This window comes from Streptomyces cucumeris, from assembly GCF_024295805.1.
GTDB classification, from domain to species: domain Bacteria; phylum Actinomycetota; class Actinomycetes; order Streptomycetales; family Streptomycetaceae; genus Streptomyces; species Streptomyces cucumeris.
In genome coordinates this window covers 55,861-113,531 of the sequence record NZ_JANCLX010000005.1, presented here as the reverse complement: position 1 = coordinate 113,531, position 57,671 = coordinate 55,861, and the positions used below count along the sequence as shown (strand labels likewise).

Here is a 57,671-nt window from a genome sequence, read left to right as displayed (position 1 = left end):
CGTCCCCGCCTCCGAATACGGCACGGACCATCTGTGCGAGGGGTTCCAGCGGCTGATCGACGCCTGGATGCCGTTCCCGGCGCACATCATGGACCGCTACTGGAACGTGATCGCCTACAACGACGGCGCCTCGATGGTGCTGGGCTTCCGTCCGGACATGCCGCAGAACTGCCTGATCACCTTCTTCACCGACCCGGTCTACCGGGCCCGTGCCCAGAGCTGGGAGGAGAACGCGCCCTGGGTCGTCGCTCAGTTCCGTGCCTCCCTCTCCGACCACCCGGACGACGAGGGCTTCGGCGAGATTGTGCGCGAACTGGCGGAGCTGAGCGCGGAGTTCACCGAGCTGTGGGAGCGCCGGGACGTCCAGGCCGGCGGTCAGATGTACAAGGAGCTGCACCATCCGCTGGTGGGCGCGCTCCGTTTCGAGTCCACCCAGCTACGGGTCCCGGCCCGTCCCGACCTGACGATCGTGATGCACCATCCGATGCCGATCGAGGGCACCGGGGCGGGGGCGGGCGCGCAGACCGTCGAGGAGACCACGGCGAAGCTGGAGTGGCTGATCTCCCCGGAGGGGCGGCGCGGCGGGATGTACTCGGTCACGGGCTGACCCCGGACCGCCGCCCGGCCCGCCCGGACCGCCCGCATATGCTCATCCGCATGAGCGAAGCAGCGCAGCTGGACCCGGAAGACCGCAAGATCGTCACGCTGGCCCGCTCGGCGCGGGCCCGCAACGGGGTGGCCGAGGGCGCCGCCGTGCGCGACGAGACGGGCCGTACCTATGTCGCCGGTACCGTCGCCCTGGACTCCCTCCGGCTGAGCGCGCTGCGGACCGCTGTCGCGATGGCCGTCGCCAGCGGTGCGAAGTCCCTGGAGGCCGCGGCCGTGGTGACCGAGGCCGAAACCGCCTCCGACGAGGACCGCGCGGCCGTACGTGACCTGGGCGGAGCCGGTACGCCGGTTCTGCTGGCGGGCCCGGACGGCACCGTGCGCGGCACCTTCCCGGCCTGACGGCGGGGCCGCCGCCGTGGCTCCTCCGCGTTCGCCGGACCGGCCGGTCCGGCGGGCTGGTTCGAGCGGGCCGGGGCATCGGGGAGAATGGGCGCCATGAGTGTCCGTACCTCTCCGTCCCCGTCCGAGCCGGCGGAGACCCCGCACCGCTCGGGCTTCGCCTGTTTCGTCGGCCGTCCCAACGCCGGCAAGTCGACCCTCACCAACGCTCTGGTGGGGACGAAGGTCGCGATCACCTCCAACCGTCCGCAGACCACCCGGCACACCGTGCGCGGCATCGTGCACCGGCCCGACGCGCAGCTCGTGCTCGTCGACACCCCCGGTCTCCACAAGCCGCGCACCCTGCTCGGTGAGCGGCTCAACGACGTCGTGCGGACCACCTGGGCCGAGGTGGACGTGATCGGCTTCTGTCTGCCCGCCGACCAGAAGCTGGGCCCCGGCGACCGCTTCATCGCCACCGAGCTGGCCGGGATCAAGAAGACCCCCAAGGTCGCGATCGTCACCAAGACCGACCTGGTCGAGCCCGAGCAGCTCGCCCAGCAGCTCCTGGCCGTCGACCGGCTCGGCACCGAGCTGGGCATCGAATGGGCGGAGATCATCCCGGTCTCGGCGGTGGACGCGGAGAAGGGAGCGGACGCGCGCGGTGCCGGTCAGGTGGGCCTGCTGGCCGATCTGCTGGTGCCGCTGCTGCCCGAGGGCCCGGCGCTCTACCCCGAGGGCGATCTCACCGACGAGCCCGAGCAGATCATGGTGGCCGAGCTGATCCGCGAGGCGGCGCTGGAGGGCGTGCGGGACGAGCTGCCGCACTCCATCGCGGTGGTCGTGGAGGAGATGCTGCCGCGCGAGGGCCGTCCGGCGGACAAGCCCCTGCTCGACATCCACGCCAACCTCTTCATCGAGCGTCCCAGCCAGAAGGGGATCGTGATCGGCCCCAAGGGACGACGCCTGAAGGACGTCGGAACCAAGTCCCGCAAGCACATCGAGGCGCTGCTCGGTACGCCGGTCTTCCTCGATCTGCACGTCAAGGTCGCCAAGGACTGGCAGCGCGATCCGAAGCAGCTCCGCCGGCTGGGGTTCTGAGCCGGACCCTCCCCGCCGGCCGGACTACGCCCCCTCCTTGAGCACCGTGCGGACCAGCTCGCGCTGGGCGTCGCTCAGATGCGGGTCCGCGACATGGACGGTGCGGCCGTCGATGGTGATCTCGTAGTGGAAGCCGTCGGGGACGCCGCGGCCGGCGGCCGCGGCGCCCTTCTCGACGGCTTGGTGGGCCAGGGCGGCCAGATGCGTCGCGTCGGGCCGCTCTGAGGTGTCCAGCTCGGCCCGGCGCTCGATACCGGCGAACCCGCCGGTGCGGATGACGGAGATACGCATGGGTCCATCACTACCCGAGTGCGGGCCCTAGCGCTCGCCCCGCGCCCCCAGATCCGTGATGCCGACCCCGGCCCACGCCTCCAGCACCGCCGTGTGCTCCTCGCCCTCGCCGTAGCGGGACTGCGCGGCGGCCACCGTGAGCTGGGCGAAGTCGGTGAACTGGGCGTCGGAGGCGAGATCGCCGCCGGTGAGCACGTCGTACCAGATCTGTCCGGCACGCTCCCAGGCATTGCCGCCGAGGGCCGTGGCGGCGAGGTAGAAGGCGTGGTTGGGGATGCCGGAGTTGATGTGCACCCCGCCGTTGTCCCGTGAGGTGTGCACGAAGTCGTCCATCGTGCCGGGCTGCGGGTCCTTGCCGAGGACGTCGTCGTCGTACGCGGTGCCCGGGGCCTTCATCGAGCGCAGCGCCACCCCGGTGACCCGCTCCGCGAGCAGCCCCTTGCCGATCAGCCAGTCGGCCTCCCCGGCGGTCTGGCCGAGGACGTGCTGCTTGACCAGTGAGCCGAAGACATCGGACATGGACTCGTTGAGCGCGCCGGACTGGCCGAAGTACTCCAGGTTGGCGGTGTACTGGGTGACGCCGTGGGTGAGCTCGTGGGCCATCACGTCGACCGGGATGGTGAAGTCGAGGAAGACCTCGCCGTCCCCGTCGCCGAAGACCATCTGCTCGCCGTCCCAGAAGGCGTTGTTGTAGTCCTCGCTGTAGTGGACGCTGGCGTTCAGCGGGAGGCCGGAGTCATCGATGGAGCGCCTGCCGTACGCGTTGAGGAACAGCTCGAAGGTGGCGCCCAGGCCGTTGTACGCGCGGTTGACCGACTCGTCGCCGCTGGCCGTCCCGCCCTCCTCGCGCATCTTCTTCCCCGGCAGCCGCGTCTCGTGCTCCGCGTCGTAGATGGTGCGCCGCGGCTTGCTGGACGGGGCCCCCTCCAGGGTGGCGGTGACACCGCGGACGGTGGTGATCCGGCGCCGGGTGCGCTCCAGGGCGTCCCGTTCCAGGGTGCGCCGGGCGGGTCCGGCCACCAGCGGATCGTCGTGGTGGGAGAGCTTGTCGAGGACGTGCGGGGGCACGATCGTGCAGAAGACCCTGCGGGAGTTCGTGTAGGCGTCCATGCCTGGCAATGTGGCACTGCGCTGTGGGGTTGTCACTCCTTGCGGTCATGATTGATGAAATCGAGTGGTAGATCCGTAATTCCCGGCGGACCGCGGCGGTGGATGCCCCGTCCCGCATAGTGATACGGCTCCGCCCGTCCGCCGGGTCTCGGTTAGGCTGCTTCCCATCATGCGTTTCGGGCTGCTTCTTCTTAGCTGCCGCGGCGAGGGCCTGTAGTCGTAGGCCGACCCCCTCCCCGCGGAGTTCGGTGTTGCGGTGATTACGCCCCGTCGGCCGCCCAGTGGACCTTCGTCCAGCGGACTCACGAGGAGCCCTACGCGTCATGACTCACTCCGATACGCCCGGCCATTCCGTCGGTCGCCCCACGCCGATCACCGCCGCGACCGTCACCCAGCGCCCCTCCGGGATGCCGATCCACCGCTACGGCCGCTACGAGGCCGTGGACATCCCCGACCGCACCTGGCCGGACAACCGCATCACCGTCGCCCCGCGCTGGCTGTCCACCGATCTGCGGGACGGCAACCAGGCGCTGATCGACCCGATGTCCCCGGCCCGCAAGCGCGAGATGTTCGACCTGCTGGTACGCATGGGCTACAAGGAGATCGAGGTCGGCTTCCCCTCCTCCGGCCAGACCGATTTCGACTTCGTACGGTCGATCATCGAAGAGGACGCGATCCCCGAGGATGTGACGATCTCCGTCCTGACCCAGGCGCGCGAGGAGCTGATCGAGCGCACCGTGGAGTCGCTGCGCGGCGCCCACCGGGCCACCGTGCACCTGTACAACGCGACCGCCCCGGTCTTCCGCCGGGTGGTCTTCCGCGGCAGCCGTGACCAGGTCAAGCAGATCGCGGTGGACGGCACCCGGCTGGTGGTGGAGTACGCCGAGAAGATCCTGGACGACCGGACGGCCTTCGGCTACCAGTACAGCCCGGAGATCTTCACCGACACCGAGCTGGACTTCGCGCTGGAGGTCTGCGAGGGCGTGATGGACGTCTGGCAGCCCGAGGAGGGGCGCGAGATCATCCTGAATCTGCCCGCCACCGTCGAGCGCTCCACCCCCTCCACCCACGCCGACCGCTTCGAGTGGATGTCGCGCCACCTGTCGCGGCGCGAGCACATCTGTCTGTCGGTGCACCCGCACAACGACCGCGGTACCGCCGTCGCCGCCGCCGAGCTGGCGATCATGGCGGGCGCCGACCGGATCGAGGGCTGTCTGTTCGGGCAGGGCGAGCGCACCGGCAACGTCGACCTGGTGACGCTGGGCATGAACCTGTTCTCCCAGGGCGTCGACCCGCAGATCGACTTCTCGCAGATCGACGAGATCCGTCGTACCACCGAGTACTGCAACCAGATGGAGATCCACCCGCGCCACCCCTACGCGGGCGATCTGGTCTACACCGCCTTCTCCGGCTCCCACCAGGACGCCATCAAGAAGGGGTTCGAGGCGATGGAGACGCGCGCCGCCGAAGAGGGCAAGAGCGTCGACGACGTCGAGTGGGCGGTCCCGTACCTGCCCATCGACCCCAAGGACGTCGGGCGCTCCTACGAGGCCGTCATCCGGGTGAACTCCCAGTCCGGCAAGGGCGGCATCGCCTATGTCCTGAAGAACGACCACAACCTGGATCTGCCGCGGCGGATGCAGATCGAGTTCTCCAGGACGATTCAGGCCAAGACCGATGCCGAGGGCGGCGAGGTCACCCCGGCCCAGATCTGGTCGGTCTTCCAGGACGAGTACCTGCCCACGGACGACAACCAGTGGGGCCGGATCTCGCTGCGCTCGGCGCAGACCTCCACCACCACCGAGGGCACCGACGCACTGACCGTGGAGGCCGTCGTGGACGGCACCGAGGTGGTGCTGAACGGCTCCGGCAACGGTCCGCTGGCCGCTTTCTTCGAGGCCTTGGCCGCGATCGACGTGGACGTCAGGCTGCTGGACTACTCCGAGCACACCCTGAGCGAGGGCGCGACCGCACAGGCCGCCGCCTACATCGAATGCGCGATCGACGGAAAGGTGCTGTGGGGCGTGGGGATCGACGCCAACATCGTGCGCGCCTCCCTCAAGGCGGTCGTCTCGGCGGTCAACCGGGCGGGCCGCTGACCTCCTGTGGAGGATTCGCCGCCAGGGCCGACCGGCCCTTCGGCAAGGGCCGGTTGACCCGTCACCCACATGGGCCCCGTCCACCGCGTGAGGTGGGCGGGGCCCCGGGTTTGGCCTGTTGTCTCCGTTCGGGGTACTGACGTCACATCATTGATGTGGCTAGCATCACGTCAACGCGGCAGAGTGGCCGAAGCGTTATGGAGGTGTGACGTGGTGCACGCGCGTGCCCGACGAGACCGGGACCTGTGTGTGGTAGGCGTACGCACTCTGTGGCGGACCGTCGGCGACGGTGAGTTCTTCTGCCCCGACTGCGGAGGCGACCGCAACTACCGCCGCCGCACCGGCCGCCGCCGCATCGTGGTGCTCGGTATGCCGCTGCTGCCCCGCGGTCCGGTCGCCCCTGTCGTCGAGTGCGCCGCCTGTTGCGGACGGTTCGGCACCGAGACGCTGGACCACCCCACCACCACCCGCTTCTCCGCGATGCTGCGCGACGCCGTGCACACGGTGGCGCTCGCGGTGCTCGCCGCGGGCGGCACCGACGCGGCCGCGGTCCGCCAGGTCGCGGTCGGCGCGGTCCGCGCGGCCGGGTTCGCCGACTGCAGCGAGGAGCAGCTCCTCGCGCTGATCGAGGCCCTCGCCGCCGACACCGGCCGTCTCCCCGGCGCCTGTGGCACCGGGGAGCGCGACGGTCTGGACCCGTGCGGCACCGCGCTGGCCATCGAGCTCCACGAGGCCCTAGAGCCCCTGGCGCCCCATCTGGCACCCACCGGCCGCGAGGCCATCCTGCTCCAGGGCGCCCGGATCGCCGTCGCCGACGGGCCCTACCGGCCGGCCGAGCGCGCCGTCCTGGAGACCGTGGGACGTGCGCTGATGATCGGCCCCGAGGACACCGCCCGGCTGCTGGCCGCCACCCGCGCGCCCTTCTGACCCCGGACCTGACCCCCGCCGGGCCCCGGGCGCGTACTCCCGGGGGAGTAATCACGGTCCCTCCGCCACCCCCGCAGTAGCCGGGATCTCCCTCGTGCGCGCGAGGATCCGGGCCCGTCCCCGCGGAAGTCTGGGGGCATGGAGACCACATCGCCGCGGATACCGGCCGCGCCGGACGAACCACCCGCACCCGCCTCCGGCAGACGCCGGGCCCTTCCCTGGGCCGTGATCGGCGCCTGGGTGCTGCTGCTCCTCGTCGCCGTGCCGTTCGCCGGGAAGCTGGAGGACGCCAAACGCGACACCGCCGTCGACTACCTCCCGGCCGGGGCCGACTCCACCCAGGTGGCCCGGCTCCAGGAGGAACTGCCCGGCGGGGACACCACCGACCTCGTCCTCGTCTACCGGCGCGACGGCGGGCTGACCCGCGCCGACCGCGCGGCGGCGGGCGCACAGGTGGCCGCGGTGGCGCGCGGCCACGAACTGGTCGGGCAGCGGACCCCGCGCGGGATCCCGTCCGAGGACGGCACCACCGTGATGTACCCGATGGCGCTCACCGGGCTCGCGGACGAGAAGGTCCGGGCGGAGGCCGTCCAGGAGATCCGCGACGGACTCCGGGACCACCCCGGGGGGCTGAGCGTGCGGGTCGGCGGCCCCGGGGCGCTGGCGGCCGACTCCCAGGAGGTGTTCGCCTCCACCGACGGCACCCTGATGATCGCCACCGCCGCCGTGGTGGCGGTGCTGCTGATCCTCACCTACCGCAGCCCGTTCCTGTGGCTGATCCCGCTGGTGGTGGTCGGGTTCGCCGCGGTGGCCGCGATGGGCGTCGTCTACGGGCTCGTCGAGGGCTTCGACCTCGTCGTCACCAGTATGAGTTCCTCGGTGATGACCGTCCTGGTCTTCGGCGCGGGCACCGACTACGCACTGCTGATCGTGTCCCGCTACCGCGAGGAGCTGCGCCGCCACCGGGCCCCCTACGACGCGATGCGCGAGGCGCTGCGCGGCTGCGGCCCGGCGGTGCTCGCCTCCAGCGGGACGGTCGCCGCCGGACTGCTGTGTCTGCTCGCCGCCGACCTCAACAGCAGCAGCGGCCTCGGACCGGTCGGTGCGGTCGGTGTGGTGTGCGCGCTGGCCGCGATGATGACCCTGCTGCCCGCGGTGCTGGTGCTGCTGGGCCGCCGGGTGTTCTGGCCGCTGATCCCTGCGCACGGCAGCGAGCCGCGCACCGGGCGCGGGCTGTTCGGGGCGATGGGCGAATCGGCGCGGCGCAGGCCCGTGGTGGTGCTGCTCGGCGGCGCCGCGCTGCTGGGCGCGCTCGCCCTCGGTGTGTTCAACCTGCCCGGCAACCTCAAGCAGAACGACACCTTCACCGACAAGCCCGAGTCCGTGGTCGCGACCGAGACACTCGCCCGCGCCTATCCCGACGCCAGCAGCCAGCCCATCAGCGTGCTGGCGCGCACCGCCCGGGCGGACGAGGCGATGGCGCGGGCCCGCGGCACCGAGGGCGTCGCGGATGTCACCCGGGGCCGCAGTGGCGGCGGCTGGACCGAGATCGACGTCTTCGCCGAGGGCGCCCCGCAGTCCGCGCGTGAGACGGTCACGCTCCATGCGCTGCGCTCCGGGCTGGACCGCGTGGACGGCGCCGACGCGCTCGTCGGCGGGCCCAGCGCGCAGCAGCTCGACCTCGACGACACCAACGCCCATGACCGGATGCTGGTCATCCCGCTGGTGCTGATCGCGGTCCTGCTGATCCTGGCGGCCCTGCTGCGCAGCCTGATCGCGCCACTGGTGCTGGTGGTGGCCGTGGTGGCGGTGTGGGCCGCGGCCATGGGGCTCGGCGGACTGGTCTTCGAGCCGGTCTTCGGCTTCCCCGGGGTCGATCCGGGCCTGGCGCTGCTGTCGTTCGTCTTCCTGGTCGCCCTCGGCGTCGACTACGGCATCTTCCTGATGCACCGGATGCGGGAGGAGGCGCTGCGCGGGGCCGGGGTCGCCGAGGCCGCCGTCACCGCGCTGCGGACCACCGGCGGGGTGATCGCCTCGGCGGGGCTGGTGCTGGCCGCGACCTTCGCGGTGCTGGCCACGCTGCCGCTGGTGATGCTGGTCGAGATGGGCTTCATCGTCGCGGTCGGCGTCCTGCTGGACACCTTCCTCGTCCGGACCTATCTGGTGACCTCGGCGAGTCTGCTGCTGAAGCGGTGGGTGTGGTGGCCGGGGGCGCTCTTCCGCCGCACACCGGCCAGCACCGGACTTGCCGCCCCCGCCGTCCGCTCCACGGCGGCCGGAGCACCGGCCGAACCGGCGGAACCGGCGGAACCGGCCGAACCGGCGGAACCGGCCGAACCGGCCGTACGGGGCTGACGGAAGCCACCGGGGCCCGGACCGGCCGTGCAGGGGACGGCCGGTCCGGGACCCGGGTCCGTATGTGACCTGCAGCGTGAACGCGGGCCGGACCGCCCCTGGTCCGGCCCGCGGCCGATCCCCGAGGATGGAGCCGTGTCCCCACACCCCGCGCCCCCGCCCCGGCCTCCCCGGCGGCCGGGGCGTCATCTGCCCGGCCCGCCCACGCTGTGGGCGGTGCTGCACGCCCTCCACAACGGCAGACGGCCGACCGAGTCCCGCGCCGAGGCCCGATCGCGGCGGCGTACCGATGCAGCGATCGCCGGTGCCGTACTCCTCCTCCAGTGCGCCCTGGCCCTGTTGGACCCCGGCGACAACGGCCACCGTCCGGACGCGATCGGCTGGCTGCTGCTCACCGGCAGCGCCGCGGTGCTCGTCGGACGGCGGCACAGCCCCATGCTGGTGACGGCGGCCGTGGTGTTCATGGTCGGCCCGTACCACGCGCTGGACAATGTGCACCTCGCCGTCGTCCCGGCCGGACTGCTCGCCGTCTACACCCTCGCCGTGATCGGCCCGCCGCTGCGCTCCTTCCTGACCGTCTCCCTGGTCATCGCGCTCATGGTGACGGTCATGGCCGTGGGCTCCGAACCGCACGCCGGGTTCGACATGCTGCGCAGCTCCGGCTGGGTGCTGTCGATCGTGGTGATCGGCGAGGCGGTCCGGATCCACCGCAAGTACATCGCGGCCATCCTGGAACGGGCCGAACGCGCCGAGCGCACCCGCGAGGAGGAGGCCGCCCGCCGGGTCGCCGAGGAGCGGCTGCGGATCGCCCGGGACCTGCACGACCTGCTCGCGCACAGCATCACCGTCATCGGCGTCCAGACCTCGGTCGCCGCACATGTCCTGATCGCCGATCCGGACCGGCTGGACCGCGAGGCGCTGTCCACGGCGCTCGACGGGATCTCCGACACCTGCCGGGACGCCCGCGCCGAACTGCGCGCCACGCTCCAGGTGTTGCGCGGGGGCGAGGGTGAGGGCAGCGGCGGCGGGGGTGGCGAGGACCCCGACGCCGTCGCGCCGCCTCCGGGTCTCACCGGACTGGCCGACCTGGCCGCGGCGGCCGAGGCGGCGGGCGTCCGCGTCGAACTCACCGTCGGCGTGGCCGCGTCGGAGCTGTCGCCCGCGGTGGGCGCCGCCGCGTACCGGATCGTGCAGGAGGCGCTGACCAACGCGGTGCGCCACGCGCCCGGCACCCGGGTGCGGATCACCCTCGTCCGGGACGGGACGGCGCTCGCCGTCACCGCCGTGGACGACGGCCCGGCCGGCGGGGGGACACCGCCCGACGGGGCGGAACCGGGCCATGGCATCGTCGGGATGCGCGAACGCGCCCGCAGCGTGGCCGGAACCCTGACCGCCGGACCGCGCGGGGACGCCCCCGGGTTCGCCGTCCGCGCGGCGCTGCCCTGGGGCAGGGCCGGTTCCGTCCCTGTGAGCCCCCTGGAGGCCATCCCGTGAACCCGAGCGAGACCGCGGACCCGCCGATCAGGGTGCTGCTCGCCGACGACCAGACGCTTGTGCGCTCCGCCTTCGCCATGCTCGTGGACTCCGCGCGGGACATGGAGGTGGTCGGTCAGGCGGGCACCGGCCGCCAGGCCGTCGAACTTGCCCGTGACGCCCGCGCCGACCTCGTGGTGATGGACATCCGGATGCCCGATCTCGACGGGATCGAGGCCACCCGGCGCATCGCCGCCGACGAGGATCTGGCCGGGGTCAGGATCCTGGTGCTGACCACCTACGACACCGATGACCACATCGTGGAGGCACTGCGCGCGGGCGCCTCCGGCTTCCTGGTCAAGGACACTCGCCCCGCCGAACTCCTCGACGCCATAAGGACGGTGGCGGCGGGGGAGTCCCTGCTGTCGCCCGGCCCGACCTCCCGGCTGATCGCGCGGGTGCTGCGCGCCCCGTCCGTCCCGGTGCCCGGTGTCCCGGCGGGCGCGCTGGCGGCGCTGTCGGAGCGGGAGCGCCAGGTGCTCGTCCTGGTCGCGCGCGGGCTGAACAACGCCGAGGCGGCGGCGACGCTCGGCCTCTCCCCGCTCACCACCAAGACGCATGTCAGCCGGATCATGGGCAAGCTGGGTGCCCGGGACCGCGCCCAACTGGTCATCGCCGCCTATGAGTCCGGTCTGGTCGCCCCCTCCGGCGCCGGGGGTCAGCCCGCCTCCGGACCCTCCTGAGCCGGGTCCGCCGCGGGCTCGCGCAGCGGCGCCCCGGTCATCCGGTTGGCGAACGTCGACAGGGTGTACGCGCCGATGCCGAGCACCACCTCCAGCGCGTTGCGCCGGGTGTACCCGTGGGCCAGGAAGGCGTCCAGGGCGCCGGGGCTCAGCGCGCCGGCGGTGGCGAGCGCGTCCAGGGCGAAGACCCGTACCGCGTCCAGCCGTGCGTCCGCCGGCGGCCGGGCCCCGCGCAGATCCTCGATGAGTGCGGTGTCCGCGCCCAGCGCCCGGATGGTGGCGGTGTGCATCTCGACGCAGAGGTGGCAGGCGTTGCGGACCGCGACCGTGAGGATGAGTACCTCGCGGGCGAGCGGATCGAGGGTGGTCCTCTCGAACGCCCCGCTGAGCGTGAGGAACCCCTCCAGCAGCTCCGGCGATTCGGCCATGCGCGCCACGGCGGGGGAGAGATGGCCGAGGTGCTTGACGGTGGCCTCCATGGCCCGCCGGGCGCCGGGCGGCGCGGAGTCCAGGGTGTGCACGGGGAAGGCGTGGTCGACGGTGGTGGTGGCGGACGCGGACATGGGAAACCCCCGGAGTAAAATGGTCAACGTGGTTGTCGAAAAGGTAAACCAGGTTGTCGATCGGTGCAAGGGCGGTAAGAGGAGTGCGCATGGCTGAGGACGCTCCGGGATTCGAGCTGCCGTTGCTGCTCTTCGCCGGGTTCCGGTCGATCGCCGACCAGTTGCACGCCGAACTGGCCCGCCAGGGCCATCCCGACATCCGTCCCGCCCATGGCTTCGCGATGCAGGCCATCGGACGGGACGGCACCACCGCCAGCGAACTGGGCCGACGGCTCGGGGTCTCCAAACAGGCCGCGGGCAAGACCGCCGACCGGCTGGCGGCGCTGGGCTACGCGGCCCGGGTGGACGACCCGGCCGACGCCCGCCGCAAGCTCATCCGGCTCACCCCGCGCGGCTACGACGTACTGGCCCGGTCGGCCGCCGTCTTCGATGAACTGCGCGCGGCGTGGGCCGAACGGCTGGGCGAGGACCGGCTGCGCCAACTGGAGGCGGACCTCAAGACGATGGCGCCGCCCAGCGGCTTCCGGCTGGACGTGGCGGGCTGGTTCGGCGCCTGACCGGACCCGGCCTGTGCCCCAGGCGCGGGCCCGCGGTGCGCCGTGACCCGCTCACCCCGTGCCCGGCGCTCCCCAGCCCTTCCGGTAGGCCCGCCAGTCCTCCTCCGTGGCGGCGAAGTCCACGTACAGCGCCACCCCGAACCGCTTGCGGTGGCGGTCCTGGCGGCCGAGGCCGAGCCGGGTGCCGCGTACCGCCGCCGTGACCGTCTCGGCCCAGGCGTGACGGCCGAGGTTGTCGGTGTGGTAGCCGGGCAGGCCCATCAGCAGATCCGTGGTGGGCGGGGTGATCTCGAGGGCGAGCTCGGTCTGCTGGGCCACATAGCCGCCGTACAGGCTCTCCAGCGGCATCGCGGTGTCGTACGACATCACCGCGATCTGGTCGACCCGCCGTGCCACCTGGCCGAAGTACTTCTGGGACCACCACTTGGGGTGGCCGGTGAAGAAGTCCGCCGCCGTGTGCAGCCCCGGCAGTGGGTCGATGTGATGGGCCGCCACCGACAACGGGGCGCGGCGGGCGCGGGTGAGGGTGTGCAGGGTGTCGAGGAGCGTGAGGTAGGCGCGGTCACCGGAGTGCAGCGGCTCCAGGTCGAAGTGCACCCCGTCGAAGCCCGCGTCCAGCACCTGCCGCGCGGACCGCACCACACGGGCGCGGTTGTCCCGGTCCTCCAGCCGGAGCCCGGTCGGGCCCTCGGTGGCCAGTACATCGCCCAGCCACGCCTGCACCCGGACCCCGGGCAGTTCGCGGTGGACGGCCTTCAGCAGCCAGGCGGCCCTGGGGTAACGGGCCGCGGGCAGCGAGCCGTTGTGATTCAGGGGGCCCGCGTGGACGTACAGATCGCGGATGCCGCTCCCGCGTACCCGCCGGGCCAGCGCGGCCAGTTCCCGTTCGCCGTTGCGGCCGTCCACCCAGGCGTGGCCGAGCCAGACCGCGTCCCGGCCCCGGGTCTGGGTGCCGGGCTTGACGTCCCCCGCGTACAGCAGCCGCAGGGAGACCCCGGCGGCGAGAACGGCGAGGGCCAGAGCGCCCGCCAGAGTCGCCATGACGCGCTTGGGCCACTTCAGCCGTGGATGTCTCCAGACGCGTCGCACGCCGCGCAGCGCCCGTCGGAACCGGTCGGCCGCGGCCTGGAGTATGTGATGCACGAAGGGGAGGCTAGCGAGCGGTATGCGAGGAGTCGCATCCGGTTGTGTGCGCGGTGGTGTGCCGCATCGTGGCTACGCCTGCCCCTTCCGCGCCGATGTCACATCTTGTCGCGCGGGATTTCCTTGATCTCGGCCGTGGGCGCGTTCTTCTTGACCGATTCCACGCCTTTCTCGGCGGCGCCCTTGGATTCGTACGCCTCGCCCACCGCGATGATCTCGCCATTGCCCGCCTTCAGGCGGAAACGGTGCTTACCGGCCTTGTCCTCGTAGATCTCGAACTTGCCCGCCATGGGATCTCCACCTCCAATGTGTCCCGGCCCCCTCGAACCACCGTAGAGCGGGCGGGTGGGCCTCGCATTCCGGTGGCAGGGGGCTGGTCACGGGGCCCCGAACAGTGCGCGGCACGGCTCGAGTCCGGTGATCTCCACCGGGGTGGCGGTGCGGTGTTCCGCCCAGACGGCGCGCTCCAGCCGCAGCCGCTGGAGGGTCCGGGCCGTGCCCCGCACCGCGACGGTCTCCGTTCCGTCGGGGCGGTAGCCGAGCCGTCGCGACACCCCGAGCGAGCGCCCGTTCTCCACCATCGCGCCCGAGGTCAGCGAGCGCGCCCCCAGACCCTCGAAGGCCAGATGCGCCACCGCGGCCCGCATCTCCGTGCCGAGGCCCCGGCCCTGGTGGACCCGGCCCAGCCAGGAGCCGGTCTGTGCCTCGGCGGTCACCGCGAAGTCGCGTGCCGTCAGGTCCTGCCGCCCGATCACCGCCCCCTCGTGCAGTACCGCCAGGCTCAGCGTCCAGTCCTCCGGGCGCCACTCCGCGACGGTCCGCAGCACGTGCTGGAAGGTGGCGCGCCCGCGCTCCTCCGGGGTGGTGTCGGTCCACGGCACGCTGAACGGCATCTCGGCCGGGTCGTGCACCCCCTCCGCCGCGACCGCGGCCAGCTCATCGAGCCGGGGGAGGTCGGGGAGGCGCAGTTCGAGGCGCGGGGTGCGGACGCGGAGCCCGTACAGGGGCCAGAAACGAGGGTCCATGACGGGAGGTTGCCCGACCCCGGCGACCGCGTCGAACCCATTACGCCCCGGGCGCTGCGACAGCCCCCGCCTCTGTCAATCAGGGTTGACGCGAGAGATGCGTCAACCTACATTGACATCATGACCGAAGCAACGGATCTCGCCGAGCGGGCGGGCGACCGGGACCCGCGGATCGGGCTGCGTGCCGTCGCCGCGCTGCGGCGGCTGCTGGAGCAGCTCGAGGCCGTCCAGGTCCGCAGCGCCCGCGCCAAGGGCTGGTCGTGGCAGGAGATCGCCGCAGAACTGGGCGTCAGCAGGCAGGCGGTCCACAAGAAGCACGGGAGGCGTTGATGTTCGAGCGATTCACCGGCAGTGCCCGTGAGGTCGTCCACGGGGCCGTACAGCACGCACAGCGGGCGGGCAGCCCCACGGTCGGCGAACCGGAGCTGCTGCTCGCGCTCCTGGACCGCACCGGGAGCCCCGCCGCCACCGTGCTGGCCGGCCTCGGCGCGCACCGGCGGCGGGCGTCCATCGAGCGTTCGCTGGCCGAGGTGCGCCGCCGCGGCGGCCTCTCGGACGCGGATACCGAGGCCCTGGCCGGACTCGGTATCGATGTCGGGGAGATCGTCGCCCGGGTGGAGGAGGCGCACGGCGTGGGCGCCCTCGCCGCCACCGGCCCCGGCGCCCGGTTTGGCCTCCGGCGGAGCGGACGCGGCGGCCGGCGCCCCTTCGCACCGGAGGCCAAGTCGGTGCTGGAGCGGTCGCTGCGGATCGCCGTCGGCCGCGGCGACCGCTCCATCGGCGACGAACACCTGCTGCTGGCGCTCCTCGCCCGGCCCGGCGTCGCCGCCCACGTCCTCGCCGACCACGAGGTGACCTACGTCCGGGCCGAACGCGCCCTGGACGTACGGCCGGAGGCGAGCTGAGCCCGCCTCCGGCCGTACGGTCTCCGCCGGTGCCGATCGCCGTGCCCGGCGGCGCCCGTACTCCGCAGCGCACAAATCGGTTGCCCGTCCCCGGTTCCGGCGCCCACACTGTGCCGGTGCTGATCCGACGAGAAACCCCGGCAGACATCGCCGCCGTGGCCGACGTCACCGCGGCGGCCTTCGCGGGCAGGTCCGAGACCCCGGTCCCCATCGAGGTCACCCTCCTGGGGGAACTCCGCACCTCCGACGCCTGGTTGCCCGCGCTCTCCGTCGTCGCCGTCGGTGACGCGGGTGAGGTCATCGGTCATGTGGTGTGCACCCGCGCCCATATCGGACCCGACCAGTCCCTCGCGCTCGGCCTCGGTCCGCTCAGTGTGCTCCCCGCCCACCAGCGGCGCGGGGTGGGCAAGGCGCTGGTGCACGCCGTGCTCGGTGCGGCCGACGCGTTCGGCGAACCGCTGGTGGCCCTGCTCGGCAGCCCCGACTACTACGGCCGCTTCGGCTTCCGCCCCTCCACCGAGGTCGGTGTCACCGCGCCCGACCCGGCCTGGGGCGCGTACTTCCAGGTCCGCACCCTGACCACGTATCAGCCCACCCTCAAGGGCGCGTTCAGCTACGCCGAACCGTTCTCCCGCGTCTGAGGCCCGCGCGCCGGTCCGGGCCGATCGCATCCCCAACTCCGGGTGTGTGCGCTATAACGGAACGTCACGGGCCTCTCGGGGGGAGAACGGTGGCGGGTGGCAAGGGTGCTGAATTCCTGACGCGCGGTGCGCTGGCGACGGCGAGCCTGGTGCCGCCCGCGGTGCTGGGGGCCCGGTTCTGGTCCTCCGTGCACCGCCATCCGGTCGTCTCGCTGCTGCTGTTCCTGGTCTACGCGGCCCTGCTGGCGGGCGTTGCCTTCCTGGCCAAGGTGTACGGGAAGGTGGCCGACCGATGGGTGGAGCGGGCCGCCGACGCGGTCGACCGACGGCTCCAGTGGCGCGTCTCCCGCTTCGAACGCGACTACCGCGCCTATGTGCTGAGCCACCACCGGTTCATCGACCTCAAGGGGCTGGCGACGCGCGGTGACTACACCCCGGGGCTCGAGGAGGTGTTCGTCGACGTCAGCCTGATGCCGCGCTCCGCGCACCAGGTGGCGCGCGAGTCCCTGGCGGGCGCCGACGGCGGGGCCTTCCCCGCGCGGCGGTCGGTGCGGGACTTCCTCGGCGGGCCGGAGGGCACCGCCCTCGCCGTCATCGGCTTCCCCGGCACCGGCAAGACCACCATGCTCAAACACCTGGCCCTCGGTCTGGCCCGGGAGTCCGGCCGGCGGGGCCGCCGTGACCTGCCGGTGCTGCTGTTCCTCCGGGACCACGCCGAGGCGATCACCGCGAACCCCGCGATCACCCTTCCGCAGATCATCGGCGCCTCGCTGGGACGGCTGACCGGTGACCAGCCGCCCGGCTGGTTCAGTGGTCAGCTCCAGCAGGGGCGCTGCACGGTGCTGCTGGACGGGCTGGACGAGGTGGCCCGTGAGGAGCACCGCCGTGAGGTCTCCCGCTGGGTGGAGCGGCAGATCGAGGGCTATGAGACCAATGACTTCGTCCTCACCTCCCGGCCGCAGGGCTACCAGGGCGCCCCGGTCAACCGCGCCCGGGTGCTCCAGATCCGCCGTTTCACCGGTGAGCAGATCGGCCGCTTCGTGCACGGCTGGTACCGCGCCATCGAGCGGCTGAGCACCGGAGCGGACGACGCGGCGGTCGCCGACCGCGCCCACGAGGGCGCCGAGGACCTGCTGAACCGGCTGCGCGCCCGGACCGTCCTGTACGACCTGGCCGCCAACCCGCTGCTGCTGACGATGATCGCCAACGTCCACCGCTACCGGGGCGCCCTGCCGGGCAGCCGCGCCGAACTGTACGGCGAGATCTGCGAGGTGCTGCTGTGGCGGCGGCAGGAGGCCAAGGGCGGGACGGCCGCGGCGGCCGATGAACTCGGCGGCGCGAAGAAGGAGGTCGTCCTGCGCGAACTGGCCTTCGTGATGATGGCCGACCGGATGCGGGACATCCGGGGCGAGTACGCCTCCGACGTCCTGCGGCCGCTGCTGTTCCGGGTCTCCTCGGCCATGTCCTCCCAGGAGTTCCTGGACACGATCGTGATCAGCGGACTGCTGGTCGAGCGGGAACGCGGACTGTACGCCTTCGCCCACCTCACCCTCCAGGAACACCTGGCCGCCCTCCACATCCAGCACCGCCGCCTCGTCGACCACCTGGTGGCCCAGGTGGACGACGACTGGTGGCGGGAGACGACCCTGCTCTACGCGGCCCGGGAGGACCCGGCCCCGGTGGTCGAGGCGTGTCTGGCGTCCGGCACCGTCCGGGCCCTCGCGCTGGCCTACGACTGCGCGGCCGAGGCGACCGAATTCGCCCCCGAGGTGGCCCGGCGGCTGGAGGCGCTGCGCGAGGAGTCGCTCGGCGGGCCGGTCGGCTCCGCCCGGCGGCGGCTGATGACCGCGATCACCGTGATGCGTGAACTGCGCCAGACCGTACGCCTGGGCGAGACCACCCTGGTCTGCGCACGCCCGGTGACACGGGAGATCTACCGGCTGTTCACGGAGGAACGCGACCGGCCCGGCGCGCCCGGTCTCACGGACGGCGGGGCGGACGACATCGCGGTGGGGGCGACCCAGACGGAGGCGGGGGAGTTCGTGGACTGGGTCAACTCCCTGGCCCCGGACGGGGACGCGTACCGCCTGCCGCTGGACGAGGAAGCGGCGGACGGGGCATTCGATCTGGTGGCCGGGGTGGCGCGGCACACGGTGTGGTGCGCGGACACCTCGAACGGTTCGCTGTCGTTATGGGTGCCGGAGGGGACCCACCACCCCTGGGTGGTTCCGGCGCGGGAGACGACCGGACCGTGGCTCGGCCACGGCCCCGGGGACGAGGAGGTGCTGACCCGCGGGAACGCCGCGCTGGCCGCCGTGCTGGGCGTGCCCTCCGGCACGGTCCGGGGCTCCGACCTCAGCAGCCCCGATGTCCGCGCCCGCCTCCAGGCCGCTGATCTGGCCCAGGCCGGATTCCCCGAACGGGCCGACACCGCCGCCCGGATCGCGGCGCTGCTGCACCTGATGGCCGAACCCGGGGGCGGGTCCCTGCTCACCCTGCGGGCCCCCACCTTCGCGGAGCGGGTGGCGCCGTTGCTGGACCACTCCCTCGACACCGGGTATCCGGGGGACGTGACGGACCTCGCCACCCTGGCCACCCTCTACGCCGACAAGGTGGGTGTCCTGCCCCCGTCCGCCCCGGAGTGGGCCGCACCGGCCCTGGACACCCTGCTGGAACGCATCACCGACTGGTCCCGGGCGCTGACGGACCGGCCGCGTTCGCTGGACCCCGCGGACGGTCCGTACGCCCGGCTGGCCGCCCTCACCGTGGCGGCCGTCGCCGAGCGGCTGCTGGACGACTGGCGGGTGGCCTTCGGCTACCGCGGTATCGCCGCCCGCTTCCTGCTGCTGCAGCGCCGTGCCGAGGGCCGCACCACCCCCTGCGAGACGATCGTGCTGGTCCGCGCCTGATCCCCGGCGAACCGGCCGGGGGCGGTTCGATCAGGTGTGCCGCTGAGGGAGAATGAGCGCCATGAGTCTGTTCCGCGACGACGGCATCGTGCTGCGCACCCAGAAGCTGGGTGAGGCGGACCGGATCATCACCCTGCTCACCCGCCACCACGGCCGGGTGCGCGCGGTGGCGCGCGGGGTGCGCCGGACGAAGTCGAAGTTCGGGGCGCGGCTGGAGCCGTTCTCCCACGTCGACGTGCAGTTCTTCGCCCGCGGCGGGGAGCTGATCGGACGCGGGCTGCCGCTGTGCACCCAGAGTGAGAGCATCGCTCCGTACGGTGGCACGATCGTCACCGACTACGCCCGCTACACCGCCGGTACCGCGATGCTGGAGACCGCCGAGCGGTTCACCGACCACGAGGGCGAGCCCGCCGTCCAGCAGTACCTGCTGCTCGTCGGCGCCCTGCGCACCCTCGCCTCCGGGGAGCACGCAGCGCATCTCGTCCTCGACGCCTTCCTGCTGCGCTCGCTCGCCGTCAACGGCTACGCGCCCAGTTTCGACAACTGCGCGCGGTGCGGGATGCCCGGTCCCAACCGGTTCTTCTCGGTCGGGGCGGGCGGAGTGATATGCGGGGAGTGCCGGGTGCCGGGAAGCGTCGTACCCTCGGCGGAGTCGCTGACGCTGCTGGGCGCCCTGCTGACGGGGGACTGGGAGACCGCGGACGCGTGCGAGCTGCGGCACGCCCGGGAGGGCAGCGGGCTGGTGGCGGCGTATCTGCACTGGCACCTGGAGCGCGGGCTCCGGTCGATGCGGTACGTGGAGAAGTAGGGAAGCGGCCGCCGGTCCGGCACCGGCGGCGGGGACGACAGACAGAAGCACGCCAACACCGGGACCGACCGGGACGACGGACGAGGAGACGTGGCAGGCATGGCACGACGCGGGATTCTGGGGCGACAGCGACGCGAGTACCGGGCGCCCGACCCCCACCCCTCCGGCGCCCGGCCGCCCAAGCTCCCCGGTGAGCTGGTGCCCGGCCACGTCGCCGTCGTCATGGACGGGAACGGCCGCTGGGCCAAGGAGCGCGGTCTGCCCCGCACCGAGGGCCACAAGGTCGGCGAGGCCGTGGTGCTCGATGTGCTCAAGGGCTGTCTGGAGATGGGGATCAAGAACCTCTCCCTCTACGCCTTCTCCACCGAGAACTGGAAGCGCTCACCCGACGAGGTCCGCTTCCTGATGAACTTCAACCGTGACGTCATCCGCCGCCGCCGTGACGAGATGGACGAGATGGGCATCCGCATCCGCTGGGCGGGCCGGATGCCGAAGCTGTGGAAGTCCGTTGCCCAGGAGCTCCAGGTCGCCCAGGAGCAGACCAAGGACAACGACGCCATGACGATGTACTTCTGCATGAACTACGGCGGCCGCGCCGAGATCGCGGACGCCGCGAAGGCCGTGGCGGAGGACATCCGGGCCGGTCGGCTCGACCCCTCGAAGGTGAACGAGAAGACCTTCGCCAAGTACCTCTACTACCCGGACATGCCGGATGTGGACCTCTTCCTGCGCCCCTCCGGCGAACAGCGCACCTCCAACTACCTGATCTGGCAGAGCGCCTACGCCGAGATGGTCTACCAGGACGTGCTCTGGCCCGACTTCGACCGCCGCGACCTGTGGCGCGCCTGTGTCGAGTACGCCTCCCGCGACCGCCGCTTCGGCGGCGCGATCCCGAACGAGGACAAGGCGGGGCAGGACGGCACCCAGCCCGCCTGAGCGCCGTCCGCCCGCCGCCGGTCAGGGCCCGGTCAGGGCCCGGCCATGGCCAGGAACTCCGCGAGGTGGACCGCCCGGACCGGGGACCGGTGGCGGCGCAGGTTCTGCTGGAGCTGGCGCTGGCAGCCGGGGTTGACCGTGACCACGAAGTCGACGTCCAGCCGCGCCAGCGCCTCCAGCTTCGGGTCCAGGACGGCGCGGCTGTCGGCCGGGCGGAGCATCGCGTAGGTCCCGGCGGCTCCGCAGCATTCGCCCGCGCCCGGGAGTTCGACGTAGTCGGCGACGGCGGCGATCAGGTCGCGGGGCTGACGGGTGACGCCCAGGCCGTTGCGCAGATGGCAGGAGTCCTGGAGGGCCGCCCGCGCCCGGCGGCCGTCCACGGTGACCTGGCCGGTGGGGCGGTGGCCGGTCTCCTCCAGGTACTGGCTCAGCTCCCGCACCCGGTCCCGGCCCAGGTGGTGGGCGAGATGGGCGGCGCAGCCGCCCGCGGTGGTGACGATGGTGCCGGGCAGCCGTTCCCCGAGGGCATGGGCCATCTCGCCGCCGGTGGTGGAGTCGCCGTTGTGGGCATGCAGGGCGCCGCAGCAGCCCTGGCGGGCGGGGACGCCGAGCTCGGGGCGCAGCGCGGCGGCGGCGCGGGAGACCTTCGGGTACAGACCCCGTTCCACACAGCCCAGCATCAGGGAGGCGGTGTCCGGGTCCGCACCGGATCCGCCGGACCCGCCGGATCCGCCGCCCCGGGCGTGGCGGCGGACCAGGCCCTGGAGCCACAGCAGCGCGGGGCGGGAGACCAGCGCCATCAGGATCCGGGCGATCCACGGCCGGTCGCGGCCCTGCCACTGGTGGTCGCGCCACTGCTCCAGCAGTGAGCCGTACTCCACCCCCGCCGGGCACACCGTCTCGCAGGCCCGGCAGCCCAGGCAGTACGAGGACTCCTCGGCCAGCGTCGGGTCGTCCTCGGGGAGTTCACCGGTCTCCAGCGCGCGCATCAGGGTGATCCGGCCGCGCGGGGAGGAGGTCTCCTCGCCGGTGAGGGCGTAGGTCGGGCAGGCGGGCAGACAGAAGCCGCAGGAGATACAGCGGTCGAGCTGCCGCTTGTCGAAGATGCCCAGGCCGCGGCCGGGTTCGGGGGCGGGACGGGGGCTGTCGTCCGTGGGTCCGGTCATGATCCGAGCTTTCCGGGGTTGAGGATTCCGGCCGGGTCGAAGGCCAGCTTGAGCCGGCGGGCCAGGGCGATCTGGTCGGCGCCGATCCGGTCGGCGAGATACGGCAGCTTGGCCGCGCCCACACCGTGTTCACCGGTGATGGTGCCGTCCAGGGCGATGGCCGCGGCGAAGATCTCGCCGAAGGCGCGGTGCGCGCGGTCCACGGCCGCGCCGTCGTCGGGGTCCAGCACACAGGTGGGGTGGAGGTTGCCGTCACCGGCGTGGCCGAAGGTGGCGATCCGCAGGTCGTAGCGGGCGGCGATGGCGTCGATACGGTCCACCATCTCGGCGAGCCGGTGCCGGGGCACGGTGGCGTCCTCCAGGATGGTCAGCGAACCGAGCCGGGAGAGCGCGGGCAGGGCGCAGCGGCGGGCGGCGAGCAGCGCCTCGGCGCGGGTCACGTCCTCGGCGAGCGTGACCTCCAGCGCCCCGGCTCCGGTGCACACCTCCGCGATCCGGGCCAGGGTGCCCGCCACCGTCCGCGGGGCGCCGTCGTCGCCGAACATCAGCAGCGCGCCCGCGTCCGTCCGCAGGCCGAGCCCGGCGAACTCCTCGACCGCGGCGATGCACTTGTGGTCCAGGAACTCCAGCGTGGCCGGGACGATCCCGGCGGCGATGACGGCCGCCACCGCCCGGGAGGCGTCCGCGAGCGAGTCGAAGTAGGCCACGCCGGTGCCGCTGTCCTCGGGCGCGGGCAGCAGCGCCACCGTGGCCTCGGTGATCACCGCGAGGGTGCCCTCGGACCCGGTCAGCAGCCGGGTCAGGTCATAGCCCGCCACGTCCTTCCAGAGCCTGCCGCCGGTGCGGATGATCTCGCCGGTGGGCAGCACCGCCTCGAGGCCGAGGACGTAGTTGCGGGTGACGCCGTACTTGAGGCCGCGCAGTCCGCCCGCGCAGGTCGCCACGTTGCCGCCGATGGTGGAGACGGTGCGGCTGCCGGGGTCGGGCGCGTAGAGCAGCCCCTCGCGGGCGGCGGCGTCGGCGAGCTTCTGGGTGGTCACCCCGGTCTGCACCCGTGCGAGCAGTTCCCCGGCGCTCACCTCCAGGACGCGGTCCAGCCGGGTGAGCACCAGCACGATGCCCCCGTGGAGCGGGACGGTCCCGGCGCACAGGTTCGATCCCGCGCCCCGGGGGACGACCGGTACGCCCCGGTCGGTGGCGTACCGGAGGACGGCGGCCACCTCCTCGGTGCTGCCGGGGAGCACCACCGCCTGCGGGCGGGCGTGGAAGAGCGGGGTGGCGTCGCGGGCGTAGGCGGTCAACGCGCCCTCGTCCACCCGCACATGGGCGTCGCCGACGAGGGCCGCCAGGTCGCGGGCCAGCTCCGTGGCGGCGGCCATCAGCGCACCACCATCCAGCCGAGCACCGGGGTGGACTGGAGGTACACCAGCAGACAGACCGCGACCAGCAGGCCGAGTCCCCAGCCCACCACCTTGCGGAACAGTTCGCCCTCGCGGCCCTCCAGACCCACCACGGCGGCGGCGATCGCCAGGTTCTGCGGGGAGATCATCTTGCCCAGGACACCGCCGGTGGTGTTCGCGGCGCCGAGCAGATAGGGCGAGATGCCCGTCTTCTCGGCCGCGGTGACCTGGAGCAGTCCGAACAGGGAGTTGGAGGAGGTGTCGGAGCCGGTGACGGCCACGCCCAGCCAGCCGACGACGGGAGAGAGCAGGGCGAAGGCGCCGCCGGTCTCGGCCAGCAGCAGTCCGAGGGTGACGGTCTGGCCGGACAGGTTCATCACATAGGCCAGCGCGAGCACCGCGGTGACGGTGACGATGGTCCAGCGGAACTGCCGGACGGTGTCGCCGTACGCCCGCGCCGTACGTCCGGCCCGGATCCGGTAGAGGACCGCGGTGAGCAGTCCGGCGAGCAGCAGGACCGTGCCCGCGGCGTTGAACACGTTGAGGTTGAAGGTCATGGTGGACAGCGGGGTGCCGTCCGGGGTCGTCACCTCCAGACCGGGCCAGCGGTACGTCCACCCCGAGTGCGCCTCCAGCCAGGTCTTCACCGGCCCGGACGTGGCCACCGCGAAGAGCACCACCACGATCAGATAGGGCGCGAACGCCATCAGCGCGGAGCCCTCGCCGGTCTGCTTGCGGCGCTGTACGGCGTCGAACCGCTCGTCCTCGGCGGCGCCCCCGGCGATCACCGGGGTGCCGGTCCGCGCGGCCATCACCTCACGGGGCTGCCAGACGCGGAGCAGACCGATGACGGCCAGGGCGCCCGCGAAGGCCGCCACGATGTCGGCGATCTCGTAGCTGAGGTAGTTGGCGCTCACGAACTGGGCCGCGGAGAAGGCGAATCCACCGGCCAGCGCCACCGGCCAGACCTGCCGGACACCGCGCCGTCCGTCCACCATGAACACCAGCAGCAGCGGGACGAACAGGGCCAGCAGCGGGGTCTGCCGCCCGACCATGGCGCCCAGGTCCGCGGCGTCCATCCCGGTGATCTTGCCCAGCGTGGTGATGGGGACGGCGATCGCGCCGAACGCCACGGGCGCGGTGTTGGCCACCAGGGACACCGCCGCCGCCTTCATCGGCCGCAGTCCGACGGCCATCAGCATCACCGAGGAGACCGCCACCGGGGTGCCGAACCCGGCCAGCGCCTCCAGCAGCGCGCCGAAGCAGAAGGCGATGATCACCGCTTGGACGCGCTGATCGTCGGAGAGCGAGCCGAACGCCCGGCGCAGTGCCGCGTCCCAGCCGGTGATCTCCGTCAGCTTGTAGATCCACAGGGCGTTCAGCACGATCCAGATGATCGGGAAGAGACCGAACGCCGCCCCCTCGCTCGCGGCGAGCGCCGCCTGTCCCGCCGGCATCCCGTAGCCGAACACCGCCACGCCGAGCGCCATCGCGAGCGCCACCAGCGACGCCTTCCATGCCTTCCATCGCGCCCCGCCCAGCAGGACGAACAGCGTCACCAGCGGAAGCGCCGCGAGCAGGGCGCTGTATCCGAGGGAGTCGCCGACGGGGTCGAATACCTGTTCATAGGCGGCCATGATCGTTCTCGCCTCTCCTCGCCTCGTCCGGGCTGCCCCGGGGTAGGGCCGTGTGACCCCCGCCACGTTCGTGATGAAGGTTCCGGCGATTGTCAGACAATGACTCATGGCAGTCAATGGGTCCGACATGACACATGCGAGAATGGCGATGTCCCCGCGTGGAGGTGTTCATGGCTCAGGACGCCGCGTTCCGGCTGTCCACCGTCTCGGTCGTCGAGGCGCTCGCGGCATCCCTGCGCGACCGGGTGCTGGACGGACAGCTTCCGCCCGGCACGGCACTCGCCGAGACCGAGATAGCCACCGAGTACGGCGTGTCGCGTCCCACCGCGCGCAGCGCCGTGACCGCCCTGGTCCACGAGGGGCTGCTGCACCGCGACGCCAACAAGCCCGCCTATGTGCCGCGGCTGACCCGCGCCGACGTGGAGGACCTCTTCCTGGTCCGCACCCCCCTGGAGGCGGATGTCGTCCGCGTCCTGGTGCGGCGCGGCACGGTCCCGGTGAGCGCCGCCGCCCGCGCCATCGGCGACCTCGGCCTGTTGGAGCCCGACGCCCCGCACAGTGCGTTCGCCGAGGCGGATCTCCGTTTCCACCAGTCGCTGGTGGAAGCGGTCGGCAGCCCGCGGCTGAACCGGCTGTACCGCGGTATCCAGGGCGAGGTCCACCTGTGCATGGTGCAGACCCGGCGGACCCTCGGCCGTGAGCGCATCATCGCCGAACACACCGCCGTTCTCGACGCGTTGAAGGCGGGGGACGAGGAGGGTGCGGCGCGGTGCATGCGGGCGCACCTGGACGGCGCGTGCCGGTCGCTGCGGGAGATGTCCGGGGAGCCCGCGCACTGACGGGGTCGTTCGGGAGTCACCGCTGTCACAGCGGGTGCTGAAGGTCCGTCAATTTCCCAATGCAACGACTCGACGAAGTCTTTACCCGCCATAGGGCCCTCATTGAGCAGGTCATGATCATCCAAATCTAATCTGGAGGCTTTGCAGCAAAAAGCGCAAGGGGGGCGTCGGGGTGAGCGGCGGGCACGCCAAGGGCAAGGTCCTGGACATCAAGGTGGCGGACATCAAGGCGGTCGCACCGACCTTCCAACACCAGGCGATCAAGTTGAGTGAGGCGCTGACCACGCTGATCACCGCGCTGGACGGTTACGGGAAGCCGTGGGGGGACGACAAGCCGGGCAAGGACTTCGGGAAGAAGTACACGCCGAACCAGAAGCACATCGAGCGAGCAACCGGAATCCTGGTCCTGGGACTGACCAGCATCCACGAGGCCATGGATGACATGGCGGACGGTCATGTCGACAACGACGAGCTCATCAAGGGCATGTTCACCAAGGTCAAGCGGCACGGCTCCGGCCACGGCGGCGACCATGCCGGTGACCACGGCAAGGACGGCCACCGGTGAGCTTCGGAAGTGAGCTCGAGGAGAAGGCCAAGGCCCTCCTCATCAAGCTCGGTATGTGGTGGCCGGACGCCGATTCCGACACCCTGCGCAACGCCGCCGATGCCTGGCGGACGTTCGCCGGCACCGTGGACGATGTGCGGGTCGCGACCAACAAGGCGGCCACGACGCTCATCCACCACAACGAGGGTGAGGCGATCGATGCCTTCGAGATCTTCTGGGGGCGTTACGCCAAGGGCAAGGACGAGGGCTGGCTGACCAATCTCGCCAAGTCCGCCCGGAGTATGGCGAAGGCGCTGGACAAGTTCGCCGACGCGGTGGACGACGCGATCGAGAAGCTGTGGATCCAGATCGGCATCGATGCCGTCGCGCTCGTGGGTGGCGGGCTGCTGACCGTCTTCACCGGGGGCGGCTCCGACGCGGTGGCGGCGGAGATCATTGCCATGGCTGCCGGCCTGGGCATCGCGGTGGAGGAAGTGGTCGCCGTCATCGCCGCGGAGATGCTGGCGGGCGCGGTCTTCACCAGTGTGGTGTCGGTGACCATCGACGCGGCGGTGGCCCAGCCGCTGAAGATCGCCCTCGGACAGCAGAAGGGCTTCAGCCTGGAGGAGGTCAGCGAGGCCGCCAAGCAGGGCATGATCGACGGAGGCGTTTTCGGCGCCGGGTTCGGCGTGCTCAAACCCGGGGTGATGCCCAAGAGCAGCCGGGTGCCGCTCATGCTGCGGCCCCCGAAGGTCCCCTCGATCCGCCCCAATCTGATCGAAGAGGGCGCCGCCTGCCGTGGCTCCAAGGCGTGTCCGCGGGTGGGCGAGCCGATCGACGTCGCGACCGGCGCGATGCTGATGGAGCAGACCGATCTGACGCTTCCCGGTTCGCTGCCGCTGGTCTTCGAACGCACCCATGTCTCCTCGTACCGGGGCGGGGTGTGCTTCGGCCCGACCTGGGTGAGCCTGCTGGACGAGCGGGTGCAGCTCGACGCGGAGGGCGTGGTCTTCGCCGCGGCGGACGGTATGCGGCTGGTGTACCCGGTGCCCGGCGCCGGGGTGCCGGTGCTGCCGAAGAAGGGCGCCCGCTGGCCGCTGGAGTGGGACGGCGAGGCCGACGGGGTCATGACCGTCACCGATCCGGAATCCGGTGTGGTGCGCACCTTCAGCCGGGCGGCCGCCACCGAGGAGCCGGGGGCGGTGTACCTGCCGCTGGAGAGCGTGGCGGACCGCAACGGCGCCCGGATCGACATCGAACGGCTCGCGAACGGGGTGCCCTCGGCGGTCCGGCACTCCGGCGGCTACTACGTGGCCGTGGACACCGAGGGCGAACGGGTCACCGCGCTGCGGCTGCTGGACCACGCGCCCTCGGTCTACGAGGCGAGCGGCGGCGCGTCCGAGGCCGGTACGGTCGTGATGCGTTATGGCTACGACGACGCGGGCCACCTCGCCGAGGTCATCAACTCCAGCGGTGAGCCGCTGCGCTTCACCAACGACGCCGAGGGCCGGGTCACCTCCTGGACCGACCGCAACGGCACCTCGTTCGCCTATGTCTACGACCCGGCAGGGCGCGTGGTGCGTACCGAGGGCAGCGACGGTGTCTTCAACGGCTCTCTCGCGTACGACGACGCGTCACGCACCACGGTCTACACCGACTCCCTCGGCCACCGCACCACCTTCCGGTGCGACGACGGCGGCCAGGTGATCGAGGAGACGGATCCGCTGGGTCACACCACCCGGACGGAATGGGACGCCCGCGGCCACCGCAGGCTCGCGGTCACCGATCCGCTGGGCCGGGCCACCCGCTACGCGTATGACGAGGACGGCAACCTCACCACCGTCACCCTTCCCGACGGCGCCGAGGCCCGCGCCATGTACAACGAGCTGTGCCTGCCGGTGGAGGTCACCGAGCCGGGCGGCGGCACCTGGCACCACACCTATGACACCGCCGGGAACGTCACCGCCACGACCGACCCGGCGGGGGCGACGACCCGCTATGCGTACGACGACATCGGCCACCTCACGGCGGTGACCGACGCGCTGGGTCACACCCGCCGCGTCGCCTGTGACCCGGCGGGACTGCCGGTGGAGGTCACCGACCCCCTGGGCCACACCACGACGGTCCGCCGGGACACCTTCGGCCGGGTGGCCGAGGTCACCGACCCGCTGGGCCACACCGCGCGGATGGGCTGGACCACCGAGGGCAAACCGGCCTGGCGGGAGGAGCCGGACGGCGGGCGGGAGAGCTGGACCTGGGACGGCGAGGGCAACCTCCTCACGCATACGGACGCGGCCGGCAACACCACCCGTCAGACCTCCACCCACTTCGACGTCCCCGCCACCCGCACCGAAGCGGACGGCGCGGAGTACGCCTTCGCGTACGACACCGAGCTGCGGCTGACCCAGGTCACCAACCCCCAGGGCCTGACCTGGAGCTACACCTATGACCCGGCGGGCCGTCCGACCGCCGAGACCGACTTCAACGGCCGCACCCTCACCTACACCCACGATGCGGCCGGCGGCCTGCGGACCCGCACCAACGGCGCGGGCGAAACCCTCCATTTCACCCGGGACGCGCTGGGCCGCGCGACCGAACAGCGGGACGACGCGGGTGGGACCACGACCTTCGCCTATGACGTACGGGGCGACCTGGTCGGGGCGGTCAACCCGGACGCGGAGCTGACCATCGAACGAGACCCGCTGGGCCGGGTCCTCGCCGAAACGGTCAACGGCCGTACGACGCGGTACGCGTACGACGCGGCAGGCCACCGCGTCCGGCGCACGACCCCCTCCGGTCTGACCTCCACCTGGTCCTACGACCCGGTCGGCCGCCCGACGGATCTGAGCGGGGACGCCGGTTCGCTGTCCTTCGTGTACGACGCGGCGGGCCGCGAGGTGGAACGCCTCCTGGGCGAGGGCATGACCCTGGCCCAGACCTGGGACAAGGCGGACCGCCTCACCACCCAGACACTGACCGGCGGTGCCGACGCCGCCGACCGTCTCCTCCAGCACCGCTCCTACGCCTACCGCGCGGACGGCTATCTGACGGAGATCCGCGAACTCACCTCCGGCACCCGCCGGTTCGACCTCGACCCGGTCGGCCGGGTCACGGCGGTGCACGCCCACGGCTGGACCGAGACCTACGCCTACGACACCCTCGGCAACCTCACCCACGCCACCGCCCCCGCCCATGAGTCACCCGGCGACCGGGAGTTCACCGGTACGGTCATCCACCGCGCGGGCCGTACGACGTACGAACACGACGCCCAGGGCCGTCTGACCCGCCGCACCCGAAAACTGCTGAACGGCCAGACCCGCACCTGGACCTACACCTGGAACGCCGAAGACCGCCTGACGGACGCGACCACCCCGGACGGCGACCACTGGACCTACGCCTACGACCCCCTCGGCCGCCGGATATCCAAACAACGCCTGGCCGAGGACGGCACGGCGGCGGAGGCGGTGACCTTCACCTGGGACGACACCCGGCTGGCCGAGCAGACGACGAGCACCGACCAGATCACCACCTGGGACTACGCCCCGGGCACCCACCGCCCCCTGACCCAGACCGACCACACGGCCCTGTCCCGCGAACCCGGCGCGTCGCTGGTCGAGAAGTTCACGGGCGTGGACGACGTCGACCTCCACACCCGCTTCCACGCCATCATCACCGACCTCGTCGGCACCCCGACCGAACTGGTCACCCTCGACGGCACCCTGGCCTGGCAACACCGCACCACCCTCTGGGGCACGGATTTCCCCTCCCCACTCGCCCCGGAATCCGTCGACTGCCCCCTCCGCTTCCCAGGCCAGTACGCAGACCCGGAAACGGGCCTGCACTACAACTACTTCCGCCACTACGACCCCGAAACCGCCCGCTACGTCAGCCCCGACCCCCTTGGCCTCGACCCCGCCCCCAATCATCATGGATATGTCACCAGCCCGCTCGGCTGGACTGATCCGCTCGGCCTTCAGCGTTGTCCACAGGAGGCTCTGGACAAGGCTTACGAACTGGATAACACTCCGCGCAAGCTGGAGCATGTAGTCGACCCTCCGAAGCACGGGTTCGAGGATATCGTGAAGAATTCGGGAGGTAGGGAACAGGCATTTAGGCGCATCGTCAATAGCTTGGGTGAGAAAGAAGACTTGCCGGATGCTGGCGGGTTTGTGGTCAAGCGTACGATCGACGGTGAGGTCGTGACGATTCGCGGAGCCATGGTGAAGGGTGTGCCGCGAGTGGGTACGGCATTCATCGAAGATAAGTTCCCCGGAGGGAAATGATGGCGGCAGTAGAGCACCCGTCCAGGAATCTTCACGTGGCGGAAAGTGATGTGCTGAATAAGCTTCTTTCGGCGCAATTCCCCGGCGTCGATCAGCTGAGGCAGCAGGTCCATCAAACGCGTGTCGTCGGTCGATGGGGAAGCGATTCCCCGAGCGTGGAACTCAAGGTAGTCGAGCCTTTTCCGCGAGCGGAGGTCCCCAACGGGGTGCTCCCTGCTACTGGCGCAGTGAAGGACTCGTCTGGAGAGTTGGTCGGCGAACTGCTGCTGTGGGTAAGCGATGGGAGCCTGTCGGCTTTGGAGTACTCCTGGTATACGGACGAAGCGCCAGTGAAACTGCCTGACCCACACGACGTGACCGTTGCGGTGGAGCAGTAATTGGCGGCCACCTTCTGGTGTTTGGACCCCGCCGGTGCTGGTTGGACCGCTCCGTGATCAGTGACCTGTACGACCGGGGCGTCCGTGCCGGAGACCTCACCTCGTCGGATGCGCATCCCTTCACGCCCTGGGACGCCACCAAGGGCGAAACCCTCGACAGGATCCGGTCGGAGATGGCGAAGCTCCCGGGGCTCCCGGACTCCGGGGACATCTGCTGGTTCACGGTGCCGTGAACGGCGTGGAGTTCATGGCCGGTGTCGTGGCCACCGGGCGTATCCATGGTCTGGGGATCGGGGCGAGCCTCGATGATGCCGATCGGGCGTTGAGCGTGGACTGCATCGATGTGATCGATGAGGAGTGCGGAACGCTCCGACGGGACTACGGCTTCGTGGAGCTGTACTTCTCCGGGGCACCGGGGGAGTGGGCCATGACCGGCGGGGCGGTGGCACTGCATCGGCTGATGGGGGATGCCCACGGCATGGCGGAGGAATGGGCGCGGTGCACCGGGGTGGTCTTCTCTGGCTCCTGTACCTGGGAGGCGCTGCGGGAAGAGCTCGGATCCCTTCCGGAGCCGCCCGGGCTCGAACTCCTCCGCCAGGGCGGCCACCTGGAATACCGGGCCGCTGGGACCAAGGTCTCAGTCCTGGTCGTCGATGATCAGGAGGAGGGCGGCGCGTGCTGTCCTCGATACGGGGACGTGTGGAGTGTGAGCCTCGGATGATCCGCGCGAGCTTCTCCGTACGGCCGGCCAGGGCGAGCCGAGCGGGTTCGATCTCGGGGACATGGAGTGGGCCGGTGACTTCGGGTGGATCAGTTCCCAGGGGCATGTCCCCGACCAGGGGATGATGATCTACCTCTCGGTGTCACTGCTCCTGGACCAGTTGCGCGGCTTCCTCGACGGCTCCACGAAGGTGCTGTCGTACCACGGCATCGACACGTCCTTCGGCCTCGTCTTCCGGCGAGGGAAGCAGGGCATCTCCGTTGGCCCGCGGACCGGGCGCGGAGTGATCGCCCGTGTCGGGCGGGACGCGCTCGGGGAGGCCGTGCTGTGCGCCGCCGACGAGCTGGCGGAGTCGCGGCTGGGCGGGGTCGACGAGGGGGACGCGGGGCGGGCGGATTACCTCGCCTCGCTGAGGGAGTTGCGGGCGGCCGTGGGGTGAGGACGGACGGCCGCCCGGGGGTCAGGCGTCGGACGAGGCCGCCGCGCAGTCCCCGCAGGTGCCGAAGATCTCGATCGTGTGGGCGACGTCCACGAAGCCGTGCTCGGCGGCGATCGCGTCGGCCCATTTCTCCACGGCCGGGCCCTCCACCTCGACCGCCTTGCCGCAGGAGCGGCAGACCAGGTGGTGGTGGTGCTCATCGCTGTTGCACCGGCGGTAGACCGCCTCGCCCTCCGTCGTGCGCAGCACGTCGACCTCGCCGGCGTCGGCGAGGGACTGGAGGGTGCGGTAGACCGTGGTCAGGCCGACCGAGTCGCCGCGGTGCTTCAGCATGTCGTGGAGTTCCTGCGCACTGCGGAACTCGTCCACCTCGTCCAGCGCCGCCGCCACCGCGGCGCGCTGCCTGGTGGACCGGCCGCGTACTGGGGGACCCGCGGTCGCCACAGCTGCCTCCTCAACCTCGCACGCTCCGTCGCCTTTGCCCGGCCATTGTGCCAGCTAACGGAGCGGGCACGGACTAGACGAGTACATCGTCCCTCAGGGTGCACCTCTCCTCGGCCGCCGCGGCCCTCCGGGCGCGGGATTTCGCCAAGGGCGCGGCCAGGGCCGTGATCACGGCGAAAACGCCGATGGCGAGGACGACGATGCTCGCGCCCGGGGGGACGTTCTCGTAGAACGAGAACACCGTGCCGGACAGAGTGACCACCACTCCGATCGAGACCGCGAGGGCCAGTGTCATCGCGAATCCGCGGGTGGCCTGCTGGGCGGCGGCGACCGGGACCACCATCAGGGCGCTGACCAGCAGCAGGCCCACGACGCGCATGGCGACGGTGACGGTGACGGCCGCGGTGACGGCCAGCAGCAGATTGAGGGTGCGCACCGGCAGCCCGGTGACCCGGGCGAACTCCTCGTCCTGGCAGACGGCGAAGAGCTGGCGGCGCAGCCCCAGGGTGATCAGCATGACGAACCCGGCCAGCAGGCTGATCACCACCACGTCCTGCTGCGAGACCGTGGTGATCGAACCGAAGAGGTACGTGGTGAGGTTGGCGTTGGAGCCGTTCGGCGAGAGGTTGATCAGCAGCACACCGCCCGCCATCCCGCCGTAGAAGAGCATCGCGAGCGCGAGATCGCCGCGGGTCTTGCCGTACCAGCGGATCAGTTCCATGAGGACGGCGCCGAGGGCGGAGACCGCGATGGCGGTCCAGACCGGATTGGTGCCGGTCAGGAAGCCGAGGGCGACACCGGTGAGCGCGACATGGCCGATACCGTCGCCCATGATGGCCTGGCGGCGCTGGACGAGGTAGATGCCGACGGCGGGCGCGGTGATGCCGACGAGGACGGCGGCGAGCAGCGCCCGCTGCATGAAGGGGTAGGTCAGGAGCTCGAGCATGTCAGGTCAGCAACCCTGTCCGGATCGGTTCGGCGTCGGGCGCCGCATGGGGGTGGACGTGGTCATGGCCGGGCAGCGCGTGCTGGCCGACGGCCTTGGGCGGCGGGCCGTCGTGGACCACACAGCCGTCGCGGAGCACCACCGCGCGGTCGATCAGCGGCTCCAGCGGGCCGAGCTCATGCAGGACCAGCAGCACCGTGGCGCCGCCGGCCACCTGCTCGCGCAGGGTCCCGGCCAGGACCTCCTGGCTGGCGAGGTCGACCCCGGCCATCGGCTCGTCCATGATCAGCAGTTCGGGTTCACCGGCCAGCGCTCGGGCGATCAGCACCCGCTGGTGCTGGCCGCCGGAGAGGGCGCCCACCGGGTCCTTGGCGCGGTCGGCCATGCCCACCAGCTCCAGTGCCCGCTGGACGGCCGCGCGGTCGGCCTTGCGCGGCGGGGCGAGCCTGCGGCGGGCCAGCCGCCCCGCGGAGACGACCTCGCGGACGGTCGCGGGGACACCGCTGGCGGCGGTGGTGCGCTGCGGTACGTAGCCGATCCGGGCCCAGTCGCGGAAGCGGCGGCCGGGGGTGCCGAAGAGGGCCAGCTCTCCGCCGCTGAGCGGCACCTGTCCGACGACGGAGCGGACCGCGGTGGACTTGCCCGAGCCGTTGGCGCCGAGCAGCGCCACGACCTCGCCGCGGTGCACGGACAGATCGACACCGCGCAGCACCGGGCGCCCACCGAGGGAGGCGGTGGCTCCGCGCAGGGATATGACCGGATCCGGATGCGACGCCGGACGCGGAGCCGCGGCGGGCGCCGGGACCGGGGTGCGGGGTTCCTCGGGCATGGATTCCTCCGTCACATGGCTCATACGGCGCCCAGGGCCTTCCGCAGGGACGCGAGATTGGCTCGCATGACCTGCAGGTAGTCATCGCCCCTGGACTTCGTGCCGATGCCCTCGAGGGGATCGAGCACATCGGTTTTCAGGTGGAGATCGTCCGCGAGGGTCCTGGCCGTCCGGTCGCTGACGAGGGCCTCGAAGAAGACCGTGCGGACCTTGTCCTTCTTGACGATCGAGTGCAGTTCGCGCATCCGGGCCGGGCTGGGCTCGGACTCGGGGTCGAGGCCGGCGATGGACTCCTGGTGCAGTCCGTAGCGTTCGGAGAGGTAGCCGAAGGCGGAGTGGGTGGTGACGAAGGTGTCCGTGGTGCGGCCCTTCAGGCCGGTGCGGAAGTCCTTGTCGAGGGTGTTCAGCTCCTTGACCAGGGCCGTGGTGTTCTTCTTGTAGAAGGCGGCGTGGTCGGGGTCGGCCTTCTCCAGGGCCTTGCCGACACCTTCGGCGACCTCGGCGTAGCGCACCGGGTCCAGCCAGACATGGGGGTCGGCCCCGGCGTCACCGGCGTGCGCCTCGTGGCCTTCGTCACCCCCGTGCTCCTCGTGGCCCGCCTCTTCCTCGTGGCCCTCGCCGCCGTGGTCCTCGCCCCCGTGGTCGTGGCCGTCCACCTCCGTGCCGTGGTTCTCCAGCGTGGTGTACGACGCGGCGTCGGCCACCTGACGGGGCTCGGCCTGGCCGATGGCCCGGTCCACGGCGGGCTGGAGCCCCTTGAGGTAGACCACGAGACCGGCCTTGCTGAGTGTCGCCGTCTGCTGCGGACTGATGTCGAGGTCGTGCGGTTCCACGCCCGGTTTGGTCAGCGTGGACACATTGATCTTGTTTCCGCCGATCCGCTCGGCCAGGAACTGCAGAGGGTAGAACGACGCCACCACATCCAGCTTGCCGTCCGTCCTTCCGTCTCCGGGACTGAAGGAGCAGGCTGTGAGCGTGGTCAGACCCAGTGCCATGGCCCCGACCAGGGCTGTAGCAGGGCTCGAGCGGCGTATGTTCATGACTCCCATTTTCAACAAAGTTGGAAATGATTGTCAACAAAGCGGTTCCTGTCGATCACTTCGCCAACCGATTTGATCCCAGGGGTGCCGCCGCCGGTAACCTGAAGCATTCGCTTCGTCGTCCTCAATGTCGTCACAATGAAGAGAGCACCGTGGCCGCCGACAAGATCGACACCATCGTCAGCCTGAGCAAGCGCCGTGGCTTCGTCTACCCGTGCAGCGAGATCTACGGCGGCCAGCGCGCCGCCTGGGACTACGGACCGCTCGGCGTGGAGCTCAAGGAGAACATCAAGCGCCAGTGGTGGCGCTCCATGGTCACCTCGCGCGACGACGTCGTCGGACTCGACTCGTCCGTGATCCTGGCCCGTGAGGTCTGGGAGGCGTCCGGCCACGTCGCCACCTTCACGGACCCGCTCACCGAGTGCACCTCCTGCCACAAGCGGTTCCGCGCGGACCACCTGGAGGAGGCGTACGAGGCCAAGCACGGCAAGCTCCCCGAGAACGGCCTCGCGGACGTGAACTGCCCGCACTGCGGCAACAAGGGCAGCTTCACCGAGCCCAAGCAGTTCTCCGGGCTGCTCTCCACCCACCTCGGTCCGACCCAGGACTCCGGTTCGGTGGCCTATCTGCGCCCCGAGACCGCGCAGGGCATCTTCACCAACTTCCTCGCGGTGCAGCAGACCTCGCGCCGTAAGCCGCCGTTCGGTATCGCGCAGGTCGGCAAGTCCTTCCGGAACGAGATCACCCCGGGCAACTTCATCTTCCGGACCCGCGAGTTCGAGCAGATGGAGATGGAGTTCTTCGTCAAGCCGGGCGAGGACGAGACCTGGCACGAGTACTGGATGGAGCAGCGCTGGAACTGGTACCGGGACCTCGGCATCCAGGAAGCGAACATCCGCTGGTTCGAGCACCCGAAGGAGAAGCTCTCCCACTACTCCAAGCGCACCGCCGACATCGAGTACCGCTTCAGCTTCGGCGGCTCGGAGTGGGGTGAGCTGGAGGGCGTGGCCAACCGCACCGACTACGACCTCAAGTCGCACTCCAAGGCGTCCGGCCAGGACCTGTCGTACTTCGACCAGGAGGCCGGCGAGCGCTGGACCCCGTACGTCATCGAGCCCGCGGCGGGCGTGGGCCGCGCGATGCTGGCCTTCATGCTCGACGCCTACGTCGAGGACGAGGCGCCCAACGCCAAGGGCAAGATGGAGAAGCGCACCGTGATGCGGCTCGACCCGCGGCTGGCGCCGGTCAAGGTCGCGGTGCTGCCGCTGTCCCGCAACCCGCAGCTCTCCCCGAAGGCCAAGGGGCTCGCCACGGACCTGCGCAAGCACTGGAACATCGAGTTCGACGACGCGGGCGCCATCGGCCGCCGCTACCGCCGTCAGGACGAGATCGGCACGCCCTTCTGCGTCACCGTCGACTTCGACACCCTCGACGACAACGCGGTCACCGTGCGCGAGCGCGACACCATGAAGCAGGAGCGGGTCTCGCTCGACCAGATCCAGTCCTACCTGGGCGGCCGTCTCATCGGCTGCTGACCGGCGCTTTTCGGCGGCGGACACCGAAACGGCACGACGGGCTCCGGCACCGCGGACGAACTCCCGCGGCGCCGGAGCCCGTCGGCTCGGCAGGAACGGTCAGGAACGGGGGGTCCACACATCGTGCGAGGCGTGACGCACCGCATCACCGCCGCCCGCGAGGACGGCACCGACTTCGAGGTGGCCTACGGCTACGGCCGGGGCCGCAGACGCCTGCTCGGCTGCCGCCACTGCGACTGGCGGGAGCGCACCACCCAGGGCGAGGCGCGGCACCAGGGCCTGGACCACCTCGCCCAGGCCCACGGTGCCCTGGGCTCCCCCCGGATGACCGCCGACCCGCCCGCGCGCCGTCAGACCGTGCTGATCATGCTGGCATGTGTCGCGGTGGCGGCGGTCGTGGTGTGGTGGGCGGCGTCCCAGGGGTGACGGCCGTCCCGGACCGCCCCTACGGCACGGCCTGGGCGCGCAGACCGTTCAGCAGCAGGTCGCAGACGGCCCCGAAGGCCGTCTCCACCTGGGGATCGGACCACTCCGCCGCGTAGACCGGGTCGTGGAAGCGGCCGGTGGCGTCCCACAGGGCGCGGGCCGTGCGGTGCGCGTCCCGGGGGGCGAACTCACCACGGGCGACACCGCTTTCGACGATCGTGGCGAGCTGGCCGGTCATCGTCTCGATATGGCGCGCGACGGTGGCGCTGTTCTCGGCGGCCAGGGCCAGATAGGTGGCGAACAGCTCCGGATCGTCGCCCGCCTTGCGGCGCTTGGCGGCGAACAGGGCACTCAGCCAGTCGCGGAGCCGCTCGGCCGCCGGGGCCCCGGCGCGGCTGATGGCGGAGAGCTGGTCGTGCGCCTGGTCCAGCCAGCGCTCGGTGACCGCCTCGCGCAGCGCCGCCTTGGTGCGGAAGTGGCGGTAGACGCTGCCGTGGCTGACCCCCAGGGCGCGGGCCACGTCCACCACGGTGGCCTTGGCCGGGCCGTAGCGTCGCAGCACCTCCTCGGTGGCTTCGAGGATGCGGTCGGGGGTCAGGGGCGTCTCGGGCGGCATCGGGTCCCTTACTTCTTCTCGCTGTCGAGGTGGCCCATCTGGCTCTCCGGGTAGCGGGCCCCGGCGGCGGCCCCGGCCGGGACGGCCTCCTCGATGGCGTCCAGATCGTCGGCGTCGAGCGTAACGTCAAGCGCTCCCAGCGCCTCCGCCAGCCGGTCGCGGCGGCGGGCGCCGACCAGCGGTACGACGGCCGCGGCATGGCGCGGTCCCTGGGCGAGCACCCAGGCGATGGCGGTCTGGGCGACACTGACGCCCTTGCCCTCGGCGACCTTGCGGAGCGCCTCGACGAGGGCGAGGTTGCGCTCCAGGTTCTCCCCGCTGAAGCGCGGGCTCATCCCGCGGAAGTCGCCCGCGGCCAGGGTGCGGTCGGCGCTCCAGTGACCGCTGATCAGCCCGCGGGAGAGCACCCCGTAGGCGGTGATGCCGATGCCCAGCTCACGGCAGACGGGCAGGATCTCCTCCTCGATACCGCGGGAGATCAGGGAGTACTCGATCTGGAGGTCGGCGATCGGGGCCACGGCCGCGGCCCGGCGGATGGTCTCCGGGCCCGCCTCGGAGAGTCCGATGTACCGGACGTGACCGGCCTGGACCAGCTCCGCGATGGCGCCGACGGTCTCCTCGATGGGCACGTCCGGGTCGACCCGGGCGATCCGGTAGATGTCGATGTGGTCGGTGCCCAGCCGCTGGAGCGAGTAGGCGGCGAAGTTCCGGACGGCGGCGGGACGGCCGTCGTAACCGGACCAGCCGCCGTCCGGGTCGCGCAGGGCGCCGAACTTCAGGCTGGTCCGGGCGCGTTCGCGCTGCGCGGCGGGGGCGGTGCGCAGGGCCTCGTTGATGAGCAGCTCGTTGTGGCCCATGCCGTAGAAGTCGCCGGTGTCGAGCAGGGTGATCCCGGCGTCGAGCGCGGCGTGGACGGTGGCGATGGATTCGGCGCGGTCGACATCGCCGTAGAGGGCGGACATGCCCATGCAGCCGAGGCCGAGGGCGGAGACCTGGGGACCGGCGGTGCCGAGGGTGCGGATCTGCACGGTGGTGCTCCTTGGGGACGGAGGATTCGGGACGGGGGGGCGATTTCCGGGTACCCGGAGGCCGGGCACCCGGGAAGAGTGACATATGCACTGACAGATTTCAATATCTGTCAGTGCATGGCGGTCACCGATGACCGTCACCCGTCGCGATCGCACCCGCCCGTGTCAGACCACCGCCCTCGGCAGCCGCAGGCTCAGCAGCGCGGTCACCGCGACCGTCGCGAGCTGGGCCGTGAGCGTGATCACCAGCGCGTCCCCCATGCCCGGCGACGACGCCAGGGAGAGGAAGAGCGTGCCCAGCGTCGCCACACCCAGGGCCAGCGCCGACTGCTGGGTGGTGACCATCACGCCACCGCCCACCCCGGCCCGTTCGGTCGGTACGTCGGCCAGCACGATCCGGAACAGCAGCGGCAGTTGGAGCCCCTGTCCGAAGCCCGCGAGGGCGACACCCGGCAGCAGCTCCAGGAGCGAGACGTCCGGCCAGTCGCGCCCGACGGCCAGCATCAGCAGTGCGATCCCCACCGCCTGCACCCCGCCGCCGGCGGTGACCACGCGGCTGCCGTACCGGCTCACCAGCCGCGGCCCCATCAGGGAGGCCACGAAGAACGCGGTGGCCATCGGCGCCAGCGCCATGCCCGCCGCCACCGGCCCGTAGTGCAGCCCCTGTTGCAGTGCCACCGCGATGACGAACATGAAGCCGCCGAAACCGATCGAGAACGACAGCACCATCGGCAGTCCGCGGCGCAGCCCGCGCAGCGCGAACAGGCTCGGCGGCAGCAGCGGCGTCCGGCCGGCCCGGTCGGCCCGCCGCTCCACCACGTAGAACGCGGCCGCGGCGAACGGGAAGACGCCGAGCAGCAGCCAGGTCCACAGCGGCCAGCCCGCCGCCCGTCCCTCGGTGAGCGGCACCATCAGCGTGATCAGGCTGACGGCCAGCAGGACGGTGCCGGGGACGTCCACCGGCGCGGGCCGCTCCGAGCGGGTCTCCGGCACGAAGCGCACGGCGAGCGCCAGGCCGAGCAGCGCGACCGGCACGTTCACCAGGAAGACCGCGCGCCAGCCGGTGCCCGCGATGTCCGCGGCCACCAGCACCCCGCCCAGGATCTGTCCCGCGACCATCGACAGGCCCGCCGTGGCGCCGTACATGGACAGCGCGCGGGCGCGGCGGGTGCCGGTGGTGGAGGAGTGGATCGTGGCGAGCACCTGCGGGAGCATCAGCGCGGACGCGGCGCCCTGTGCCACCCGCGCGGCCACCAGGCTCCAGGCGTCCGGCGCCAGACCGCAGGCCAGCGAGGTCAGTCCGAAGGCCGCCATCCCGGCCAGGAAGAGCCTGCGCCGTCCGAAGGTGTCGCCCAGCCGCCCGCCGAGGACCAGCAGGACGGCGTAGGCGACGCCGTATCCGGCGACGACGAGCTCCAGTACGGCCGGACCCGCGTGCAGATCGCGGTCCATGGTGGGCAGCGCGACGTTGACGATAAAGAAGTCGATCAGTGGGAGCGCCGCCCCCAGCAGTACGGTGAACAGCCCCATCGGGGTCAGCGGCCCTCCGGCGGCCGTGGCCCGTGCCATGGCCCGGGGAGCGGTCCGGGGAGCGGCGGTCCGGGTGCGTATCTCGGTATCGGTCACGGATACGACGATCGCCGTCCGCTGAGACGGGTACCAGATTGTCTTTATCCTGGTAGTGGCAGTACCTGGCAACTGGCTGAGCCGCACGGCACCCTGGAGCCATGAGCACAGTGGTGCGGGAGACCGCGACCGGCAGCGGGGACGGGATACGACGCGGTGAACTGGCCGCCTTCCTGCGCAGCAGACGTGAGCGGATCACCCCCGAGCAGGTGGGGCTGGTGCGCGGGCGCCGCAGGCGCACCCCCGGGCTGCGCCGCGAGGAGGTCGCCCATCTCTCCACGGTGGGCGTCACCTGGTACACCTGGCTGGAACAGGCCCGTGACATCCATGTCTCCGCGCAGGTCCTGGACGCCATCGCCCGTGCGCTGCTGCTGGACCGCAGTGAGCGCGCCCATCTCTTCGCGCTGGCCGGGGCCGCCGATCCGACGCCCGCCAGTGAGTGCTCCGGGGTGTCGCCCGCGCTCCAGGCGATGCTGGACCAACTGGAGCCGTTCCCGGCGTGCGTCCAGAACAGCCGGTTCGATCTGCTCGCCTACAACAGCACCTACCGGCTGATGCTGTGCGACCTGGACCAGGTGCCGCCGGAGGACCGCAACTGCCTGTGGCTGGCCTTCACCCACGAGGGCTGGCGGAGCAGTCTGGTGGAGCGGGACGAGGTGATCCGGAGCATGGCGGCCAAGTTCCGGGCCGCGATGGCCGGGCATGTCGCGGAGCCCGCCTGGAAGGCGCTGGTGAAGCGGCTGGAGGACGCCTCACCGGAGTTCCGGGAGATCTGGGCGCGGCATGAGGTGCTGCGTCCCTCCGACAAGGTCAAGCTCTTCCGGCAGGCGCGGGTGGGGATACTGCGGCTGTCCGCCACCAGTCTGTGGACCGGCCCGAACCAGGGGCCCAAGCTGCTCACCTACAGTCCGGCCGACGCCGAGACCCGGGAGCGCCTGGAGCGGCTCCGGGAGCTGGCGTCGGCCCCCGCCGTCTGAGGCCGCCGTCCGGCGGCGGGTGTCACCGCCGTGAACGGGCCGAGGTCTGCCCCGTCGGAGCCCCCTCCTCGAAGAGGGCGGCGGCGTGCCGGGTGGTGCCCTCGGCCCAGCGACCGGTGGTCACCACCCCCAGCAGCAGGATCAGGGCACCGCATCCGGCGATGATCCACCATGCGGGCCGGGCGGCCGCCACGAACTCCGCTGCCGCCCGTGCCGGGGCCGCGTGCCCCGCCGTGGCCGCCGCCGAGGCGGCACCCGTCGCCAGTACCGCGCCGATGACCGCGACCCCCAGCGAGGTGCCGACCTGGCGGCTGGTGGAGGCCACGGCGGCGGCCACCCCGGCCTGGGAGCGGGGCATCCCGGAGACCGCCGTATTGGTGATCGGGGCGTTGACCAGGCCGAAGCCGATACCGAAGAGCACGAAGCCGAGCAGCAGCAGGGCATCGGTGGCCTCGGCGTCGAAGACCGCGAAGAGCACCCCGCTGGCCGTTGTCGTCACCCCGGCCAGCACCAGGGGCAGCCGGGGCCCGTAGGTGCCGACCAGGCGTCCCGACAGCGGGGCGCAGAGGAAACACATCAGCGCCATCGGCAGGATCCACAGTCCGGCGCCCAGCGCGCTCAGCCCGCGCACGTCCTGGAGGTAGAGCGTGTTCATGAAGAGGAAGCCGCCGAACGCCGCGAACGCGCTCACCGCGACCACCGTGGCCCCGCTGAACGGCGCGCTGTGGAAGAACCGCACATCGATCAGCGGCTCGGTGCGCCGCCGCTCGTAGTGGATCAGCCCGGCCAGCGCGGCGGCGGAGAGCGCGGCGCAGGTCAGGATCAGCGGGGAGCTCCAGCCCCGGTTCGGCGCCTCGATGATCGCGTAGGTGAGGAGGCCGAGGACGGCGATGACCAGCACCTGGCCGACCGGATCGGCCCGGCGCGGGGTGGGGGCACGGGACTCCGGTACATAGCGCACGGTCAGCACCAGGGCCGCGATCCCGAGCGGAAGGTTTATCCAGAAGATCGAACGCCAGCCGACCGACTCCACCATCAGTCCGCCGATGATCGGTCCCGCGGCCATGCTGATGCCGACCACACCGCCCCACGCCCCGATCGCGCGGGCCCGCTCCCGGGGCTCGGTGAAGGTGTTGGTGATGATCGACATGGCGACCGGATTGAGCATCGAACCGCCCACCGCCTGCACCATCCGGAAGCCGACCAGCGCCCCCAGACTGGGCGCGAGACTGCACAGCGCCGAGCCGACGGTGAAGATCACCAGCCCGGCCTGGAAGGTGCGCCGCCGCCCCACCCGGTCCGCCGTGGAGCCCGCGAGCATCAGCAGCGAGGCCAGGACCAGGGTGTAGGCGTCGATCGTCCACTGCATCCCGGAGACGGAGGCGTGCAGATCGCCCCGCATCGAGGGCAGCGCGACATTGAGGACGGTGTTGTCGAGACTGACGAGCAGCAGGCTCATACAGCAGATGGCCAGTACGAGCATCCGGCGGCGGTGGCTCAGCTCACCCATGGTTGAACGTTACATCGATACCGTCGGGGGGATGGGTGCGCCGCCCCGCGGGTGCGGGACAATAAGAGGTCCGGCCCGCCCGGCCCCTGCCGTACCCGCTGTCGTACCCGAGGAAGCCCACCCATGACCCAGCCGCAGTTGCAGTTCGGACCGCATACGGTCCAGCCACCGGTCGTGCTCGCACCGATGGCCGGGATCACCAACGCGCCGTTCCGCACCCTGTGCCGGGAGTTCTCGGGCGGCAAGGGTCTTTTCGTCAGCGAGATGATCACCACCCGGGCGCTGGTCGAACGGGACGCCAAGACCATGCGGCTGATCCACTTCGACGGCACCGAGAAGCCGCGTTCGATCCAGCTCTACGGGGTGGACCCGGTGACCGTCGGCAAGGCCGTCCGCATGATCGTGGCCGAGGACCTGGCCGATCACATCGATCTCAACTTCGGCTGTCCGGTGCCCAAGGTCACCCGCAAGGGCGGTGGCTCCGCGCTGCCGTTCAAGCGCCATCTGCTGCGCGCGATCCTGCGCGAGGCGGTCTCCGGCGCGGGCTCGCTCCCGGTGACCATGAAGATGCGCAAGGGCATCGACGACGATCACATCACCTACCTCGACGCGGGCCGGATCGCCGTCGAGGAGGGCGTCACCGCCATCGCGCTGCACGGGCGCACCGCCGCCCAGCACTACGGCGGCACGGCCGACTGGGACGCCATCGCGCGGCTGAAGGAGGCCGTCCCCGAGATCCCGGTGCTGGGCAACGGCGACATCTGGTCCGCCGACGACGCGATGCGGATGATGCGCGAGACCGGCTGTGACGGTGTGGTCGTCGGCCGCGGCTGTCTGGGGCGGCCCTGGCTCTTCGGCGACCTGGTGGCCGCCTTCGAGCCGGACGGCGGCGCCGGGTACGCCCGGCCCACCCTCAAGGAGGTCGCGGCCGTGATGCTGCGCCACGCCGAGCTGCTCGCCCAGTGGCTGGAGGACGAGGAGCGCGGCGTGATCGACTTCCGTAAGCACGTCGCCTGGTACACCAAGGGCTTCTCGGTCGGCTCCGAGATGCGCAAGAAGCTGGCCATCGCCTCCTCGCTGGCCGAACTGGACGCCCTGCTCGGCGAACTCGACCTGGACCAGCCCTGGCCCCCCGGCGCCGACGGCCCGCGCGGCCGCACCTCCGGCCGCAACCGCGTGGTCCTCCCGGACGGCTGGCTGAACGACCCCTGGGACCGGGCCGGGGTGGGCGAGGACGCGGAGCTGGACACCTCGGGCGGCTGAGCCGTCGGCCCCGGCGGGTCCGCCACTTCACGTGACCGCCCGGTGATCGCGCGTTAAAGTTGAAGGCGCGCAACCGCGGTGGGGATCGGGGGGATCGGTGACGGGCGTCGTCTTCGTCCATGGCACGGGGGTCCGGGCCGCCTCCTACGACAAGAGCTTCGCGCGCGTGCGCGACGGACTGGAGCGGGTGCGTCCCGACGTCCGTGCGGTCCGCTGCTTCTGGGGTGAGGAGCACGGCGCCTCCCTCGGGCTCGACGGGGCCTCGGTCCCGGTGCGGACGGGGAACCGCGGCGCCGGGGACCCTGGCCCGGACGACGACGATCCACTGGCCCTGTGGGCCCTGCTGGAGGCCGAACCCCTCGCCGAGCTCTGGGAGTTCACCGAGACGGCGCGCGGCGACGACGGGGACACCGGCTTCGCACCCGGCCGGGTGGACCCCTGGGAGACCGTCGCGGACAAGGTGCGCGCACTGAGCCTGGCCGGGGTCGGGGACACCGCCCGGCCGGGTCTGCGCGGGCTCGTGGCCGACCTCGCCCCGTCCCTGGACGGGGCCGCGGAGCGCGTCGCCGACGAGATCTCCCGTGAGCTGGGCGGCGCTCCGTACACCGAAGGCGTCGGGGCCGTCGCCGCCCGCGCGGTCTACGCCCTGGCCCTGAACTCCGCCGAGACCGCCGGGGACATCGACGCCCTGCTCCCCGTGGACGGCGCCGACCGCGACACCGTCGTCGGCGCCCTCACCGACCAGCTCGGCGGGGCCGACCGCAGCGGGGTCGTCTCCCGCGCCGCCCGCGGTGTCGGCGGCCGGATGCTCAACTCCTATCTGTCACCGCTCTCCTCACTGGCCCGGACGTTCCGCGGCGGGATCACCCGGGGCTCGGTCCCGGCCGGTGGCGACATCCTCCGCTACCAGGCCCGCGGCGCCGGGGTGCGCGCCGCCATCGCCGCCGCGGTGCGGGAGGCCGCCGACGGCGGCGGCCCGGTCGTGCTGCTCGCCCACAGCCTCGGCGGTATCGCCTGCGTCGATCTGCTCGCCGACGCGGCCGGACCGCCGCCCGGGGTGGAGCTGCTGGTGACGGTCGGTTCGCAGGCGCCGTTCCTCTACGAGCTGGACGCCCTCACCTCACTGCGCCGCGGTGCGCCGCTGCCCCCGGCGTTCCCCCGCTGGATCAACGTCTACGACGAGCACGATCTGCTCGGCTTCGTCGGCGGCGAGGTCTTCCCCGGCCGGGTCACCGATCTGCGCGTGACCACCCGTCAGCCGTTCCCGCGCGCCCACACCTCCTACTTCGCCCATCAGCGGCTGTACGACCTGCTGGGCCCGGAGCTGCCGCGGTGAGGGAGCCGGGACACGACTGGCGGCGTACCCACGCGGTGATCGTGGCCGTCGAGCAGTACCGGGGCAGTGACGACTGGACCCTCGACGGCCCGGTCAAGGACGCGCTCGGCATGCGCTCATGGCTGACCGGACTGGGTGTGCCCCCGGCCAACATCCGGCTGCTGGCCTCGCCGAAGGAGGAGAACCGGGCCGCCCTCCAGGAGGCGGACCCCGGCCACCGCGCGGCCGACAGCGGCACCGTCCGCGAGGTCTTCATGGACGAACTGCGCCGGATCGACGCCGACTGGCTGTGGATCTACTGGGCGGGGCACGGGGTTCAGGCGCCGGGCGGACGCTGGAGCCTGCTCTACCCCGAGACGCGCGACACCGATATGCGCGGACTGGACGCGCACAACCTGATGTCGCTGCTGCGCACCGAACATCTGCCCCGGCAGGGCGTGCAGCGGGTGACGGTGGTCATCGACGCCTGCTGGCGGGCGCTGCCCGCACGCGCCCACGAGATGGTGGCCGATCCGGAGAACCTCACCCGCAGGAACGAGGTCAACCGCGACCGCGAGATCTTCTGGATGCGGGCCTGCGGGCCCGGAGCCGTGGCCAAGAACCAGCAGGGCGCCGGGGTGTTCAGCTCGGTGCTGCTGGGGCAGCTCGCGGTGGCCTCCGGCGGTGGGGCCGCCCCGGACCTCGGCCGGGTCTGGCAGGGCGTCCAGGACGAGTTCCGGCGGCTGCACGAGGAGGAGGGGCTGCGGCAGTTCCCCACCGTGCACGTCAGCGACGGGACCAGGGACGGCAGGGAGGTCCCGCTCGGACCACCCGCCCCCACCGGGCCGCCCCTGGACGAACCGGGGCGGCGGGCGCACGGGAAGCTGGCCGCCTCGGTCGCCGGGCTGCTGGCGGCGGAGCCGGGCCGCGCGGCGCGCGTCCTGGTCCGGCTGGCCGAGGAGTTCACCACCGCCCCGCCCGTCACCGAGTCCCCTTCCGCCGGGGAACTGGTCGACTGGGCACTCGCCGAGCACCACGGCGCCGTCACCCTGCTGGACGCGCTCGCCCAGGAGGCGCCCGGCGAACCGGTGCCCGCTCCGGCCCAGGGGGCGTGCCAGGTCCTCCAGCCCGGCCGCTGGCTGCTCCGCGCCGAGTACGACGCCCTGGTGGCCCTGCTGGACCGGCTGACCCCGGACCGGCTGGCCGACTTCGCCGACGCGGCCCGCGCCGAGCTCCCCGGGGTGGGGCTGCCGCCCGCCGCCCCCGGACCGCTGGCCGACGCGCTGGAGGAGCTGCTGCGCACCCCGCACCAGCTCCCCCAACTGCTGCGCGCGGTCGAGCGGTTCGCCGCCGCGGAGAGCGAGCCCGGTACCGGCACCGGCACCGGGGCCGGGACCGCGGAGGCGCTGCGGGAGTGGTCGCTGGGGTGCGCGGTGCGGATCGGGCTGGAGGGCGCCCTGCGGGACCGGCGCGCCGAGGCCGAGGAGCGGGCGGCGTCCGCGGACGCCGCCGGAGCCGTGGACGAGCGGGTGCAGATCCGGCTGCACCCCGCGGTCGGCTCCGGGCGGCTGCGGGCCTACGAGGTGTGGGCGCGCCGCGGCGACCGGGTCGAGTCCCTGGCCACGGCGGACACCCCCGCCCCGCTGGAGGAGATACAGCGCGGGGTGGACGAGCTGCTGCGCACCCACGCCCGCAGCCAGGAGACCCTGGTCGAGTTCTTCGTGGCCGCCGCCGATCTCGAACTCGACGTCCACTGCTGGCCGCTGACCACCCCCTTCGAGCGTTCGCTCGGCACCGACTACCCGGTCGTCGTGCGGTGCGGTGAGTTCCGCGCGGAGCAGCGCCATCTGTGGCTGCGGCGCTGGCAGGCGGTCGAGGGGGCGAGCACCGACGATCTGTACCGGCTGCCCGCCCACCTGGTCAGCAGCAAGCATGTCTACGGCGACCTCCAGGCCCGGGAGGACGTGCCCGGCGTGGTGATGACCACCCCGGCGCGCGCCCGCCCGGAGGTGTTCACCGCCTGTCTGTTCGGCGGCGTCCCCGTGCTGGTGTGGCACGGCGCGCATGAACGGGACGGCGCGGAGGCCGAGTTGGAGGCGCTGCTCGGCACCGAAAGTCTGCGCTCGCTGCCCCAGCGGCTGCGTAAACTCCGCTCGGCGAGCGACGCCGACGCCGCCCACCCGGGCAGGCACCTGGCGCTGCTCTGGGACGATCCGCACCGCCCGCTGCCCGGCCCGCTCGACCTGTCGGCCCCCTGACCGCCCCGAGGAGAAGGAAGCACATGACACAGGACTGGCGGCTCTTCCACGGCGGCGACACCGCGCCCCACGTAGTGGAGACCTGGCCCGCGGCCCCGCCGTGGCGGCGCTTCGGCGAGGACTCCCCGCGCCGTACCGCCGGCCGGGGGCTGCCGTACCTGATCTCCGACGAGCACCGGGACACCGTCAACATGGCGCTGCATCTGCACCGCCCGCTGCTGGTCACCGGCCGTCCCGGTACCGGCAAGTCCACGCTCGCCCACGCCGTCGCCCGTGAACTCACCCTCGGCGAGGTGCTGCACTGGCCGGTCAACAGCCGCACCACGCTGACCGACGGGCTGTACGCGTACGACGCCGTGGGACGGCTGCGCGACGCCTCCCTGCGGCAGCGCACGGACGGCCAGGACGCGGACGGCCAGGGCGCCGCCGACGAACCGGACATCGGCGACTATCTGCGGCTCGGCGCGCTGGGCACCGCGCTGCTGCCCGCCGACCGGCCGCGGGTGCTGCTCGTCGACGAGCTCGACAAGGGCGATGTGGACCTCCCCAACGACCTCCTCACCGTCTTCGAGGAGGGCGAGTTCGAGATCCCCGAACTGGCCCGGCTGCGCGATCCGGAAGCCTCGGTGCGGATCACCGGCTCCCGCGAGAAGGTGCGGATCGAGGACGGCTGGGTGCGCTGCCGGGTCTTCCCCGTCGTGGTCATCACCAGCAACGGCGAGCGCGAGTTCCCCCCGGCGTTCCTGCGTCGCTGTGTACGGCTCGACCTCCAGCAGCCCGACGAACGACAGCTCCGGCAGATCGTCACCATGCACCTCGGGGAGGAGGTCGGCCACCGCGCCATGGGGATGATCGCCCATTTCGTGGCCCTGCGGGAGGAGCGCGAGCTCGCCACCGACCAGTTGCTGAACGCCGTCCGGCTGCGCTCCTCCGGGGTCCAGGTGGACCACGAGGTCATCGACAAGCTGTTCCGCTCGCTCAACGAAGCCGACGTGTGATGATCGGGCGGCTGTGCGCGCTGCTGGAGGACGCCGGGGTCGAACTCTCCCCGGAGGAGCTGCGTGACGCCCTGTGGTTCGCCGCCACCACCGCACCGGCCGCACCCGCAGGAGACGACGGCGGCCGGCCAGCGTCCACCGGCACCGGCGAGCCCGTCGAGCAGGCCCCCGACGAGGACACCGGGGGAGCGCCGCACCACCGCGACCCCACCGGTCCGCGCGCCGATGACCCCGGGGCCGGACCTGCCGCCCCCACCGGGCTGTTCGCCCCCGGAGCGGTCCGCGCCGCCGCGGCCCGCCCGGCCCGCGCGGTGGACGTCCGCGGGGTACGGGCCCTGCCCGGCGCCCGCGGACTGTCCCGCGCGCTGCGCCCGCTGCGCAGATGCGTCCCCTCCCGGAGCGCCTTCGCGCTGGACGAGGCCGCCACCGCCGACTGGATCGCCGAGACCGGACTGCCGGACGTCGTCCTGCGCCCCCGGCCCGAGCGCTGGCTGAGCGTCGCACTCGTGGTGGACGACGGACCGTCGATGGTGCTGTGGCGGCAGCTCGCCGCCGAACTGCGCGGGGTGCTGGAGCGGCAGGGCGCCTTCCGCTCGGTGCGCGGCTACGGCCTGGACAGCTCCTCGGAGACCCGGCCGGTGCTCAGGGCCCGCCCGTACGCACCCGGCGCCCCGCGCCGCGGCGTCCGGCAGCTCCTGGACCCCTCCGGCCGCACGGTGGTGCTGGTGCTGTCCGACGGTGTCGGCCCCGGCTGGAGCAGCGGCGCCATCCCGCGGCTGCTGCACCGCTGGGCCCGCCACTCACCGGTGGCGGTGGTGCAGCCGCTGCCCGCGCGGCTGTGGCCCGAGCGCGGTATGCCCACCGAACGGCTGCTGGTCGGCGCGGGCGGCCGGGAGGGCGCCCCCGGCCGCGCCCTGACCGTGCGCCATCCGCTGCTGCCGCCGGGGCTCAAGACCTACCGGGGCACCCCCGTGCCGGTGCTGGAACCCACCGGAACCGACCTGGCGGCCTGGGCGGCCCTCACCGCCACCGGCGAGGGGAGCGCCCTGCTGCCGGTGATGCTGCTGGACGGCGCCGGGCCGCCGGCGACCTCCCGGACCGGCCCACCGGCGCCGCCGCCCACCCCGGAGGAGCGGCTGCGCCGCTTCCGCGCCGCCGCCTCCCCGGAGAGCCAGCGCCTGGCCGGTGCGCTGGCCACCGTCCATCCGCTCACCCTGCCGGTGATGCGGCTGATCCATGACGCCAGGGGCGCCGGATCCGCCCCGCTCGCCGAGGTCTTCCTCGGCGGACTGCTGCGCCGCCGCGAGGGCGGCGCGGAGGAGTTCGCGTTCCACCCGGGCGTGGCCGATCTGCTGCTGGACACCGTCCGCACCTCCACGGCACTGGACACGGCGGCGCAGGTCACCGACTTCCTGATGCGCCGCCAGAGCGGTGGTCCGGCGTTCCGCGCCCGGCTGTCGGGACCCTGCGGCGACGCGGCGGTGGCCGCCGAGGCCCGTCCGTTCGCGGCGGCGTCACCGGAGCTGCTGCACCGGCTGGGACTGGCGCGGGACGAACCGGAGCCGGAACCGGAAGCCCCGGCGCCCGGCCCGGAGGAACCGCCCGCCGCGTACCCGCCGCGCTCCCGCGCCTCGGAGTGGGTACAGCCGCCGCTCACCGATCTGGTGCGGCGGATCGCCGCGGACGACCGGCTGCCGCCGACCGTCCTGGAAAAGGCCGAGGAGGTGCTGGCCTCGGCCGAGCGGCGGGACGAGGAGACGGGCTGGTCGGCCGTGCGGACCCTGGCGCCGTTCGCCGGACGGCTGGTCGCCGCCGGATGGCCGCACTACGCGGACGCGCTGTGCCAGGCGATCCGGACCACGATCGGATGGCTGGAGCCCGCGGTCGACCTCGAATCGCGCAACCTCCGCGGCCACCTGGCGCTCGCCCTGAACCAGCTCGGCAAGCACGACGAGGCGGAGCGCCATCTGCGGGACGTGGTGGCGATCTCCGGCCGGGAGCACGGTGAGCACCATGACTACACCCTCTTCGCGCGCTCCTATCTGATCGACCTCCTGGAGGACGCCCGACGGGTGGAGGCGGCCGAGGAGGAGTGCCGGGCCCTGCTGGAGAGCTGGGAGCGCCGGGGCCACGGCGAGTACGGGCGGACCGTGTACGGGCTGTGCCTGCAGCGCGGCCGGATGCTGCTGGACCTCGGGCGGGTGGCGGAGGCCGAGCGTGAACTGCTCGCGGCGGCGGTCGGCCGGGACGGCATGCTCGGCCCCCGCCACTTCGACACCGTCAACGCCCGCGCCTGGCAGGCCACCGCGCTGGAGCGGCTGGGCCGTTACGACGAGGCCGAGGCCCAGATGCGGGAGGCGGTCCAGGAGTGCGCGGACGCGCCCGCCGGGGACCCGGCGCTGCTGACGGCCCGGTTCACCCTGGGCGACATCCTGGTCGCCCGGGGGTTCACCGAGGAGGCGGAGTCCCTCTGGCGCGATCTCACCGAGACGACCTCGGCCGAGCTCGGGCCCCGGCACTGGCGGACCCGCACCGCCCGTCGCAAGTGGATCAACCGGCTGCGCGCCCTCGACCGGTTCCCCGAGGCGGAGGCGGCGCTGCGCACCCTGCTGGAGGAGACGGTCGAGTCCCTGGGGGAGCGGCACCCCGACACCTTCGTCGCCCGTCGGCTGCAGGCGATGCTGCTGGACGACCGGGCGCGCCACGACGAGGCGCAGACCGCCTACCGCGCCCTGCTGGAGACCCAGCTGACGGTGGTCGGGGCCGACCACTCCAGCACCCTCACCACCCGCCACCACCTCGGCGTCAGCCTCGGCCTGGCCGGGCGGCACGAGGAGGCGCTGGATCTGTTCACCGAGCTGCTCCGGGACCGGGTCCGGCTGCTGGGGCCGGACGTCCAGGCGACGCTGGCGACGCGCTACTGCCGGGCCGGGGCGCTGAGCCAGCTCGGACGGCTGGAGGAGGCGGAGGCCGAGTACCGCGGGACGGCGGAGGGCGAGGCCCGTGTGATGGGCCCGGACGACCCCAGCACTCTGATCACCCGCCGCCGGCTCGCGGATCTCCTGCGCGACCAGGAGCGCTACGAGGAGTCCGAGCGGGAGTACCGCAGGGTGGTGGAGGGGCGCACCCGTGCGCTGGGCGCGGAGGCCCGGCTGACCCTGGCGGCCCGCCACAGCCGCGCCAACGTCCTCAACAAGCTGGGCCGGTTCGCGGAGGCGGAGGCGGAGAACCGGGAGACCGCCGCGCTGCGCGCCCGGCTGCTGGGTGCGGAGGACGCCCGCACCCTGTGGACCCGGCACAACCTCGGCACCTCGCTCCAGGGACAGGGGCGGCCGGCCGAGGCCCGGGCCGAATGGCGCGCGGTACTTGAGATCAGTGCCCGGGTCCTCGGTGAGGAGCACAACTGCACCCGGCAGACACGCGAAGCCCTGGAGGCCCTGGACGGCGGCGCTCCGGGCTGAAGGATCAGCCGGGGCCCGGGTCCAGCGCCAGATCCAGCGCCAGCGCGGCCGTCCAGCCGAAGGACGTCGTCCCGCGCGCCCGGCCGGTGTACGGGTCGACGTACTCGGCGAAGTCCGAGGCGGCGGCCGTCTCCAGGACGGCGGTGCGCAGCGCGTCGGCCGCCGCCGTCTCACCGTGCAGCCGCAGTCCCCGCTCCAGCAGCCAGTTGACGTTGAACCAGGCCGGGCCGCGCCAGTAGCGGAACGGGTCGAAGGCGCCGCCGAGCAGGTCGTAGCTGGGGACCAGCCGGACCGTCCGGCCCAGCCCGAAGTGCTCACCGCGGACCGTCCGCACCAGTGTGCGCGCGATCGCGGGCGGGAGGTCCGGCAGGAGCAGGGGCAGCAGCCCCGCCGCGCTTCGCTCCGGCACCAGGGTGCCGGTCAGGACGTCGCGGCACAGGAACAGCCCGGCGGCCGGGTCCCAGAGCCGCTCCACCAGGGCGGCCGTGAGCCGGGCGGCCCGTGCCCGGTGGGGTGCGGGGTCGGCGCCGGTCGCCGCCGCGATCTCGGCCAGGGCGTGTTCGGAGGCGGCGAGCAGCGCGTTGATCCCGGGGTCCTCGACGGCGAACCGCGGGTCCGTGGCCGGCCCGTCCCGGTAGCCGCCGTCCCGGTAGTCCATGGCGAGCCGGACATAGCGCCCGTAGTCCAGATCGGTCGGCCGGTCGGCGGCGGCGCCGTGGTCGAGGTCGGCGCGGTGGAAGGTGCCCGGCGGGACGGGGGTGACCCGGGCCAGCGGGGCGTCCCAGCAGGGGCTGTTGTCCATTCCGGGCTCCCAGGGGTGGACCGCCGAGACCAGTCCGTGGCCGCCCAGGTCGCGGGCCCGGAGCAGATAGCCGTGCCAGGCGGCGAGCCGTGGCCGGGCCCGGTCCAGGAAGCCGTGGCGGGCCGAGGCGTCCGGATCGGCGCGGTGGACCAGCAGGGCGGCGAGCGCATGCACCGGGGGCTGGACGATGCCGGAGGTCTCCGTGTCCGCCGGGGCCCCGGCGGCGGCGCCCGCGGTGGAGGAGCGCCAGAAGTCCGGGCCGGGGAAGTAGGCGTGCCGCGGCACCGCCGGGTTGAAGACGATGTGCGGGATCCGGCCGTCGCCCCACTGGGCGGCGAACAGGGTCTCCAGCTCCCGCTGGGCACGGCGCGGGGACCGGTGGCGCAGCCCGATCGCGATGAACGCCGAGTCCCAGCTCCACTGGTGGGGGTAGAGGGTGCGGGAGGGGACGGTGGAGGAACCGGTCCAGTTGTCGCGCAGCACGCGCTGGGCACCCTGTGCCAGGCGTCCATACGCACCGAGCGGGGGCCGGATACCGGTCACGGTCCCTCCTCGTCCGGGAATGTGCGGTCACGATAGCCGCGCCGAGGTGCTGAAACGGGGCTCCGGGAGGGTGCGCCGTGGTTCATAAGGGCGTTCTGCGACCCCGCTCACCTGCATATCGCTCATCTGAGCGAGACCCCTCTCGTTGTATCCAATGGGCGAGACAATGGCCCTCACAAGGGCGTGATTCTCGCCACTCTGATCAGAGTCTCGCTCAGATGAGCGGTCGCCGAGAGGGGGTCGGATGGGTCAAGGCTGCTCTCACCTCTCCAATACGTGGCACTGAGTGCCACCCTGTTGATGTTCAATACATCCTTCAAATTGTCACTAAGAGTGAGTATGGCGGGGAGGTCTGCCTGCGGAGCGTGGTCATGTGTTCGAGTCTTGAAGGCTTGGCAAAATAACGCTCTTTCACCGCCGAACTTTCGAACGCGTGGCAGGCGGGTGGTTACAGCCGAATGACGGTGGAGTGGACATGCTCAGGCACCTTCGATCTGGGTACGCTCCCCGCCGTCAGGGCAGCCGAGCCGAGGAGATCGAGTCCCGTGTCGGAAACACAAGATCAGCAGAAGTTCGTTTACGACTTCACCGAGGGCAACAAGGATCTCAAGGACCTGCTCGGCGGGAAGGGGGCCAACCTCGCCGAGATGACCAACCTCGGTCTCCCGGTGCCGCCGGGATTCACCATCACCACCGAGGCGTGCAAGGTCTACCTCGACAGCGGCTCGGAGCCCGCGGCCCTGCGGGACGAGGTCAGTGCGCACCTCGAGGCCCTCGAGACCAAGATGGGCAAGAAGCTGGGCCAGCCGGACGACCCGCTGCTGGTATCCGTACGCTCCGGCGCCAAGTTCTCCATGCCCGGCATGATGGACACCGTCCTCAACATCGGTCTGTCCGACGACTCCGTGGCCGGTCTGGCCACGCAGGCGGGCGACGAGCGGTTCGCCTGGGACTCCTACCGCCGTCTCATCCAGATGTTCGGCAAGACCGTGCTCGGCGTGGACGGTGACCTCTTCGAAGAGGCCATCGACGAGGCCAAGAAGGCCAAGGGCGTCGTCGTCGACGTGGACCTCGACGCGGCCGACCTCAAGCGGCTGGTCACCGAGTTCAAGGACATCGTCGCCAAGGAGACCGGCCGCAGCTTCCCGCAGGAGCCGCGCGAGCAGATGGACCTCGCCGTCCGCGCCGTCTTCGACTCCTGGAACGGTGACCGCGCCAAGCTGTACCGCCGTCAGGAGCGCATCCCGCACGACCTGGGCACCGCGGTCAACATCTGCTCCATGGTCTTCGGCAACCTCGGCCCCGACTCCGGCACCGGTGTCGCCTTCACCCGTGACCCCGCCAGCGGCCACCAGGGCGTCTACGGCGACTACCTCCAGAACGCGCAGGGCGAGGACGTGGTCGCGGGTATCCGCAACACCGTTCCGCTCGCCGATCTCGAGGACATCGACAAGCGGTCCTACGACCAGCTGATGCAGATCATGGAAACCCTCGAGACGCACTACAAGGACCTGTGCGACATCGAGTTCACCATCGAGCGCGGCAAGCTGTGGATGCTCCAGACCCGCGTCGGCAAGCGCACCGCGGGCGCCGCCTTCCGGATCGCCACCCAGCTCGTCGACCAGGGTCTGATCGACGAGGCCGAGGCGCTGCGCCGGGTCAACGGCGCCCAGCTCGCGCAGCTCATGTTCCCGCGCTTCGACCTGGAGGTCGCCGACGGCGACAGTGTGCAGCGGATCGGCCGCGGTATCGCGGCCTCCCCGGGCGCCGCGGTCGGCAAGGCCGTCTTCGACTCCTACACCGCCGTCAAATGGTCGCGTTCGGGCGAGAAGGTCATCCTCATCCGCCGGGAGACCAACCCCGACGACCTCGACGGCATGATCGCGGCCGAGGGCATCCTGACCTCCCGCGGCGGCAAGACCTCGCATGCCGCCGTGGTCGCCCGCGGTATGGGCAAGACCTGTGTGTGCGGCGCCGAGGAGCTCGAAGTCGACACCAAGCGGCGCCGGATGACGGCCCCCGGCCGGGACGGCAAGGACCCGGTGGTGATCGAGGAGGGCGACGTCGTCTCGATCGACGGCTCCTCCGGCAAGGTCTACCTCGGTGAGGTGCCGGTCGTGCCCTCCCCGGTGGTGGAGTACTTCGAGGGCCGGATGCACGCCGGTGCCGAGGAGGCCGGTGAACTGGTCGGCGCGGTGCACCGGATCATGGCCTACGCGGACCGGGTCCGCCGGCTGCGCGTCCGCGCCAACGCGGACAACGCCGAGGACGCCTCCCGCGCCCGCCGGTTCGGCGCCCAGGGCATCGGCCTGTGCCGCACCGAGCACATGTTCCTCGGTGAGCGCCGGGAGATGGTCGAGCACCTGATCCTCGCCCACACCGACGAGGAGCGCGAGAACGCCCTCCACGAGCTGCTGCCGCTCCAGAAGGACGACTTCGTCGAGCTGTTCGAGTCGATGGACGGACTGCCGGTCACCGTACGGCTGCTGGACCCGCCGCTGCACGAGTTCCTGCCCGACATCACCGAGCTGTCGGTGCGCGTCGCGCTCGCCGAGTCCCGCAAGGACCACAACGAGAACGACCTGCGGCTGCTCCAGGCCGTCCACCGGCTGCACGAGCAGAACCCGATGCTGGGTCTGCGCGGTGTCCGCCTCGGTCTGGTCATCCCCGGTCTGTTCGCCATGCAGGTGCGGGCCATCGCCGAGGCCGCCGCGGAGCGCCGCAACGCCAAGGGCGACCCGCGCGCCGAGATCATGATCCCGCTGGTGGGCACCGTCCAGGAGCTGGAGATCGTCCGCGAGGAGGCCGAGCAGATCATCGAGGAGGTCGAGCGGGCCCGGGGCGTGGACCTCAAGCTCACCCTCGGCACCATGATCGAGCTGCCGCGGGCCGCGCTGACCGCCGCTCAGATCGCCGAGTCGGCCGACTTCTTCTCCTTCGGCACCAACGACCTCACCCAGACCGTCTGGGGCTTCTCCCGGGACGATGTGGAGGCCAGCTTCTTCACCGCCTACCTGGAGAAGGGCATCTTCGGGGTCAGCCCGTTCGAGACCATCGACAAGGACGGTGTGGGCGCCCTGGTCCGGGACGCCGCGCGGGCCGGCCGGGCCACCCGTCCCGACCTCAAGCTGGGCGTGTGCGGTGAGCACGGCGGCGACCCGGAATCCGTCCACTTCTTCCACCAGGTGGGTCTGGACTACGTCTCCTGCTCGCCGTTCCGCATCCCGGTCGCGCGCCTGGAGGCGGGCCGTGCGGCGGTGAGCGGCTAGGGACCACCGGGGCTGCCCGGGACTCCCTCAGCCCGTCGGCGGCCCCGGATCTCAAAGGGGGCGGCACCTTGTGCGGAGGTGCCGCCCCCTCTCACTCCCCCCACGGGAGCTGTTGCCACGCGCATCGGCTACGGGCGGCAACACAAGTGCCCAGTCGCCGTAACGCACTCGTCACCCCCCACGGGAACGAGCTATGTGGCTCTGAGCACCGCCTGTTGAATTATGGACGGCCCCGGAGTGTTTTGCCGGTGGCCTCCCGTTTGCACGAGGAACAGCTTTCCTCTTCGCACGCCCGAAGCGCGCCCCGTTTCACATCTGGCCAAAAGGACGTGGTGACTGACCGTGTAAGCGTGCATACTCAACGGTGATCGGGGGGACGGTCGGCATGTCACATGTGAGGGTCTAGTGCTACGTGTTCATTTCAGTGAACTCGATCTGGCCCGGCTGCGGATGGCGGTCCGCCCGGATGTGCTCTGGGAAACGGTTCTGAGTTTCCACCGCCTACGGGAGAACCGGGCCGAGACCGTATACGGGGAATGGCGTTCGGAAGCGCGTAACCGGCTCAACGGGGAAGCGCGGCTCCTGGCGCCTCTCATTCCCTCGCGCGGATATTTTCCTGACTTCCTGACACCCGCCGAAGGGGTAATCGGTTGCGACAGTGCCATGGCCGCGCTGCGTGCCACACCGGGAGAGCGCTTGCACCACGAGATCGCCGGGCTCCCGGCGTCCCGTGCCCTCCCGGGATGGATACGTGACCTCGCCCAGGGCGAGGCACGACCACTGGATCGTCTGATCACCACCCTGCG

The 57,671-nt window shown here is 71.9% G+C and carries 49 protein-coding genes (2 of these 49 only partly in view); 31 read left to right on the top strand and 18 right to left on the bottom strand.

All coding sequences use genetic code 11. The features are described 5' to 3' along the window. From NMK44_RS09405 to era, 3 genes are all read left to right on the top strand, one after another. On the top strand, positions 1-607 hold the 3' portion of the coding sequence (locus NMK44_RS09405) for a helix-turn-helix transcriptional regulator (protein ID WP_254740354.1). Its footprint begins 329 nt before the window's first position; the window shows 607 of its 936 coding nt (coding positions 330-936); the start codon falls outside the window, past its left edge; the stop codon is at positions 605-607. 50 nt (positions 608-657) lie between these two features. Continuing rightward, entirely contained in the window at positions 658-1,008 is a 351-nt protein-coding gene (locus NMK44_RS09400) for a cytidine deaminase-like protein (RefSeq protein ID WP_254740352.1), read from the top strand. An 87-nt stretch (positions 1,009-1,095) separates the two neighbouring features. After that, positions 1,096-2,088, top strand: coding sequence for a GTPase Era (gene era / locus NMK44_RS09395; protein ID WP_254740350.1), 993 nt, complete (start codon positions 1,096-1,098; stop codon positions 2,086-2,088). A gap of 24 nt (positions 2,089-2,112) precedes the next feature. On the opposite strand, the gene NMK44_RS09390 is transcribed toward era, so the two are convergent. Further along, complete coding sequence (locus tag NMK44_RS09390; protein ID WP_254740348.1) at positions 2,113-2,379, bottom strand: protealysin inhibitor emfourin; 267 nt, start codon at positions 2,377-2,379, stop codon at positions 2,113-2,115. A gap of 27 nt (positions 2,380-2,406) precedes the next feature. Further along, positions 2,407-3,489 carry a M4 family metallopeptidase gene (locus NMK44_RS09385; protein ID WP_254740346.1) on the bottom strand — a complete coding sequence of 361 codons (1,083 nt, stop codon included), beginning with the start codon at positions 3,487-3,489 and terminating at the stop codon, positions 2,407-2,409. Between the two features lie 323 nt (positions 3,490-3,812). Between NMK44_RS09385 and leuA the strand changes: the two genes are divergently transcribed. The 5 genes from leuA to NMK44_RS09360 all read left to right on the top strand — a co-directional run bounded on the left by leuA (position 3,813) and on the right by NMK44_RS09360 (position 11,086). Then, a complete protein-coding gene (leuA, locus tag NMK44_RS09380) occupies positions 3,813-5,588 on the top strand; it encodes a 2-isopropylmalate synthase (protein ID WP_254740344.1) in 1,776 nt (591 codons plus the stop codon). A 210-nt stretch (positions 5,589-5,798) separates the two neighbouring features. Then, a complete protein-coding gene (locus NMK44_RS09375; RefSeq protein ID WP_254740342.1) occupies positions 5,799-6,515 on the top strand; it encodes a TerB family tellurite resistance protein in 717 nt (238 codons plus the stop codon). Positions 6,516-6,653: 138 nt separating this feature from the next. Continuing rightward, positions 6,654-8,870 (top strand): MMPL family transporter, encoded by a 2,217-nt coding sequence (locus NMK44_RS09370; RefSeq protein ID WP_254740340.1) that lies wholly within the window; start codon positions 6,654-6,656, stop codon positions 8,868-8,870. 297 nt (positions 8,871-9,167) lie between these two features. Then, entirely contained in the window at positions 9,168-10,364 is a 1,197-nt protein-coding gene (locus NMK44_RS09365; RefSeq protein WP_254740830.1) for a sensor histidine kinase, read from the top strand. Continuing rightward, positions 10,361-11,086, top strand: coding sequence for a response regulator (locus NMK44_RS09360; protein ID WP_308358448.1), 726 nt, complete (start codon positions 10,361-10,363; stop codon positions 11,084-11,086). Before NMK44_RS09365 ends, NMK44_RS09360 begins: the two co-directional genes overlap by 4 nt. Here NMK44_RS09360 and NMK44_RS09355 read toward each other — a convergent pair. Next, positions 11,062-11,649 (bottom strand): carboxymuconolactone decarboxylase family protein, encoded by a 588-nt coding sequence (locus tag NMK44_RS09355; RefSeq protein ID WP_254740338.1) that lies wholly within the window; start codon positions 11,647-11,649, stop codon positions 11,062-11,064. The genes NMK44_RS09360 and NMK44_RS09355 overlap by 25 nt on opposite strands. Positions 11,650-11,738: 89 nt before the next feature. Here NMK44_RS09355 and NMK44_RS09350 point away from each other — a divergent pair, with 89 nt between their 5' ends. Next, positions 11,739-12,206, top strand: coding sequence for a MarR family winged helix-turn-helix transcriptional regulator (locus NMK44_RS09350; RefSeq protein WP_254740336.1), 468 nt, complete (start codon positions 11,739-11,741; stop codon positions 12,204-12,206). A 51-nt stretch (positions 12,207-12,257) separates the two neighbouring features. Here the strand turns inward: NMK44_RS09350 and NMK44_RS09345 are convergent, their stop codons facing one another. The 3 genes from NMK44_RS09345 to NMK44_RS09335 form a co-directional block, all read right to left on the bottom strand. Beyond that, positions 12,258-13,247 (bottom strand): glycoside hydrolase family 18 protein, encoded by a 990-nt coding sequence (locus tag NMK44_RS09345; protein WP_254740826.1) that lies wholly within the window; start codon positions 13,245-13,247, stop codon positions 12,258-12,260. A 200-nt stretch (positions 13,248-13,447) separates the two neighbouring features. Next, positions 13,448-13,639: a YegP family protein gene (locus NMK44_RS09340; RefSeq protein ID WP_254740334.1), complete on the bottom strand. Its 192-nt coding sequence runs from the start codon at positions 13,637-13,639 to the stop codon at positions 13,448-13,450. Positions 13,640-13,726: 87 nt separating this feature from the next. After that, positions 13,727-14,374, bottom strand: a complete 648-nt coding sequence (locus NMK44_RS09335) for a GNAT family N-acetyltransferase (RefSeq protein ID WP_254740332.1) — start codon at positions 14,372-14,374, stop codon at positions 13,727-13,729. Positions 14,375-14,494: 120 nt separating this feature from the next. On the opposite strand from NMK44_RS09335, the gene NMK44_RS09330 reads away from it, so the two are divergent. From NMK44_RS09330 to NMK44_RS09305, 6 genes are all read left to right on the top strand, one after another. Then, positions 14,495-14,704, top strand: coding sequence for a helix-turn-helix domain-containing protein (locus NMK44_RS09330; RefSeq protein WP_030081114.1), 210 nt, complete (start codon positions 14,495-14,497; stop codon positions 14,702-14,704). Then, entirely contained in the window at positions 14,704-15,279 is a 576-nt protein-coding gene (locus NMK44_RS09325) for a Clp protease N-terminal domain-containing protein (protein ID WP_254740330.1), read from the top strand. The genes NMK44_RS09330 and NMK44_RS09325 overlap by 1 nt, the downstream gene beginning before the upstream one ends. Positions 15,280-15,395: 116 nt before the next feature. Next, on the top strand, positions 15,396-15,920 hold the full coding sequence (locus NMK44_RS09320; RefSeq protein ID WP_254740328.1) for a GNAT family N-acetyltransferase: 525 nt from the start codon (positions 15,396-15,398) through the stop codon (positions 15,918-15,920). Positions 15,921-16,009: 89 nt separating this feature from the next. After that, complete coding sequence (locus NMK44_RS09315) at positions 16,010-18,829, top strand: NACHT domain-containing protein (RefSeq protein ID WP_254740326.1); 2,820 nt, start codon at positions 16,010-16,012, stop codon at positions 18,827-18,829. A 61-nt stretch (positions 18,830-18,890) separates the two neighbouring features. Then, positions 18,891-19,637 (top strand): DNA repair protein RecO, encoded by a 747-nt coding sequence (gene recO / locus NMK44_RS09310; protein WP_254740324.1) that lies wholly within the window; start codon positions 18,891-18,893, stop codon positions 19,635-19,637. A gap of 99 nt (positions 19,638-19,736) precedes the next feature. Beyond that, on the top strand, positions 19,737-20,573 hold the full coding sequence (locus tag NMK44_RS09305) for an isoprenyl transferase (protein ID WP_254740322.1): 837 nt from the start codon (positions 19,737-19,739) through the stop codon (positions 20,571-20,573). Between the two features lie 32 nt (positions 20,574-20,605). Here NMK44_RS09305 and NMK44_RS09300 read toward each other — a convergent pair whose 3' ends face one another. Genes NMK44_RS09300 through NMK44_RS09290 form a run of 3 tightly spaced genes read right to left on the bottom strand, consistent with a single transcriptional unit; the run spans position 20,606 to position 24,776 of the window. Next, positions 20,606-21,739: a (Fe-S)-binding protein gene (locus NMK44_RS09300; RefSeq protein WP_254740320.1), complete on the bottom strand. Its 1,134-nt coding sequence runs from the start codon at positions 21,737-21,739 to the stop codon at positions 20,606-20,608. Then, positions 21,736-23,118: an FAD-binding oxidoreductase gene (locus NMK44_RS09295; RefSeq protein ID WP_254740318.1), complete on the bottom strand. Its 1,383-nt coding sequence runs from the start codon at positions 23,116-23,118 to the stop codon at positions 21,736-21,738. The genes NMK44_RS09300 and NMK44_RS09295 overlap by 4 nt, the downstream gene beginning before the upstream one ends. After that, complete coding sequence (locus tag NMK44_RS09290; RefSeq protein WP_254740316.1) at positions 23,118-24,776, bottom strand: L-lactate permease; 1,659 nt, start codon at positions 24,774-24,776, stop codon at positions 23,118-23,120. The genes NMK44_RS09295 and NMK44_RS09290 overlap by 1 nt, the downstream gene beginning before the upstream one ends. A gap of 170 nt (positions 24,777-24,946) precedes the next feature. Here NMK44_RS09290 and NMK44_RS09285 point away from each other — a divergent pair, with 170 nt between their 5' ends. The 6 genes from NMK44_RS09285 (at position 24,947) to NMK44_RS09250 (ending at position 31,979) form a co-directional block, all read left to right on the top strand. Then, positions 24,947-25,615 (top strand): GntR family transcriptional regulator, encoded by a 669-nt coding sequence (locus NMK44_RS09285; protein ID WP_254740314.1) that lies wholly within the window; start codon positions 24,947-24,949, stop codon positions 25,613-25,615. 172 nt (positions 25,616-25,787) lie between these two features. Beyond that, positions 25,788-26,180: a hypothetical protein gene (locus NMK44_RS09280; protein WP_254740312.1), complete on the top strand. Its 393-nt coding sequence runs from the start codon at positions 25,788-25,790 to the stop codon at positions 26,178-26,180. Next, positions 26,177-30,442 carry a DUF6531 domain-containing protein gene (locus tag NMK44_RS42025; RefSeq protein ID WP_489660290.1) on the top strand — a complete coding sequence of 1,422 codons (4,266 nt, stop codon included), beginning with the start codon at positions 26,177-26,179 and terminating at the stop codon, positions 30,440-30,442. Before NMK44_RS09280 ends, NMK44_RS42025 begins: the two co-directional genes overlap by 4 nt. Positions 30,443-30,872: 430 nt before the next feature. Continuing rightward, the gene (locus NMK44_RS09260; RefSeq protein WP_254740310.1) at positions 30,873-31,052 is read left to right on the top strand and encodes a hypothetical protein; all 180 of its coding nucleotides are present in this window, start codon (positions 30,873-30,875) and stop codon (positions 31,050-31,052) included. Next, positions 31,049-31,540, top strand: coding sequence for a hypothetical protein (locus NMK44_RS09255; RefSeq protein WP_254740308.1), 492 nt, complete (start codon positions 31,049-31,051; stop codon positions 31,538-31,540). The genes NMK44_RS09260 and NMK44_RS09255 overlap by 4 nt, the downstream gene beginning before the upstream one ends. Positions 31,541-31,601: 61 nt before the next feature. Further along, positions 31,602-31,979, top strand: coding sequence for a hypothetical protein (locus NMK44_RS09250; protein WP_254740306.1), 378 nt, complete (start codon positions 31,602-31,604; stop codon positions 31,977-31,979). Positions 31,980-32,000: 21 nt separating this feature from the next. Here the strand turns inward: NMK44_RS09250 and NMK44_RS09245 are convergent, their stop codons facing one another. The 4 genes from NMK44_RS09245 to NMK44_RS09230 form a co-directional block, all read right to left on the bottom strand. Continuing rightward, positions 32,001-32,423: a Fur family transcriptional regulator gene (locus tag NMK44_RS09245; protein WP_254740304.1), complete on the bottom strand. Its 423-nt coding sequence runs from the start codon at positions 32,421-32,423 to the stop codon at positions 32,001-32,003. 73 nt (positions 32,424-32,496) lie between these two features. Then, positions 32,497-33,369 carry a metal ABC transporter permease gene (locus NMK44_RS09240; RefSeq protein ID WP_254740302.1) on the bottom strand — a complete coding sequence of 291 codons (873 nt, stop codon included), beginning with the start codon at positions 33,367-33,369 and terminating at the stop codon, positions 32,497-32,499. Between the two features lies 1 nt (position 33,370). Beyond that, positions 33,371-34,198 carry a metal ABC transporter ATP-binding protein gene (locus tag NMK44_RS09235; RefSeq protein WP_254740300.1) on the bottom strand — a complete coding sequence of 276 codons (828 nt, stop codon included), beginning with the start codon at positions 34,196-34,198 and terminating at the stop codon, positions 33,371-33,373. 20 nt (positions 34,199-34,218) lie between these two features. Beyond that, the gene (locus NMK44_RS09230) at positions 34,219-35,238 is read right to left on the bottom strand and encodes a metal ABC transporter substrate-binding protein (RefSeq protein WP_254740298.1); all 1,020 of its coding nucleotides are present in this window, start codon (positions 35,236-35,238) and stop codon (positions 34,219-34,221) included. Between the two features lie 152 nt (positions 35,239-35,390). On the opposite strand from NMK44_RS09230, the gene NMK44_RS09225 reads away from it, so the two are divergent. Both NMK44_RS09225 and NMK44_RS09220 read left to right on the top strand, forming a co-directional pair. Next, entirely contained in the window at positions 35,391-36,773 is a 1,383-nt protein-coding gene (locus NMK44_RS09225; protein WP_254740296.1) for a glycine--tRNA ligase, read from the top strand. Between the two features lie 132 nt (positions 36,774-36,905). Beyond that, entirely contained in the window at positions 36,906-37,199 is a 294-nt protein-coding gene (locus tag NMK44_RS09220; protein ID WP_254740295.1) for a hypothetical protein, read from the top strand. Between the two features lie 19 nt (positions 37,200-37,218). Here the strand turns inward: NMK44_RS09220 and NMK44_RS09215 are convergent, their stop codons facing one another. The 3 genes from NMK44_RS09215 to NMK44_RS09205 all read right to left on the bottom strand — a co-directional run bounded on the left by NMK44_RS09215 (position 37,219) and on the right by NMK44_RS09205 (position 40,412). Beyond that, complete coding sequence (locus NMK44_RS09215; RefSeq protein ID WP_254740294.1) at positions 37,219-37,815, bottom strand: TetR/AcrR family transcriptional regulator; 597 nt, start codon at positions 37,813-37,815, stop codon at positions 37,219-37,221. Between the two features lie 8 nt (positions 37,816-37,823). Beyond that, entirely contained in the window at positions 37,824-38,843 is a 1,020-nt protein-coding gene (locus NMK44_RS09210) for an aldo/keto reductase (RefSeq protein ID WP_254740293.1), read from the bottom strand. A 165-nt stretch (positions 38,844-39,008) separates the two neighbouring features. Next, the gene (locus NMK44_RS09205; protein ID WP_254740822.1) at positions 39,009-40,412 is read right to left on the bottom strand and encodes an MFS transporter; all 1,404 of its coding nucleotides are present in this window, start codon (positions 40,410-40,412) and stop codon (positions 39,009-39,011) included. A gap of 158 nt (positions 40,413-40,570) precedes the next feature. Here NMK44_RS09205 and NMK44_RS09200 point away from each other — a divergent pair, with 158 nt between their 5' ends. Further along, the gene (locus NMK44_RS09200) at positions 40,571-41,446 is read left to right on the top strand and encodes a helix-turn-helix transcriptional regulator (RefSeq protein WP_254740292.1); all 876 of its coding nucleotides are present in this window, start codon (positions 40,571-40,573) and stop codon (positions 41,444-41,446) included. Between the two features lie 22 nt (positions 41,447-41,468). Here the strand turns inward: NMK44_RS09200 and NMK44_RS09195 are convergent, their stop codons facing one another. Then, positions 41,469-42,956, bottom strand: a complete 1,488-nt coding sequence (locus NMK44_RS09195) for an MFS transporter (protein WP_254740290.1) — start codon at positions 42,954-42,956, stop codon at positions 41,469-41,471. A 123-nt stretch (positions 42,957-43,079) separates the two neighbouring features. Here NMK44_RS09195 and dusB point away from each other — a divergent pair, with 123 nt between their 5' ends. The 5 genes from dusB to NMK44_RS42020 all read left to right on the top strand — a co-directional run bounded on the left by dusB (position 43,080) and on the right by NMK44_RS42020 (position 52,251). Beyond that, positions 43,080-44,219: a tRNA dihydrouridine synthase DusB gene (gene dusB, locus NMK44_RS09190; protein ID WP_254740288.1), complete on the top strand. Its 1,140-nt coding sequence runs from the start codon at positions 43,080-43,082 to the stop codon at positions 44,217-44,219. Between the two features lie 97 nt (positions 44,220-44,316). Then, positions 44,317-45,555 carry a hypothetical protein gene (locus NMK44_RS42420; RefSeq protein WP_254740286.1) on the top strand — a complete coding sequence of 413 codons (1,239 nt, stop codon included), beginning with the start codon at positions 44,317-44,319 and terminating at the stop codon, positions 45,553-45,555. After that, positions 45,552-47,792, top strand: coding sequence for a VMAP-C domain-containing protein (locus NMK44_RS09180; RefSeq protein ID WP_254740284.1), 2,241 nt, complete (start codon positions 45,552-45,554; stop codon positions 47,790-47,792). Before NMK44_RS42420 ends, NMK44_RS09180 begins: the two co-directional genes overlap by 4 nt. A gap of 23 nt (positions 47,793-47,815) precedes the next feature. Then, positions 47,816-48,790, top strand: a complete 975-nt coding sequence (locus NMK44_RS09175) for an AAA family ATPase (protein WP_254740282.1) — start codon at positions 47,816-47,818, stop codon at positions 48,788-48,790. Next, entirely contained in the window at positions 48,790-52,251 is a 3,462-nt protein-coding gene (locus tag NMK44_RS42020) for an SAV_2336 N-terminal domain-related protein (protein ID WP_302888017.1), read from the top strand. The genes NMK44_RS09175 and NMK44_RS42020 overlap by 1 nt, the downstream gene beginning before the upstream one ends. A gap of 4 nt (positions 52,252-52,255) precedes the next feature. On the opposite strand, the gene NMK44_RS09150 is transcribed toward NMK44_RS42020, so the two are convergent. Continuing rightward, entirely contained in the window at positions 52,256-53,596 is a 1,341-nt protein-coding gene (locus NMK44_RS09150) for an MGH1-like glycoside hydrolase domain-containing protein (protein ID WP_254740280.1), read from the bottom strand. Positions 53,597-54,141: 545 nt separating this feature from the next. Here NMK44_RS09150 and ppdK point away from each other — a divergent pair. Further along, positions 54,142-56,865 carry a pyruvate, phosphate dikinase gene (gene ppdK, locus NMK44_RS09145; protein WP_254740278.1) on the top strand — a complete coding sequence of 908 codons (2,724 nt, stop codon included), beginning with the start codon at positions 54,142-54,144 and terminating at the stop codon, positions 56,863-56,865. A gap of 405 nt (positions 56,866-57,270) precedes the next feature. Then, positions 57,271-57,671 carry the 5' end (the start) of an ArsR/SmtB family transcription factor gene (locus tag NMK44_RS09140; RefSeq protein WP_254740276.1) on the top strand. It continues 667 nt past the right edge of the window, so only the first 401 of its 1,068 coding nucleotides appear in the window; the start codon lies at positions 57,271-57,273; its stop codon lies beyond the right edge, outside the window.

What these genes read in the sequence shown, in the direction of transcription:
- NMK44_RS09400 (WP_254740352.1), top strand. Translation starts at nt 658, where the DNA reads ATGAGCGAAGCAGCGCAGCTGGACCCGGAAGACCGCAAGATCGTCACG.
- era (WP_254740350.1), top strand. Translation starts at nt 1,096, where the DNA reads ATGGGCGCCATGAGTGTCCGTACCTCTCCGTCCCCGTCCGAGCCGGCG.
- NMK44_RS09390 (WP_254740348.1), bottom strand. Translation starts at nt 2,379, where the DNA reads ATGCGTATCTCCGTCATCCGCACCGGCGGGTTCGCCGGTATCGAGCGC.
- NMK44_RS09385 (WP_254740346.1), bottom strand. Translation starts at nt 3,489, where the DNA reads ATGGACGCCTACACGAACTCCCGCAGGGTCTTCTGCACGATCGTGCCC.
- leuA (WP_254740344.1), top strand. Translation starts at nt 3,813, where the DNA reads ATGACTCACTCCGATACGCCCGGCCATTCCGTCGGTCGCCCCACGCCG.
- NMK44_RS09370 (WP_254740340.1), top strand. Translation starts at nt 6,654, where the DNA reads ATGGAGACCACATCGCCGCGGATACCGGCCGCGCCGGACGAACCACCC.
- NMK44_RS09355 (WP_254740338.1), bottom strand. Translation starts at nt 11,649, where the DNA reads ATGTCCGCGTCCGCCACCACCACCGTCGACCACGCCTTCCCCGTGCAC.
- NMK44_RS09350 (WP_254740336.1), top strand. Translation starts at nt 11,739, where the DNA reads ATGGCTGAGGACGCTCCGGGATTCGAGCTGCCGTTGCTGCTCTTCGCC.
- NMK44_RS09345 (WP_254740826.1), bottom strand. Translation starts at nt 13,247, where the DNA reads ATGGCGACTCTGGCGGGCGCTCTGGCCCTCGCCGTTCTCGCCGCCGGG.
- NMK44_RS09340 (WP_254740334.1), bottom strand. Translation starts at nt 13,639, where the DNA reads ATGGCGGGCAAGTTCGAGATCTACGAGGACAAGGCCGGTAAGCACCGT.
- NMK44_RS09335 (WP_254740332.1), bottom strand. Translation starts at nt 14,374, where the DNA reads ATGGACCCTCGTTTCTGGCCCCTGTACGGGCTCCGCGTCCGCACCCCG.
- NMK44_RS09330 (WP_030081114.1), top strand. Translation starts at nt 14,495, where the DNA reads ATGACCGAAGCAACGGATCTCGCCGAGCGGGCGGGCGACCGGGACCCG.
- NMK44_RS09325 (WP_254740330.1), top strand. Translation starts at nt 14,704, where the DNA reads ATGTTCGAGCGATTCACCGGCAGTGCCCGTGAGGTCGTCCACGGGGCC.
- recO (WP_254740324.1), top strand. Translation starts at nt 18,891, where the DNA reads ATGAGTCTGTTCCGCGACGACGGCATCGTGCTGCGCACCCAGAAGCTG.
- NMK44_RS09305 (WP_254740322.1), top strand. Translation starts at nt 19,737, where the DNA reads ATGGCACGACGCGGGATTCTGGGGCGACAGCGACGCGAGTACCGGGCG.
- NMK44_RS09300 (WP_254740320.1), bottom strand. Translation starts at nt 21,739, where the DNA reads ATGACCGGACCCACGGACGACAGCCCCCGTCCCGCCCCCGAACCCGGC.
- NMK44_RS09295 (WP_254740318.1), bottom strand. Translation starts at nt 23,118, where the DNA reads ATGGCCGCCGCCACGGAGCTGGCCCGCGACCTGGCGGCCCTCGTCGGC.
- NMK44_RS09290 (WP_254740316.1), bottom strand. Translation starts at nt 24,776, where the DNA reads ATGGCCGCCTATGAACAGGTATTCGACCCCGTCGGCGACTCCCTCGGA.
- NMK44_RS09285 (WP_254740314.1), top strand. Translation starts at nt 24,947, where the DNA reads ATGGCTCAGGACGCCGCGTTCCGGCTGTCCACCGTCTCGGTCGTCGAG.
- NMK44_RS09250 (WP_254740306.1), top strand. Translation starts at nt 31,602, where the DNA reads ATGGAGTGGGCCGGTGACTTCGGGTGGATCAGTTCCCAGGGGCATGTC.
- NMK44_RS09240 (WP_254740302.1), bottom strand. Translation starts at nt 33,369, where the DNA reads ATGCTCGAGCTCCTGACCTACCCCTTCATGCAGCGGGCGCTGCTCGCC.
- NMK44_RS09235 (WP_254740300.1), bottom strand. Translation starts at nt 34,198, where the DNA reads ATGCCCGAGGAACCCCGCACCCCGGTCCCGGCGCCCGCCGCGGCTCCG.
- NMK44_RS09230 (WP_254740298.1), bottom strand. Translation starts at nt 35,238, where the DNA reads ATGAACATACGCCGCTCGAGCCCTGCTACAGCCCTGGTCGGGGCCATG.
- NMK44_RS09215 (WP_254740294.1), bottom strand. Translation starts at nt 37,815, where the DNA reads ATGCCGCCCGAGACGCCCCTGACCCCCGACCGCATCCTCGAAGCCACC.
- NMK44_RS09205 (WP_254740822.1), bottom strand. Translation starts at nt 40,412, where the DNA reads ATGGCACGGGCCACGGCCGCCGGAGGGCCGCTGACCCCGATGGGGCTG.
- NMK44_RS09200 (WP_254740292.1), top strand. Translation starts at nt 40,571, where the DNA reads ATGAGCACAGTGGTGCGGGAGACCGCGACCGGCAGCGGGGACGGGATA.
- NMK44_RS09195 (WP_254740290.1), bottom strand. Translation starts at nt 42,956, where the DNA reads ATGGGTGAGCTGAGCCACCGCCGCCGGATGCTCGTACTGGCCATCTGC.
- dusB (WP_254740288.1), top strand. Translation starts at nt 43,080, where the DNA reads ATGACCCAGCCGCAGTTGCAGTTCGGACCGCATACGGTCCAGCCACCG.
- NMK44_RS09175 (WP_254740282.1), top strand. Translation starts at nt 47,816, where the DNA reads ATGACACAGGACTGGCGGCTCTTCCACGGCGGCGACACCGCGCCCCAC.
- NMK44_RS42020 (WP_302888017.1), top strand. Translation starts at nt 48,790, where the DNA reads ATGATCGGGCGGCTGTGCGCGCTGCTGGAGGACGCCGGGGTCGAACTC.